The organism is Gimibacter soli (assembly GCF_028463845.1).
Lineage (GTDB): Bacteria > Pseudomonadota > Alphaproteobacteria > Sphingomonadales > Kordiimonadaceae > Gimibacter > Gimibacter soli.
Map to the genome: position 1 here is coordinate 2,043,166 of NZ_CP116805.1, position 56,445 is coordinate 2,099,610.

The 56,445-nt window shown below is 61.1% G+C and carries 53 protein-coding genes (1 of these 53 only partly in view); 35 read left to right on the forward strand and 18 right to left on the reverse strand.

Going from position 1 to position 56,445, the window contains the following annotated elements; genetic code table 11:
- On the reverse strand, positions 1-287 hold the start of the coding sequence (locus PH603_RS09535; RefSeq protein ID WP_289502189.1) for an alpha/beta hydrolase. The gene continues 361 nt to the left of window position 1, outside the view; 287 of the gene's 648 nt are visible here — the first part of the coding sequence; it begins with the start codon at positions 285-287; its stop codon lies beyond the left edge, outside the window.
- Positions 288-432: 145 nt separating this feature from the next.
- Between PH603_RS09535 and PH603_RS09540 the strand changes: the two genes are divergently transcribed.
- From PH603_RS09540 to PH603_RS09550, 3 genes are read left to right on the forward strand one after another with little or no spacing between them, the layout of a single operon-like run.
- Positions 433-1,557, forward strand: coding sequence for a cysteine desulfurase family protein (locus tag PH603_RS09540; RefSeq protein ID WP_289505649.1), 1,125 nt, complete (start codon positions 433-435; stop codon positions 1,555-1,557).
- On the forward strand, positions 1,554-2,705 hold the full coding sequence (locus tag PH603_RS09545) for a cysteine desulfurase family protein (RefSeq protein WP_289502190.1): 1,152 nt from the start codon (positions 1,554-1,556) through the stop codon (positions 2,703-2,705). Before PH603_RS09540 ends, PH603_RS09545 begins: the two co-directional genes overlap by 4 nt.
- Entirely contained in the window at positions 2,702-3,034 is a 333-nt protein-coding gene (locus tag PH603_RS09550; protein WP_289502192.1) for a 2Fe-2S iron-sulfur cluster-binding protein, read from the forward strand. The genes PH603_RS09545 and PH603_RS09550 overlap by 4 nt, the downstream gene beginning before the upstream one ends.
- A 100-nt stretch (positions 3,035-3,134) precedes the next feature.
- Here PH603_RS09550 and PH603_RS09555 read toward each other — a convergent pair whose 3' ends face one another.
- From PH603_RS09555 to rpsF, 4 genes are all read right to left on the reverse strand, one after another.
- Complete coding sequence (locus PH603_RS09555; protein WP_289502195.1) at positions 3,135-4,664, reverse strand: replicative DNA helicase; 1,530 nt, start codon at positions 4,662-4,664, stop codon at positions 3,135-3,137.
- A 269-nt stretch (positions 4,665-4,933) separates the two neighbouring features.
- Positions 4,934-5,518 carry a 50S ribosomal protein L9 gene (rplI, locus tag PH603_RS09560; protein WP_289502196.1) on the reverse strand — a complete coding sequence of 195 codons (585 nt, stop codon included), beginning with the start codon at positions 5,516-5,518 and terminating at the stop codon, positions 4,934-4,936.
- 20 nt (positions 5,519-5,538) lie between these two features.
- Entirely contained in the window at positions 5,539-5,772 is a 234-nt protein-coding gene (gene rpsR / locus PH603_RS09565) for a 30S ribosomal protein S18 (RefSeq protein WP_289502198.1), read from the reverse strand.
- On the reverse strand, positions 5,772-6,227 hold the full coding sequence (rpsF, locus tag PH603_RS09570) for a 30S ribosomal protein S6 (RefSeq protein WP_289502199.1): 456 nt from the start codon (positions 6,225-6,227) through the stop codon (positions 5,772-5,774). Before rpsF ends, rpsR begins: the two co-directional genes overlap by 1 nt.
- A gap of 259 nt (positions 6,228-6,486) precedes the next feature.
- On the opposite strand from rpsF, the gene fabD reads away from it, so the two are divergent.
- From fabD to gmk, 7 genes are all read left to right on the forward strand, one after another.
- Positions 6,487-7,425: an ACP S-malonyltransferase gene (fabD, locus tag PH603_RS09575; RefSeq protein ID WP_289502201.1), complete on the forward strand. Its 939-nt coding sequence runs from the start codon at positions 6,487-6,489 to the stop codon at positions 7,423-7,425.
- A gap of 20 nt (positions 7,426-7,445) precedes the next feature.
- Positions 7,446-8,183, forward strand: coding sequence for a 3-oxoacyl-ACP reductase FabG (fabG, locus tag PH603_RS09580; protein ID WP_289502204.1), 738 nt, complete (start codon positions 7,446-7,448; stop codon positions 8,181-8,183).
- Positions 8,184-8,398: 215 nt separating this feature from the next.
- Positions 8,399-8,632 (forward strand): acyl carrier protein, encoded by a 234-nt coding sequence (locus PH603_RS09585; protein WP_289502206.1) that lies wholly within the window; start codon positions 8,399-8,401, stop codon positions 8,630-8,632.
- 122 nt (positions 8,633-8,754) lie between these two features.
- Entirely contained in the window at positions 8,755-10,026 is a 1,272-nt protein-coding gene (gene fabF / locus PH603_RS09590; protein ID WP_289502208.1) for a beta-ketoacyl-ACP synthase II, read from the forward strand.
- Between the two features lie 66 nt (positions 10,027-10,092).
- Positions 10,093-11,067, forward strand: coding sequence for an endolytic transglycosylase MltG (gene mltG / locus PH603_RS09595; RefSeq protein ID WP_289502210.1), 975 nt, complete (start codon positions 10,093-10,095; stop codon positions 11,065-11,067).
- A 68-nt stretch (positions 11,068-11,135) separates the two neighbouring features.
- A complete protein-coding gene (locus PH603_RS09600) occupies positions 11,136-12,023 on the forward strand; it encodes a YicC/YloC family endoribonuclease (protein WP_289502211.1) in 888 nt (295 codons plus the stop codon).
- A 28-nt stretch (positions 12,024-12,051) separates the two neighbouring features.
- Positions 12,052-12,702, forward strand: coding sequence for a guanylate kinase (gene gmk, locus PH603_RS09605; protein ID WP_289502214.1), 651 nt, complete (start codon positions 12,052-12,054; stop codon positions 12,700-12,702).
- Positions 12,703-12,724: 22 nt separating this feature from the next.
- On the opposite strand, the gene rsmA is transcribed toward gmk, so the two are convergent.
- From rsmA to PH603_RS09625, 4 genes are all read right to left on the reverse strand, one after another.
- Positions 12,725-13,597, reverse strand: a complete 873-nt coding sequence (gene rsmA / locus PH603_RS09610; RefSeq protein ID WP_289502216.1) for a 16S rRNA (adenine(1518)-N(6)/adenine(1519)-N(6))-dimethyltransferase RsmA — start codon at positions 13,595-13,597, stop codon at positions 12,725-12,727.
- Positions 13,590-14,594, reverse strand: a complete 1,005-nt coding sequence (pdxA, locus tag PH603_RS09615) for a 4-hydroxythreonine-4-phosphate dehydrogenase PdxA (RefSeq protein WP_289502218.1) — start codon at positions 14,592-14,594, stop codon at positions 13,590-13,592. The genes rsmA and pdxA overlap by 8 nt, the downstream gene beginning before the upstream one ends.
- Before the next feature lie 4 nt (positions 14,595-14,598).
- On the reverse strand, positions 14,599-15,873 hold the full coding sequence (locus PH603_RS09620; protein WP_289502220.1) for a peptidylprolyl isomerase: 1,275 nt from the start codon (positions 15,871-15,873) through the stop codon (positions 14,599-14,601).
- Positions 15,874-15,959: 86 nt separating this feature from the next.
- Positions 15,960-18,125 (reverse strand): LPS-assembly protein LptD, encoded by a 2,166-nt coding sequence (locus PH603_RS09625; protein WP_289502222.1) that lies wholly within the window; start codon positions 18,123-18,125, stop codon positions 15,960-15,962.
- A 279-nt stretch (positions 18,126-18,404) separates the two neighbouring features.
- Between PH603_RS09625 and PH603_RS09630 the strand changes: the two genes are divergently transcribed.
- Genes PH603_RS09630 through PH603_RS09640 form a run of 3 tightly spaced genes read left to right on the forward strand, consistent with a single transcriptional unit; the run spans position 18,405 to position 20,796 of the window.
- On the forward strand, positions 18,405-19,871 hold the full coding sequence (locus PH603_RS09630) for a leucyl aminopeptidase (protein ID WP_289502224.1): 1,467 nt from the start codon (positions 18,405-18,407) through the stop codon (positions 19,869-19,871).
- A gap of 5 nt (positions 19,872-19,876) precedes the next feature.
- On the forward strand, positions 19,877-20,326 hold the full coding sequence (locus PH603_RS09635) for a DNA polymerase III subunit chi (protein ID WP_289502225.1): 450 nt from the start codon (positions 19,877-19,879) through the stop codon (positions 20,324-20,326).
- Positions 20,323-20,796, forward strand: coding sequence for a GNAT family N-acetyltransferase (locus PH603_RS09640; protein WP_289502226.1), 474 nt, complete (start codon positions 20,323-20,325; stop codon positions 20,794-20,796). Before PH603_RS09635 ends, PH603_RS09640 begins: the two co-directional genes overlap by 4 nt.
- 4 nt (positions 20,797-20,800) lie before the next feature.
- Here PH603_RS09640 and PH603_RS09645 read toward each other — a convergent pair whose 3' ends face one another.
- Positions 20,801-21,637 (reverse strand): DUF417 family protein, encoded by an 837-nt coding sequence (locus tag PH603_RS09645; RefSeq protein WP_289502227.1) that lies wholly within the window; start codon positions 21,635-21,637, stop codon positions 20,801-20,803.
- Positions 21,638-21,861: 224 nt separating this feature from the next.
- On the opposite strand from PH603_RS09645, the gene PH603_RS09650 reads away from it, so the two are divergent.
- Positions 21,862-24,003, forward strand: a complete 2,142-nt coding sequence (locus PH603_RS09650) for a TonB-dependent siderophore receptor (protein WP_289502228.1) — start codon at positions 21,862-21,864, stop codon at positions 24,001-24,003.
- Between the two features lie 6 nt (positions 24,004-24,009).
- Positions 24,010-25,215, forward strand: coding sequence for a PepSY-associated TM helix domain-containing protein (locus tag PH603_RS09655; protein WP_289502230.1), 1,206 nt, complete (start codon positions 24,010-24,012; stop codon positions 25,213-25,215).
- Between the two features lie 3 nt (positions 25,216-25,218).
- On the opposite strand, the gene PH603_RS09660 is transcribed toward PH603_RS09655, so the two are convergent.
- Entirely contained in the window at positions 25,219-27,114 is a 1,896-nt protein-coding gene (locus PH603_RS09660; RefSeq protein ID WP_289502232.1) for an ABC-F family ATP-binding cassette domain-containing protein, read from the reverse strand.
- A 119-nt stretch (positions 27,115-27,233) separates the two neighbouring features.
- Between PH603_RS09660 and ndk the strand changes: the two genes are divergently transcribed.
- Positions 27,234-27,656: a nucleoside-diphosphate kinase gene (gene ndk, locus PH603_RS09665; protein WP_289502234.1), complete on the forward strand. Its 423-nt coding sequence runs from the start codon at positions 27,234-27,236 to the stop codon at positions 27,654-27,656.
- 56 nt (positions 27,657-27,712) lie between these two features.
- Here ndk and purN read toward each other — a convergent pair whose 3' ends face one another.
- The gene (gene purN, locus PH603_RS09670) at positions 27,713-28,369 is read right to left on the reverse strand and encodes a phosphoribosylglycinamide formyltransferase (RefSeq protein ID WP_289502236.1); all 657 of its coding nucleotides are present in this window, start codon (positions 28,367-28,369) and stop codon (positions 27,713-27,715) included.
- Positions 28,370-28,377: 8 nt separating this feature from the next.
- A complete protein-coding gene (gene purM, locus PH603_RS09675) occupies positions 28,378-29,481 on the reverse strand; it encodes a phosphoribosylformylglycinamidine cyclo-ligase (RefSeq protein WP_289502238.1) in 1,104 nt (367 codons plus the stop codon).
- A gap of 173 nt (positions 29,482-29,654) precedes the next feature.
- Here purM and PH603_RS09680 point away from each other — a divergent pair, with 173 nt between their 5' ends.
- From PH603_RS09680 to PH603_RS09700, 5 genes are all read left to right on the forward strand, one after another.
- Complete coding sequence (locus tag PH603_RS09680; protein WP_289502240.1) at positions 29,655-30,746, forward strand: hypothetical protein; 1,092 nt, start codon at positions 29,655-29,657, stop codon at positions 30,744-30,746.
- Positions 30,743-31,876: an AI-2E family transporter gene (locus PH603_RS09685; RefSeq protein ID WP_289502242.1), complete on the forward strand. Its 1,134-nt coding sequence runs from the start codon at positions 30,743-30,745 to the stop codon at positions 31,874-31,876. The genes PH603_RS09680 and PH603_RS09685 overlap by 4 nt, the downstream gene beginning before the upstream one ends.
- Positions 31,854-32,522 (forward strand): P-loop NTPase family protein, encoded by a 669-nt coding sequence (locus PH603_RS09690; protein ID WP_289502244.1) that lies wholly within the window; start codon positions 31,854-31,856, stop codon positions 32,520-32,522. The genes PH603_RS09685 and PH603_RS09690 overlap by 23 nt, the downstream gene beginning before the upstream one ends.
- A 134-nt stretch (positions 32,523-32,656) precedes the next feature.
- Complete coding sequence (locus tag PH603_RS09695) at positions 32,657-34,822, forward strand: RNA degradosome polyphosphate kinase (RefSeq protein WP_353507399.1); 2,166 nt, start codon at positions 32,657-32,659, stop codon at positions 34,820-34,822.
- 3 nt (positions 34,823-34,825) lie between these two features.
- Positions 34,826-36,325: a Ppx/GppA family phosphatase gene (locus PH603_RS09700; protein WP_289502249.1), complete on the forward strand. Its 1,500-nt coding sequence runs from the start codon at positions 34,826-34,828 to the stop codon at positions 36,323-36,325.
- Between the two features lie 44 nt (positions 36,326-36,369).
- Here PH603_RS09700 and rnd read toward each other — a convergent pair whose 3' ends face one another.
- On the reverse strand, positions 36,370-37,536 hold the full coding sequence (gene rnd, locus PH603_RS09705; RefSeq protein WP_289502251.1) for a ribonuclease D: 1,167 nt from the start codon (positions 37,534-37,536) through the stop codon (positions 36,370-36,372).
- Between the two features lie 210 nt (positions 37,537-37,746).
- Between rnd and aspS the strand changes: the two genes are divergently transcribed.
- From aspS to panB, 3 genes are all read left to right on the forward strand, one after another.
- Positions 37,747-39,525, forward strand: coding sequence for an aspartate--tRNA ligase (aspS, locus tag PH603_RS09710; RefSeq protein WP_289502253.1), 1,779 nt, complete (start codon positions 37,747-37,749; stop codon positions 39,523-39,525).
- An 80-nt stretch (positions 39,526-39,605) separates the two neighbouring features.
- Positions 39,606-41,153, forward strand: coding sequence for a glutamine-hydrolyzing GMP synthase (gene guaA, locus PH603_RS09715; protein ID WP_289502255.1), 1,548 nt, complete (start codon positions 39,606-39,608; stop codon positions 41,151-41,153).
- 232 nt (positions 41,154-41,385) lie between these two features.
- Entirely contained in the window at positions 41,386-42,237 is an 852-nt protein-coding gene (gene panB, locus PH603_RS09720) for a 3-methyl-2-oxobutanoate hydroxymethyltransferase (RefSeq protein WP_289502256.1), read from the forward strand.
- Between the two features lie 7 nt (positions 42,238-42,244).
- Here panB and PH603_RS09725 read toward each other — a convergent pair whose 3' ends face one another.
- The gene (locus PH603_RS09725) at positions 42,245-42,670 is read right to left on the reverse strand and encodes an NIPSNAP family protein (protein WP_289502257.1); all 426 of its coding nucleotides are present in this window, start codon (positions 42,668-42,670) and stop codon (positions 42,245-42,247) included.
- A 263-nt stretch (positions 42,671-42,933) separates the two neighbouring features.
- Here PH603_RS09725 and PH603_RS09730 point away from each other — a divergent pair, with 263 nt between their 5' ends.
- From PH603_RS09730 to PH603_RS09755, 6 genes are read left to right on the forward strand one after another with little or no spacing between them, the layout of a single operon-like run.
- Positions 42,934-43,686, forward strand: coding sequence for a tetratricopeptide repeat protein (locus PH603_RS09730; RefSeq protein WP_289502258.1), 753 nt, complete (start codon positions 42,934-42,936; stop codon positions 43,684-43,686).
- Complete coding sequence (locus PH603_RS09735) at positions 43,683-45,026, forward strand: outer membrane protein assembly factor BamB family protein (RefSeq protein WP_289502259.1); 1,344 nt, start codon at positions 43,683-43,685, stop codon at positions 45,024-45,026. The genes PH603_RS09730 and PH603_RS09735 overlap by 4 nt, the downstream gene beginning before the upstream one ends.
- A 35-nt stretch (positions 45,027-45,061) precedes the next feature.
- Positions 45,062-46,516 carry a ribosome biogenesis GTPase Der gene (gene der / locus PH603_RS09740; RefSeq protein ID WP_289502260.1) on the forward strand — a complete coding sequence of 485 codons (1,455 nt, stop codon included), beginning with the start codon at positions 45,062-45,064 and terminating at the stop codon, positions 46,514-46,516.
- A gap of 44 nt (positions 46,517-46,560) precedes the next feature.
- Positions 46,561-47,517: an ABC transporter substrate-binding protein gene (locus PH603_RS09745; protein ID WP_289502261.1), complete on the forward strand. Its 957-nt coding sequence runs from the start codon at positions 46,561-46,563 to the stop codon at positions 47,515-47,517.
- Complete coding sequence (locus PH603_RS09750) at positions 47,514-48,230, forward strand: ABC transporter ATP-binding protein (RefSeq protein ID WP_289502262.1); 717 nt, start codon at positions 47,514-47,516, stop codon at positions 48,228-48,230. Before PH603_RS09745 ends, PH603_RS09750 begins: the two co-directional genes overlap by 4 nt.
- The gene (locus PH603_RS09755) at positions 48,227-49,003 is read left to right on the forward strand and encodes an ABC transporter permease (protein WP_289502263.1); all 777 of its coding nucleotides are present in this window, start codon (positions 48,227-48,229) and stop codon (positions 49,001-49,003) included. Before PH603_RS09750 ends, PH603_RS09755 begins: the two co-directional genes overlap by 4 nt.
- Here PH603_RS09755 and PH603_RS09760 read toward each other — a convergent pair.
- A complete protein-coding gene (locus PH603_RS09760; RefSeq protein ID WP_289502264.1) occupies positions 48,887-49,381 on the reverse strand; it encodes a group I truncated hemoglobin in 495 nt (164 codons plus the stop codon). The two genes, PH603_RS09755 and PH603_RS09760, sit on opposite strands and share 117 nt — an antisense overlap.
- A 161-nt stretch (positions 49,382-49,542) precedes the next feature.
- Between PH603_RS09760 and PH603_RS09765 the strand changes: the two genes are divergently transcribed.
- Together PH603_RS09765 and cutA are read left to right on the forward strand one after the other, a co-directional pair.
- Positions 49,543-50,580 (forward strand): COX15/CtaA family protein, encoded by a 1,038-nt coding sequence (locus PH603_RS09765; RefSeq protein WP_289502265.1) that lies wholly within the window; start codon positions 49,543-49,545, stop codon positions 50,578-50,580.
- Positions 50,570-50,911, forward strand: a complete 342-nt coding sequence (gene cutA, locus PH603_RS09770; protein ID WP_289502266.1) for a divalent-cation tolerance protein CutA — start codon at positions 50,570-50,572, stop codon at positions 50,909-50,911. Before PH603_RS09765 ends, cutA begins: the two co-directional genes overlap by 11 nt.
- A 7-nt stretch (positions 50,912-50,918) precedes the next feature.
- Here the strand turns inward: cutA and PH603_RS09775 are convergent, their stop codons facing one another.
- Both PH603_RS09775 and PH603_RS09780 read right to left on the reverse strand, forming a co-directional pair.
- Positions 50,919-52,058, reverse strand: coding sequence for a nitrilase-related carbon-nitrogen hydrolase (locus PH603_RS09775; RefSeq protein WP_289502267.1), 1,140 nt, complete (start codon positions 52,056-52,058; stop codon positions 50,919-50,921).
- The gene (locus tag PH603_RS09780) at positions 52,055-53,071 is read right to left on the reverse strand and encodes an NADP-dependent oxidoreductase (protein ID WP_289502269.1); all 1,017 of its coding nucleotides are present in this window, start codon (positions 53,069-53,071) and stop codon (positions 52,055-52,057) included. Before PH603_RS09780 ends, PH603_RS09775 begins: the two co-directional genes overlap by 4 nt.
- Before the next feature lie 286 nt (positions 53,072-53,357).
- Here PH603_RS09780 and rplM point away from each other — a divergent pair, with 286 nt between their 5' ends.
- From rplM to PH603_RS09795, 3 genes are all read left to right on the forward strand, one after another.
- Entirely contained in the window at positions 53,358-53,816 is a 459-nt protein-coding gene (gene rplM / locus PH603_RS09785) for a 50S ribosomal protein L13 (protein WP_289502270.1), read from the forward strand.
- A 5-nt stretch (positions 53,817-53,821) separates the two neighbouring features.
- Entirely contained in the window at positions 53,822-54,307 is a 486-nt protein-coding gene (rpsI, locus tag PH603_RS09790; RefSeq protein WP_289502271.1) for a 30S ribosomal protein S9, read from the forward strand.
- A 131-nt stretch (positions 54,308-54,438) separates the two neighbouring features.
- On the forward strand, positions 54,439-56,400 hold the full coding sequence (locus PH603_RS09795; protein ID WP_289502272.1) for a S9 family peptidase: 1,962 nt from the start codon (positions 54,439-54,441) through the stop codon (positions 56,398-56,400).
- Positions 56,401-56,445: the final 45 nt, after the last annotated feature.

Here is a 56,445-nt window from a genome sequence, read left to right on the forward strand (position 1 = left end):
TTCATCGACTGCAGCCAGTCCAGCGCCGACGCGGCATCCGAAAGCTCGCCGTTGCCCTGGTCGAACTCGCCCTGGCTGCGGCCGACGCCACGGAAGTTGAAACGCAGGGTCGCGAAACCGCGATGCGCAAAGGCATGATACAGATAGTAGGTGGCCTTGTTGTCCATGGTGCCGCCATATTGCGGATGCGGATGCAGGATCAGGGCAACCGGGGCGGTGTCGGACTTGCCGGGCTGGTAGCGGCCTTCAAGGCGACCGGCCGGACCGTTGAAAATAATCTCGGGCATATTCTCGACTTCGAATAAGAGCTTGTGCGGGATGCGGCTTGTTGCCTTTCCCTATAGCGAATCTGTAGCCCCCGCTGCAAGCATGGTGGCTCGTGTCACCCAAAATTGCGTTGAACGGCCCACGGATTGCCCCTATTTGAAGCGTATGAAGAGCTTGGCCTATCTTGATTATAACGCGACAGCGCCGATCCGGCCCGAGGTTATCTCGGCAATGGCCGAATCGATGGCGCATGTTGGTAACCCGTCTTCCGTGCATCAGGCAGGCCGCGAAGCGCGCCGCCGGGTGGAAACCGCCCGCACGCAGGTGGCCGCCCTTGTGAATGCACGGGCACGGGATGTGGTCTTCACCGGGGGCGGCACCGAATCCTCAAATGCTGTGATCCGCATGACGGGCGCGAAAAGCCTGATCGTCTCGGCGGTGGAGCATGACTGCGTGCTGGCGGCGGCAAAGCTCGCCAGTGTGCCGGTGTTCAGCCTGCCGGTTGCGGCTGATGGCCGGATTGATCTTGCGGCCCTTGAAAAGCTTCTGGCGGAAGCCCCGAAGCCGGCGCTCGTGTCCGTGATGCTCGCCAACAACGAAGTCGGCACCCTGCAGCCGGTGGCGGAGGTGGCAAGCCTCGCCAAGGCGGCGGGTGCACGCGTCCATACTGATGCCGTGCAGGCGGCAGGCAAGATTGATATCGATTTCAAGGCGCTTGGCGTTGATTACCTCACTCTTTCCGCCCACAAGGTTGGCGGGCCGCAGGGTGTGGGGGCCATCGTCTGTGCGCCGACCGCACCGCTGGCGCCGCTGATCGCCGGTGGTGGGCAGGAACTGGGGCGGCGCTCGGGCACCGAGAATGTGGCTGGCATCGTCGGCTTCGGGGTTGCAGCGCTTGCGGCGATGGACGGGCTGGGTGATATGCCCCGCCTGAAGACCCTGCGCGACAGGTTTGAGGCGGCAGTGGCGACCCACGGCAATCTTGCCCGCGTGGTGGGGGCGGCAGCTGACCGGCTGCCGAACACCAGCTGCATCATCATGCCCGGCGTGCGCGGCGAAACGCAGGTGATGCATTTCGATCTCGCTGGCGTCTGCATTTCCTCAGGCTCGGCCTGTTCGTCCGGCAAGGTGAAGGTCAGCCATGTGCTGGGCGCCATGGGCGAACCGGCAGCAGACGCCGAATGCTCGATCCGCGTGTCGCTCGGTTACGGCACCACCGACGAGGATATTCACCGCGCCATTGAGGCTTGGAAAGCACTTTACGACCGCACTGTGGGGCGGGCGGCATGAAGCAGCCAGTGTATCTCGACTATCAGGCGACAACGCCGATGGACGAGCGCGTGCTGGCCGCCATGATGCCCTATCTGACCGACCGTTTCGGCAATCCGCATTCCGCCACCCACCGTTACGGCTGGGAAGGCGAAGCCGCCCTTGATGTGGCACGCGGGCAAGTCGCTGGCCTGATTGGTGCGCGCGACAAGGAAATCATCTTCACGTCGGGTGCGACCGAGGCCAACAACATGGCGCTGAAGGGCGTTATGGAAGCCTGGGGCCACAAGCGGCCGGGCCTTGTGACGGTCGCGACCGAGCACAAATGCGTCCTCGAAAGTGCGGCTTGGTGCGCCCGGCATGGCGCCGAGCTTACTGTCGTGGGGGTGGACGGCGACGGCCTCGTGCGGATGGACGAACTGGAGGCCGCCGTGAACGAACGCACGGCGATTGTCAGTGTCATGGCGGTCAATAACGAGATCGGCGTGGTCCAGCCCTTGAAGGAAATTGGGGCAATCGCCAAGCGTCACGGGGCGATCTTCCACACAGATGCGGCGCAGGCCTTCGGCAAGATCCCGCTGGATGTCGATGCGCTCGGCATCGATCTGATGAGCCTTTCCGGGCACAAGATATACGGCCCCAAGGGCGTGGGGGCGCTGTATCGCCGTGATGAGCGCCGCGTGGCGCTTCGGCCTTTCATGTCCGGTGGCGGGCAGGAGAGTGGCTATCGCTCCGGCACGCAGGCGCCGGCATTGGTCGCGGGCTTCGGCAAGGCTGCAGCGATTGCGGCCGAGGAAATGGCGCAGGAAGAAGGCCGGCTTGCAACCCTGATGGCCCGGCTGAAAGCGCGGCTTTGGGAAGCGTTGCCAGGTCTGATTCTGAACGGGCACGCAGAGAACCGCTGGGTTGGGAACCTCAATCTCAGCGTACCGGGCGTGGACGGGGCCCTGCTGCTGGCCGAGCTTTCGCCGCTCGCGCTGTCCTCCGGGGCGGCTTGCGCCTCGGCGGTCAGCGGGCCTTCCTATGTGCTTGCAGCTATCGGGCGGACAGGGGCGGAAGCCAAGGCTGCGCTCCGGATCGGCATCGGCCGCTTCACGACCGACGAGGAAGTGGATTTTGCCGCCGATACGCTCGTCAACACCATCACTAAGCTGAAAGGCCGCCCATGATCCGCCTTACCTTCATCCGCCCGGACAACAGCATACTCGAAGCCGAGGGCGAGGCGGGCGATACGCTGTTGAAGGTGGCGCAAGGGGCAGGGCTTGATGTTGAAGGCGCTTGCGAAGGCAACATGGCCTGTTCGACCTGCCACATGATCATCGACAAGGCCTGGTACGGGAAACTGCCTGAGGCGTCCCACGAGGAAGAAGAGATGCTCGACCTCGCGCCCGGGCTTAGCTCCACCTCGCGGCTCGGCTGTCAGGTGGAGCTGGTGGATGATCTGGACGGCATCACCGTGCGCCTGCCCAAATCCACGCGGAACATGATGGGCTTCTGAAACTTACCCGTCATGCCGGGCTTGACCCGGCATCCGGCGACGCATGCAGCCGGCATGGACCCCGGATCAGGTCCGGGGTGACGGAATTCAGTCAGGCGGCTTACTCGAAGCGCTCCGGCAGATGGTCTTCGTCCACAAGGTCGCTGAAGCGGGTAACTTCCTTGTCGAAGCGAAGGTGAACGGTGCCCACGGGGCCGTGACGCTGCTTGCCGATGATACATTCGGCGCGGCCATACAGCTGCTCCATCTCGGCGCGCCATTGCAGCATCTTTTCCTGATCGGATTCGGACGGTTTGTCCTTCTCCTTGTAGTATTCCTCACGGAACACGAACATCACCATATCGGCGTCCTGCTCGATCGAGCCGGATTCCCTAAGGTCCGAAAGCATCGGGCGCTTGTTCTCGCGGCTTTCCACAGTACGAGAGAGCTGCGACAGGGCGATGACCGGTACATGAAGTTCCTTGGCCAGCGCCTTCAGGCCGCGGGTGATTTCCGATACTTCCTGCACCCGGCTTTCGCCGCCGCCCTTGGCAGTACCGCGCAGGAGCTGCAGGTAATCGACGATCACAAGGCCTAGGTTATGCTGGCGCTTCAGGCGGCGTGCGCGCGTGCGCAGGCCCGCGATGGAAAGCGCAGGCGTGTCGTCGATGAACAGGGGCACGTCTTCAAGCTCGATCGCCGCGCGGGCGATAGCCTCGAACTGTTCTTTCGTCAGCTTGCCTTGCCGCATGGCGTGCGACTGGATCGTGTCATGACCCTGATAGTGCAGGTTGGCGCGGTCGGAAAGCACCCGGGCGGCCAGCTGGTCAGCCGACATCTCGAGGCTGAAGAAGCCGACAACGGCGCCCTTCGAACGGCTCATGTCCGCGCCTGCCACCTTGTCGTCCGCATAACGCTTGGCTGCGTTGAAGGCGATGTTGGTGGCAAGGGCGGTTTTACCCATGGCGGGGCGGCCAGCGAGGATCACAAGGTCCGAGTTGTGAAGGCCGCCGATCTGGTCGTTCAGCTTCGTCAGGCCCGTGGTCACCCCGGAAAGGCTGTCGGGGTCCTGATAGGCGCTTTTGATATTCTCTACCGCCTTCTGCAGTGCGCGATAGAAAGGTTGCGACCCGGATTCGGCTTGCCCGAGCTCGGCAAGGTCAAAGAGGCGCTTTTCGGCTTCGGCGATCTGCTCCGTGGCTTCGGCATCGACCTCGGCGTCATAGGCATCGATCACCATCTGCTCGCCGATCTGAATGAGCGCCCGCCGGGTGGCAAGGTCATAGATCGTGCGGCCGTAATCTTCGGCGTTGATGATGGTGGCTGCAGACGCCGCGAGGCGCACCAGATACTGCGCGCCGCCAACGTCGGCCAGGGCCTCGTCATGCTCGAAATAGGGCTTCAGCTTCACGGGGTCGGCGATCTGGTTCTTGTCCATCAGCTTCAGGATGGACAGATAGATGCGCCCGTGGACGGGCTCGTAGAAATGGTCTGGGAGCAGGAAGTCCTGCACCTTCTGCACGGCCTCGTTATTCACAAGAATGGCCCCCAACAGGGCTTGCTCGGCTTCCAGATTGTGTGGTGGCTGCCGGTAGCTCAGACCCGTCTCATTCTCGTTTTCGGCTGCGCGTGTGGTACGAAGAACTTCCATGCTCCCAGTAAGGGCCCCCCTAAGCCAGTCTGTGCGGTCTCTCAGGGAGGGGAAGCAGGCAAGGCTTCCGAAGGCTCATTCCCAGTGCCGCTCGTTCGTGTGGCGGGCACCATAGCGGGCAGGGCAAGGTAGCGGTATCGCTATTTTCCGGTTGCCCCCGTTATTCAATCCACAGGTGGGTAACTATGGGGATAACTTTTTAAGGACGGGCAAAAGAAAAGGCGGCCCGAAGACCGCCTTCCTTGAATTTCGGTTGAAACCGGTCAGCCTCAGGCTTCGGCCTCTTCGCCTTCTTCGGCAGCTTCTTCAGCGGCTTCTTCTTCGAAGGCCTCTTCGTAAGCTTCTTCGTCGTCGAAGTCGTCGTTCGCGACAACAGCCGAGCCGGTCGAGAACTGAACGTCAGCTTCGTCAGCCGAGCGAGCGATGTTGACAACCACTTTCACGCTGACTTCAGCGTGCAGGCGGATTGCAACTTCATGCAGGCCGATCGTTTTGATCGCGCGGTCGAGAACAACCTGGCTACGGTTGATCTTGCCACCGGCGTCAGCAACGGCTTCTGCAATGTCGCGGCTCGAAACCGAACCGTAAAGCTGGCCGGATTCGCCAGCTGCACGGATCATGATGACCTTGAGGTCAGCCATGCCGGTAGCAGCAGCTTCGGCATCCTTGCGGCGAGCAAGGTTGTCAGCTTCCAGCTGGGCTTTCTGGGCTTCGTAGAACTTCTTGTTGGCAGCAGTGGCGCGGAGCGCTTTTTTCTGCGGCAGCAGGAAGTTACGGGCGAAGCCGTCCTTCACGGTGACGATCTGGCCCATCTGGCCGAGCTTTTCAACGCGCTCGAGGAGAATCACTTGCATCGTATCTGCTCCTCTGGTGCTTACTGAACCACGAAGGGCAGCAGCGCGATTTGACGGGCGCGCTTGATGGCCTTGGCGAGTTCACGCTGTTTCTTGGCCGAAACCGCGGTGATGCGGCTCGGAACGATCTTGCCACGCTCAGAGACGTACTTCTGGAGAAGTTTTACGTCTTTGTAGTCGATGGACTGTGCATTCTCGCCGGAGAACGGGCAGCTCTTGCGGCGACGGAAAAACGGACGACGTGCAGCGGCCATCAGAATTGCTCCCTTTTCTCACCACGGCCTTCACGGCCGCCACGGTCTTCACGGGGACCACGATCTTCGCGCGGACCACGGGGGCCGTCGAAGTCACGGCCGCCTTCACGCGGGCCACGACGTTCTTTGTCGGCTTTGGTGCGCAGAACGATCGACTGGCCTTCTTCGAGGGCGTCGACGCGGATGGTCATGTAACGGATGACGTCTTCATGCAGGCGCGCCTGACGCTCCAGCTCGGCAATCGCCTTGTGGGGTGCGTCGAGGTTAAGGAGCACATAGTGGCCCTTACGGTTTTTCTTGATGCGGTACTGCAGATTCTTGAGGCCCCAATATTCGTTCTTGGTGACCTTGCCGCCGTTGTCCTCGACAATTTTCGAGAAATCGGCGGTCATGCTTTCCACTTGGGCGGCGCTAACATCTTGCCGCGCAATGAAAACATGCTCGTAAAAAGCCATGTCTCACTCCTTTTGCTGATCGCTTGCCAGCCACAATGACTGACACCTCCAGCTTTCTTGCGATGTGCCCCGAACTTGCGAAGTAGAGGAATCGGGACGCGCCTCTATACTCTCGGGGGCTGGGGGAATCAACCCCGGATCGGCGGAATCCCGAGATTTCTGCCAAAAGGCTTGCAAGGCTCTGCTGGCCTGTGGCACTCCGGCCCCATACATACGCCAAACGGCCAGCGTTCCGTAGCGGCATTTCGAGGGGATGAATATGACACGCGCACTCGTCTTTCCGGGGCAGGGCAGCCAGTTCATCGGCATGGGCAAAGCGCTCGCCGAAGCTGAAACCGCCGCCCGTCTCGTTTTCGAAGAAGTTGATGACGCGCTCGGCCAGAAACTGTCGGCCCTGATGTGGGAAGGCAGCGAGGACGACCTGAAGCTCACCGAAAACACCCAGCCGGCCCTGATGGCGGTTTCAATGGCGGTTATCCGCGTCCTTGAAGCCGGCGGCAAGAAGGTTGATGCGATCGCAAGCCATGTGGCAGGCCACAGCCTTGGCGAATATTCGGCGCTGGCGGCGGCTGGTGCCTTCACGCTGGCAGATACCGCTCGGCTTCTGAAGCTGCGCGGGCAGGCCATGCAGCGCGCAGTACCCGTGGGCGAGGGCGCGATGGCGGCGATTCTTGGTCTTGACCTTGATGCGGTAAAAGCCGTGTGCGCGGAGGCCGCTGAAGGCCAGGTTGTGGTTGCGGCCAATGATAACGCCGATGGCCAGATCGTGATTTCCGGCCACAAGGCAGCGGTTGAGCGCGGCATCGAGATCGCCAAGGCAAAAGGCGCCAAACGCGGCCTTCTGCTGCCCGTCTCTGCCCCCTTCCATTGCCCGCTGATGAAACCTGCAGCCGACGAAATGGCCGCAGCGCTTGCGGACATTACCATCGAGCGCCCCTCGGTGCCGGTTATTGCCAACGTGCTCGCCGCCCCCATTAGCGAACCTTCCGGTATTCGCACCCTGCTTGTCGATCAGGTGACGGGTGCGGTGCGCTGGCGCGAATCCATGGCGTCGCTCCGCTCGTTGGGTGTGACCGAGGTTGTGGAAGCCGGCGCCGGCAAGGTGCTCTCAGGTCTCGTCAAGCGGATCGATAAGGATCTCGCCACGGTCAACCTGCAGGAACCTGCCGACATTGAAGCCTTCGCGGCGACGCTTTGATCCTTAGGAAAGGGACAGAAATGTTTGATCTGACGGGCAAGAAGGCCCTTGTAACGGGTGCGACCGGCGGTATCGGCGAAGCGATTGCTGCCGCCCTCCATGCTGCTGGTGCTGAAGTGGCCATTTCGGGCACCCGCGCTGAAAAGCTGGAAGAGCTGAAAGCCAAGCTCGGTGACCGCGTTCATGTGATTCCCGCCAACCTTTCGGATCGGGCGAGCGTTGACGCGCTGGCGACTTCCGCGCAGGAAGCCATGGGCGGCGTCGATATCCTTGTGAACAATGCCGGCATCACCCGTGACGGCCTTGCCATGCGCATGAAGGACGACGACTGGGACAGCGTGATGCAGGTGAACCTCGAATCCGCGTTCCGCCTGTCGAAAGCCATGCTGCGCCCGATGATGAAAGCGCGCTTCGGCCGTATCGTCAATATCACCTCGGTGGTGGGCGTTACCGGCAACCCCGGCCAGTGCAATTACGCCGCCTCGAAAGCGGGCCTTATCGGTATGTCCAAATCGCTGGCTCAGGAAGTGGCAAGCCGCGGCATCACGGTCAATTGCGTGGCCCCCGGGTTCATCGTCACCCCGATGACCGACGCGCTGAATGATGACCAGAAAAAAGCCATTACCGACGGCATCCCGGCGGGCACCCTTGGCACGCCCGAGGATATCGCCGCAGCTGTCCTCTATCTCGCAAGCCCGGAATCAGGCTATGTGACCGGCCAGACGCTGCATGTGAACGGCGGCATGGCCATGATCTAAAGGGGTCTGGCCAAGGCCTGATCCCAGTGCCGTGATTTCGCCAACTCGCGCTTCTCAAACCCGGGAAACTGTGTTACGAGCAGCCCGGTACGGCGTCAAACGGCAGGAAACCGCCGCTGTCTTGAAGTTTAAGGACAGGGTGCCATATAGGGAAAGCATGGACTATCATGGTCCGGACCGACCCAAATCGGTGTTAGAAACTGAGGAAATGAAACATGAGCGAAATCGCCGACAAGGTGAAAAAGATCGTCGTTGAGCACCTGGGTGTGGACGAAGACAAAGTAACCGATACCGCCAGCTTCATCGATGATCTTGGCGCTGACAGCCTCGACACCGTCGAACTGGTCATGGCGTTTGAAGAAGAGTTCGGCATCGAGATTCCGGACGACGCTGCCGAGAAAATCCAGACCGTCAAGGACGCGATCGATTTCATCAGCGCCAACGCTTGACGCTGATCAGGTTTGAAAGAGGCAACAGCCGGGCCGAACGGGTTAGGCTGTTGCCTTTTTTGTTTCTGCGCTATGGTGGGCCCCACCAGATTTAAGGCGCATCAGGATTTGAGGGAATTCAGATGAGACGTGTCGTTGTAACCGGTATGGGCATGGTGTCGCCGCTGGCGACCGGTGTTGAAAAAACGTGGGATAGCCTCGTTGCAGGCAAATCGGCAGCCACCCGGATCACCAAGTTTGAAGTGACCGATCTTCCTTGCCAGATCGGCTGTGAAGTTGTGCACGGCGACGGTTCGGGCCGCACCTTCAATCCGGACGACTGGATGGCGCCGAAAGACCAGCGCCGCGTCGATCCTTTCATTCTTTACGGCATGGCAGCTGCGACCCAGGCGGTCGAGGATGCCGGCTGGGCTGACGTGAGCGAAGAGGAAAAAATCCGCACCGGCGTGATGATTGGTGCCGGCATTGGCGGCCTGCAATGGATCGCCGAAACCTCGCTCGTTCTCAATGAACGTGGCCACCGCAAGGTGAGCCCGCACTTTATCGCCGGTTCGATCATCAACCTCGTTTCCGGCAACCTGTCGATCAAGTACGGCTTCAAGGGCCCGAACCACTCGGTGGTGACCGCCTGCGCGACCGGCACGCACGCCATTGGCGATGCGGCCCGCCTGATTGCGCTTGATGATGCCGACGTAATGATTGCGGGCGGTGCCGAGGCTTCGGTCTGCGCTATTGCTTATGCCGGCTTCAGCCAGGCTCGCGCGCTGGCCACCGCGTTCAACGACACGCCTGAAAAGGCATCGCGCCCCTGGGATCAGGACCGCGACGGTTTCGTGATGGGTGAAGGTGCCGGTGTGGTAGTCCTTGAGGAGCTCGAGCACGCCAAGAAACGCGGCGCCAAGATTTACGGCGAAGTGATCGGCTATGGCATGTCGGGCGACGGTTATCACGTCACCGCACCGGCCCCCGATGGCTCGGGCGGCTACCGTGCGATGGAAGCCGCGATCAAGCGCGCCGGCATCGCAGCGGGCGACATCGACTATATCAACGCCCATGGCACCTCGACGCCGCTTGGTGACGAGATCGAGTTTGGCGCTGTGAAGCGCCTTCTGGGTGACGCGGCTGGCAAGGTTGCCATGTCCTCCACCAAGTCGGCCATCGGCCACCTTCTGGGGGCAGCAGGCGCTGTGGAAGCCATCTTCTCGCTGCAGGCAATCAACAAGGGTGTCGTTCCGCCGACCCTGAACCTCGATAACCCGGCCGAATCGTGCACGGGCATCAATCTGGTGCCGCACACGGCGCAGGAGAAGAAGGTGAAGATTGCCCTGTCGAACTCGTTCGGCTTTGGCGGCACCAACGCCTCGATCATCGTGCGCGCCTACGAAGGCGACTGATCCAATCAGAACACGCCGCGGGGAAAATGCCCCCCCGCGGCGTGTCTTCCTTTCGGGAAAGTACGGATGTTTCTGAAGCTTCTGCGGCTTGCAGGCTTTCTGGTCCTATTTCTCGTCATCATCGGTGGCGTGCTTGGTGCCGCGCTTTCGCGCGTGATGATGCTGCCATCAGCCAATAGCCAAAACGAATATGTCTATCTGGCCCCCGGCCAAGGTGTGCTGCGCGCCGCTTATCTCAGCGCGGATGCCGCCCGCAGCTGGCAGGTGCGGAACATCGTGCTGGTCGCTGGCGTGATGGGCATCGAACGCCAGCTGAAAGCCGGCGAATATGAGCTGAAGCCCGGCACGCGGCTCGTGGACCATCTGATGGCCATGCGCGACGGCGACACATTCAAGCGTCGCGTGGCGGTGCCTGAAGGCCTTTCAAGCGCGCAGGTCATCTCGCTCATCAAAGATGCCTTCGGGCTGGAACTTGAAGGGCTGACGGAACCCGCCGAGGGCAGCCTTCAGCCGGATACATGGTTTTACGAGCGCGGCGACAAGGCCACCGCCCTGGTCGCGCGCATGCAAGCAGCACAAGCGGTCTTCCTGAAAGAGGCGTGGGAGACCCGCGCGCCGGGATTGCCGCTGAGGAGCCCGGAAGAAGCCTTGGTCCTTGCTTCGATTGTCGAGAAGGAGACCGGTGTGGCGAGCGAGCGACCTTTGGTGGCTGCTGTTTTCGTCAACCGCCTGAAGAAGGGTATGCGCCTGCAATCGGACCCGACCGTCGTTTACGGCGTGAATGGCGGCCAGCCGCTTGGCCGTGCGATCCGCAAAAGCGACCTCGCCGCCGAAAATCCCTATAATACCTATGTGATCAATGGCTTGCCGCCCACGCCCATCGCCAATCCGGGGCGCGATACGATCAGGGCAGTGCTTGATCCGGCGCCTGTCGACTATCTGTATTTTGTGGCAGATGGCACGGGCGGGCATGCCTTTGCCCGCACCCATGACCAGCATTTGAAGAATGTGGCTGCGTGGCGCCGTGTGAGCCAGCGCTGAACCGTTTTCGCTTTTCTGTATTGTCCAAGCCGGTATAGTGCCCCGCTATCCCATGATGGAGTGACCCCATGAACCTGATGAGCATGACAGGATTTGCCCGCGCCAGCGGCGAAGGCCTTGGCTACCGCTGGGTCGTGGAGGCAAAAAGCGTCAATGCCAAGGGGCTGGAGGTTCGGGTCAAGCTGCCGGGAACGCTCGATTCCATCGATATCGAACTGAAGCGCCGCGCCGGCCTGATGCTGAAGCGCGGCACGCTTTTTGTGAATATCAACCTTGATCGCGGGGAGGCCTCTGAAGGCTTCTCGATCAATGAGGAGCGCCTGGCGGCGCTTGTTGCCCTTGCGGGCCGCTATGACGGCACCAAGGGGGTGGCGCCGGCACGGCTCGACGGCCTTCTGATGGTGCGCGGTGTGATCGACTTTGCGGACGAGGCACCGGACGGCGATACGCTTGATGCGCTCGGGAATGCGGTCCTTGCAAGCGTGGATGAGGCGCTGAAGGCGCTTGTTGAGGCACGCAGCGATGAAGGCGGCCGGCTCGCCATGGTGCTGGCGACCCAGCTGGATGATATCACACGCCTGACGGGTGAGGCTGAAACGCTGGCGAACGACCGGACGGAGCAGATGATTACCCGCTTCAAGGGGCAGGTAGAAAAGATGCTTGGCGGCGAGAAGCCTGTGGCGGACGAACGGCTGGCGCAGGAGATTGTCCTGTTGGCCGTAAAAGCCGATATCCGCGAAGAGCTCGACAGACTGGGGAGCCATATCGAGGAAGCCCGCCGTCTGATGGCTGATGAAGGCCCGGTTGGCCGCAGGCTCGATTTCCTGTGCCAAGAATTCAACCGCGAGGCCAACACGCTTTGCTCCAAATCCGGCGACACGGCACTGACCCGTGTGGGCGTTGAACTGAAGACGGTGATCGATCAGTTCCGCGAGCAAATCCAGAATATCGAATAATTAATGTACTTGATGAGATAAAATAAATATGTCGCTGAAAAACCTTGAAAAACGTCGTGGTGTAATGCTCGTTCTTTCGTCGCCCTCAGGTGCCGGGAAAACAACCCTGACGCGGCGTCTTTTGGAGAATGATCCGCAGATTGTCAGCTCGGTTTCAGCCACCACCCGGGAAGCCCGCCCGGGCGAAGTGCACGGCAAGGACTATTTCTTCATCAGCCATGACCGCTTCAAGGATATGGTCGACAATAGCGAGTTTCTTGAGCATGCCAACGTGTTCGACAATCGCTATGGCACGCCGCGCGGCCCGGTGATGGAAGCGCTGAAAAGCGGCAAGGACATCATTTTCGATATCGACTGGCAGGGCACCCAGCAGCTGGCAGAAAGTGCTGCGGACGATCTCGTTCGTGTCTTCATCCTGCCGCCGTCGATTGGCGACCTTGAAAAGCGCCTGCGCAGCCGTGCACAGGATAGCGACGCCGTGGTCGAGAAGCGCATGGCGCGCTCGGCGGACGAAATCAGCCACTGGTCGGAATATGACTATGTGCTGGTGAATGACAATGTCGACGCCACGTTCCAGAAGCTTGTGCATATTCTGGAAGCCGAGCGCCTGAAGCGCCGCCGCCGGATTGGCTTGTCGGACTTTGCCCGCGAGCTGATGGAAGAGGGCCGCAAGCGCTGACTCTTTATGCGTGACGCGCCGCTCAGGCGCCGCGCAGGCTATTTGCTTTCATCTCTGCATAGATTTTCGTAAGCCGCACGAAATCGGCCACGCTCAGCGTTTCGGCGCGTGCGGTGGGGTCGATCCCTGCGGCTTCCAGCAGCGGCTCGGGCGGCACCGGCAGACCTTTGAGGCTGGCGCGCAGCATCTTGCGGCGCTGGTTGAAGGCGCGCTCCACCACCAGTTCGAGATCCGCAAGCCTGACCGTGGGATCAAGCGGCGCTCCCGGCACATAATGGATGATGGCGCTTGTCACCTTTGGGGGCGGCGTGAAAGCGGCGGCCGGCACGTTGAAGGCGATCTTTGCCTTGCCGCGCCACTGCGCCAGTACCGACAGGCGACCGTAAGCCTTGCTGCCGGGGGCTGCCACGATCCGTTCGGCAACCTCACGCTGGAACATCAGGGTCAGTGATTTGTAGAAGGGCGGCCATGTTTCCTGCGTCAACCAGCGGATCAGCAGCATGGTGCCGACATTATAGGGCAGGTTTGACGCGATATGGATATCTTCGCCGGGCGCGGCGGCAAGGGCCGCGGGCTCGTCGATTGTCATCGCGTCGCCTTCGATCACACTCAGGCGGCCATCAAAGGCATTGCTGATGTCGGCAAGGGCGGGCAGGCAGCGACGGTCCATTTCCACCGCGACAACCCGCTTGGCGCCTTCGGTGAGAAGGGCGCGGGTCAGGCCGCCGGGGCCGGGGCCAACCTCATAGACGACGGCATTGGAAAGATCGCCGGCCACCCGGGCGATGCGCCCGGTGAGGTTGAGGTCCAGCAGGAAGTTCTGCCCGAACGACTTTTTGGCCCGCAGTTCATACTTGTTGATGACCTCGCGCAAGGGCGGCAGGGCGTCAGCCATTTGCGGCCTCCCGTGTTGCCATCGCGGCGGCTTCGCGGATGGCGGCAAGCATGCTGTCGGTGCGGGCCTTGCCGGTGCCGGCGAGGCTCAGCGCTGTTCCATGGTCGGGCGAGGTGCGGATGATCGGCAGCCCGAGCGTGATATTGACCCCGCCGTAGAAATCGAGCGTCTTGAGCGGCACAAGGGCCTGATCGTGATACATGCAGAGCGCCGCGTCATACCCTGCACGGGCGTCGGCATGGAACATCGTATCTGCGGCATGCGGACCGGTGACGGCAATGCCTGCATCCTCAAGCGCCCAGATGGCCGGCTGGATATGGGTGCCTTCCTCGATCCCCAGCGCGCCGCCTTCACCGGCGTGCGGGTTGAGGGCTGCAATGGCGATGCGCGGTGCCTCGATGCCGAAGCGGACCTTCAGGTCGTGGGCGGCGGTGAGGCCGGCATGCACGATGGCGGCACTTGTCAGTTTCGCAGGCACATCCTTCAAGGCCATATGGATCGTCACCGGGATAACCCGAAGCCCTTCGGTTGCGAGCATCATCACGGCGTCCGATGCCGGTAATCCAAGCCGTTCGGCCAGATATTCCGTATGGCCGGGGGCTGTGAAGCCGGCGGCATAGAGCGCCGATTTCTGGATCGGGCAGGTGACAATGCCTGCGACCTTGCCTTGCGAGGCAAGCTCAACGGCTGCGTCTATGGCGGCAATAACCGTGGGGGCGCTTGCCGGGCCAATCACTCCGGGCGTGACTTGCTTCAGGGCAGGGCCTGCCTTCAATACCGGAATGGCCTTGGCGAAAACGGCTGTGGCTTCTGCCGGGTCATCAATTTCTGTAACAGGCAGCTCGGCATCATAGGCCAGAAGCGCGGACTTGCAGCCGATGAAGGCGAAGGCAGGCAGGGCGAGCGCCTTGCGGTCCTTCCACAGGCGCACGACAAGCTCCGGCCCCACCCCCGCAGGCTCCCCCATGGTGATGGCAAGCGGCAGGGGGTCTTTCAAGATATCACCGATAGTCGATGATCGATTTGCGGCGAATGTCACGCAGATAGCGGCGGGCCATCATGGACAGGCGCTGCTGTTCGATCTGGTCATAGATCGCATCGAATTGCGGTTCTTCCACCTCGGGTTCGCGGCTGTCGCACAGGATCAGCACACGCCAGCCATCCGACATCTTCTGCAGCGTCGTGGCCTGACCGATTTCGAGCTTCTCGACCTCGCCGCGCACTTCCGGCTGAATGTCACGAATACGCAGAAGGCCAACTTCCGGCGGCATGTCGGCACCGGATTCATCCACATAGCGGGAAACCGCACCGCACGACGTGGCTTCCTTATGGAGGTTGTTTGCAATCAGTTCAAAGCGGGCAACAGCATCGGCGTCCGCGAGCTTTTCCTGGCTGAGGCCGATCTGGCGCAGGCTGACCTGCGCATCCAGCGGATCTGCGGTCAGCACGCGGCGGCGGTCGCGCAGGGCAAGGATCAGGTAACCCCCGGCGGTCCGCACAGGGTCAGCAACCTCACCAACGCCCACGTTCTCGATAGCGGCGGCCTGGTTCCTGTCCATGTCGTCAGCCGTCAGCCAGCCGAGGTCGCCGCCAACGGCAGCGGAGGACGAAGCCGAGAGCTGCTGGGCGATTTCGGGGAAGGATGCGCCGCCACGGATACGGGAAACCAGTTCTTCGGCGGTGGCCTTCACGCTTGCTTCCTGCTCGGGCGAGTCGACCAGAAGGACGATCTCGGCAAGGCGCAGCTCGAATTTGCCCTTGTTGTCATAGATGCGCTTGATGGAGGCCTCGACTTCCTCGTCAGACACGCTGACGAAAGCGCCCATCCGGCCCTGCACAAGGCGGGACCAGACGATTTCGGCTTCCATCTGTTCCATCATCGTCTTCTTGCTGGATCCGATGTTGGCGAGAGCCTGCTCGAACTGTTCCGGGGTTTGCCCCATGCCTTGCGAACGGCGGGCAAAATAGCTTTCAAGTTCAGCGTCGCTGATCTCGAGCTCGAATTGCTTGGCTTCCTGGATTTCGAGCTTCTCGTCGACCATCGAGCGGATGACCTGCTCGCGCACACGCAGGAATTCCTCCTCGGTGCGGATGCCGCCGGAAATCGCGATCACGAGGCGCAGGCGCTGGTCGATATCGAAGGAAGTGATGGGTTCGTCGTTGACCAGAACCTCAACGCTGTTCAGCGCCTGCTGGGCAGACACCGGCTGGATGGCACACAGGCATCCGGCGAGGGCCAGAATGCCGTTCTTCCAGCTTTTGAAAGAGGTTGTCATACGCTTCCCTGTATTCTTTACCGTCATCGAAGTCTTTCTTCCCGCCCTTTAACGACTGACCTTGTAGTCGGTTTCCGATGGCACGACTAGCCCAAATTCTTCAGCTTCAGCCGGAACAGGATCGAGGTGCCGGGGTCAATATCGCGGTCCCGCGTGTAGGTTTTCCGGAGCGTGGTCGAGAATTCAACGCATTCGTCACGGTAGCCAAGGCCGATATCATATTCGACCCCGTCCCAGCCGTTTGTCAGGTTCTGGATGATCGATCCATAGAGGCGCCACTCGTCCGTAATCCCATAGTGGGCCGTGGCGCGAAGCTCCTCGCGGTCCTCACGGTCATCCAGTTCGAACTGTGCGAGGCCACGGTCGAGATTGAGGTAACCGACCGTGATCGCGCTTTTGGTGCCGCCGACGCGCAGGCTCACCTCGTTGCGGCGGAGCGCCAGCGAGCTTTCATCCATGCGGAAGGCATGCTGGATATCAAGCCAGTCCTTGTAGCTGACAAGCGTCCGCACCACGATATCCGATACATCACCTTCAAGGCCGGTGCCTTCGTCAAACTCGGTGCCGTCGCCCGTCAGGCGGTAGGCTTGGCCGACAAGCACATGGCTCAGCCAGTCGCTGCTTTCATAGCGCCAGCGCATGCCGGCAGTGACACGCGAGCCTTCTTCCCAGAGGTCATAGCCCGAAGCACGCTCAGCCGAGAAGATGTTCAGCTCGTTCAGTTCGAAGGCGCGGCTGTCCTCGTTCACCAGATCCAGCGGCGAGCCGCGCGCCGGCGACAGGGTGACCTCAAGGATCGGCTCCAGCACGTGGGTGCCATGAGCGCCGTAGCGCACCAGCGGATAGGTGGCGCTGCCGGTGATGCGGGAAAGTCCGCGGAACGTGGTGCCGCCGTCCCCGCCGAAGTCCGGGTCGTCCGGTTCGGATGCGTCGGTGATATAATAGGCGTCACCGCGAATGAGCGCGTCGGCATCGAAGACAAAGCCGCTATCGGCAATCCAGCGCCGGCGCCAGTTGCCGGAAATCGACAGGCGGTTCGTATCCAGCCCGTCCGTCCGCTGCAGCATCAGGGCATTGGCCTTCAGGCTGACCGTGCCACCGATCGGCACCGCGTCGGTTACATATTCCGCCTGCAGGAGCGGCAGTACGAAGCCGGTCTTGCCGGAGATATCTTCCTGCCGCAGGCCCTGGAAGGCCATGGCGCTGGCCGCCACATAGGAGCGCCCGAAGAAGCCTTCGAAGCTATAATCGCTGATCAGAGTATCGACCTTCGAGAAGTCATAGCGGCGCAGATAGGTATCGTCCGACGCCCAGTTGACCTGATAGGTCGAGCGCCAGTTGCTGTCGTGCTGGAAGCGGCCTTCTGACGAGAAGTGGCCGCGCACGGTGTTTTCGCCGGTGTCGACGCCATTTTCGTCAAAATCGTTGGCAGGCGTCGCGCTGCCGCTGATCTCGAACTGGCCGATGCCGACATGCTGGCGGTATTCAGCGGCGAGGATCGCGCCTTCCTTCGAGGTCAGGATCGGGGTCAGGGTCGCATCGATGCTGGGCGTGAAAACCTGATAATAGGGGAAGGCAGCAACGACGCCGAGTTCCTTGGTGGTTTTCAGGTCCGGCGGCAGGAGGCCGCTGGCGCGTTCCTGCTCAGGATCAGGATGCGAGAAATAGGGGGTCCAGAGGACAGGCACACCCAGCACCTCAAGACGCGCATCGCGGTAAGTGAGGCGCTTCTTGCCAGCGTCATGCACCACTTCCACGGCCTTGATCTGCCAAAGCGGCGGGCGACTGTCGCCTTCGCACACCTTGCAGGGGCTGAAGACAGCGAGGTCCAGTTCCGTGCGGCCTGTGGTTTCGTCATGCATCGCGCTTTTGGCGGCGACCTGTGCACCGTCCGCGAGCAACAGCCGGATATCCTCGACAAAGGCACGTTTCAGGTTGTCGGTCAGTTCGATCTGCGGTGCGACGATCCGGTTGCCATCCTTCATCGTCAGCGTGACCGCGCCGTGGGCGCTCGCATTGCCGGTCTTCTCGCTGTAGCGGATTTCACCGGCCTCCAGCACCATGCCTTCATGTACCAGCTTCACGCGGCCAAGTGCGCGGGCTTCGCCGGTGTCCGCGTCATAGGTCAGGAGATCGGCACTCAGCTCCACCTCGCCCTTTTCCTGCGCGAAGGCGGGAGAGGTGAGGATGCTGCCTGCCAGAAGGCTGGCGGCAAAAGCCGATCGTGAGAAAACTGTGCGGATGGCAGGCAAGGGGACGATCCGTGATAGTCAGGTCATATTCGTTTTGGTGATACCGGCTTGATGCTGTCGCTGCAATGAAGAAGCGAAGCAAGGGCGTCACCACAGCCCTAAAATGTGGCTTTTTTGGCGGTGGGGACGAAAAGGGCGCTGCCATGCCCTTGCCAAGACGTGGCTTTGGGGGCATCTAGTAACCTGTCTCCCGGCACCAGAACAGGGTGTCCAGCCTTGACCGGTGGCCCTTGCCGCCGCACGGAAGCCGGGCCAACCGACAATCGGGACGAGGAATTCATGCAAGTCAGATTCGAAACAGTCGCCATGCCCAAAACCGGCGCCGTGGTGTTTTTCGTGGAAAAGGATAAAGGCCTGACCGGTCTCGCCGCCGAGGCGGACAAGGCATCGGGCGGGCAGCTTGCCAAGGCCATCAAGCTCGGCCGCTTTGAAGGCGCCAAGGGTGCAACGCTTGATGTTGTGGCGCCGGCCGGCCTTGACGCAGACCGTGTGTTGCTTGTGGGTCTCGGCGAAGTGGACAAGCTGACGGAAGCCGACAAGGTGGAGCTTGGCGGTGCCATCACTGCAGCCCTCGCCATGAGCGGCAGCGACACTGCGACGGCGATTGTCGAAAATGCAGCTGTTTGCCCCGTGGCGCTGGCCGAAGGCGCCGAGCTTCGCAGCTACCGCTTCGACAAATATCGCACCAAAGAGCCCGAGGCCAAGAAACCGACCCTGAAGGCGATTGTGGTTGCCACCAAGGACGGCGACGCTGCGGCCCGCTTCGCAGCGCGCGCCAAGGTGATCGAAGGCGTTTTCTGCACGCGTGATCTGGTGTCCGAACCCGCGAACATCCTGTATCCGGAATCGTTTGCCAACCGCATCAAGGAACTGACGTCGCTTGGCGTTGAGGTTGAAGTGCTGGGTGAAGCCGAGATGCAGAAGCTTGGCATGAATGCGCTTCTTGCCGTGGGGCAGGGCTCGGTCAAGGAATCGCAGCTTGTTGTCATGCGCTGGAACGGCGGCAAGAAGGGCGAGCAGCCCATTTCCTTCATCGGCAAGGGCGTGACCTTCGACACCGGCGGCATCTCGCTGAAGCCCGGCGAAGGCATGGAGCAGATGAAGTGGGACATGGGCGGTGCAGGCACCGTCGTGGGCCTCATGAAAGCGCTGGCCGGCCGCAAGGCGAAGGCGAATGTCGTCGCGGTTGTCGGCCTTGTCGAGAACATGCCGTCGGGTGACGCGCAGCGCCCCGGCGACGTGGTCACCTCCATGTCCGGCCAGACGATCGAGGTGCTGAACACCGACGCAGAAGGTCGCCTCGTCCTTTGTGATGCCATGTGGTACACGCAGGAACGCTTCAAACCGCGCTTCATGATCGATCTTGCAACCCTCACGGGTGCCATCATCATTTCTCTGGGGCATGAACATGCCGGTGTCTTCTCGTCGTCGGACGAGCTTGCCGATCAGCTTTCGAAAGCCGGCTATGCAACGGGCGACAAGACCTGGCGCCTGCCGCTTCACGACAATTACGACAAGATGATCAACTGCCCGACGGCCGACATGAAAAACATCGGCGGCCGCGCGGCTGGCTCCATCACCGCCGCCCAGTTCCTGAAGCGCTTCACGAACGATGTGCCGTGGGCCCATATCGATATCGCCGGGACCGTCTGGTCCGACAAAGACCTGCCGCTCGCTGAAAAAGGCGGCACGGGTTACGGTGTACGCCTTCTCGACCGCTTCGTTGCGGACAATTACGAAGGCTGACGCATATGGCGGAGATCCGCTTCTATCATCTGCAGCGCCAGACGCTTGAGGAAGCCCTTCCGAAGCTGATGGAACGCGTGCAGGAGGCGGGTCTCCGCGCCGTTATCAAGGTGCCGGGGCGAACGCACCTCGATACGCTCGACAAGATGCTTTGGGATTATGACCCCGGCAGTTTTCTCGCGCATGACAAGGAAGGCTGCAAGCATGCCGACATGCAGCCCTTCTACCTGACGACCGGCGACGAGGTGCCGAACGGCGCCAGCGTGCTGGTGCTGGTCGATGCCGTCGATCCGCCCGCCGAGCTTGGCTTCGACCGCTGCCTTTATATGTTCGATGGTCGCGATATGGCCATCGTTGAAAAGGCCCGCGCCCAGTGGAAGACCTTCAAGGATATGGGGGCGGAAATGAGCTATTGGCAGCAGGGTGAGCGTGGCGGCTGGGAGAAAAAGGCATGACCACGCCCCAGAGGATCGACCATCCCTCGCTTCCCTATGTTCTGAGCTTCGATGCTGCCGATCTTGATTTCACCCGCATGCATCCCTGGTACGCCGAGGAAGCTTACTGGTGCAAAGGCATCGCGCTGGAAAAGCTGACCAAGGCTTTCCTCAATTCCCTTTCCGTTGGCCTTTATGAGAAATCGGCGTCGGGGCTTCGGCAAGTTGGCGCGGGACGTGCCATCACTGACCGGGCGACCTTTGCCTATCTTGCTGATGTCTTTCTGGCAGATGAAGCGCGCGGGCAGGGGCTTGGCGAATGGATGGTGGCAACGCTTCTGGCACACCCGGACCTTGCCGACCAGCGCCGCCAGCTGCTGGCGACATCCAACATGCACGCCCTTTACGCCAAGTTTGGCTTCACCGCGCTGTCGAAGCCGGAAATCCTGATGGAAAAGGTCAGCGCCGCGCTGAAGGCCGCACTGACCTGATCCTTCATGCTTTTTCAGGCAGCAGCAGGATTGTGCCTGCCAACAGCAACAGATCTTTCAGCAGAAACTGGCCGCCGGAGCCAAGATACGGGAAGCCAGCGCTTGTCCATGCCGGGTCGAAGCTTGCGAGAAAGCTGAGCGTGACGACGAAGGTGGCCGCACAAGCAAGGAGGCCGAGGCGGAAGAGACCCTTGTTCCACCAGGCGCCGGTCAGAAGGATGACGGTCACCAGTTCCAAGACACCGATCACATTGGATGCCCCTTGGTCGCTGAAATAAGGGACGAGCCACCAGTTGAATACCGGGCTGGTGGACAGAAGCGGCGCAATGCCTGCCGCCTCGGGGCCTGTGAATTTCATCCCGCCGATCCATACGAGTACAAGCAGTAGCCCACCGAGCATGAAGCTGTGGGCTGCGCGGTGCTGTTGCAGGACATAAAGGCAAAGCCCGGCAATCGTCGCGTATTTCAGGATACTTTGCCCCGACCCGATGGCGGGAAAGCCGCCGAGGCTGTCGTCCCACACCGGATTGGTGAAGAGAAGACTGAGCGCCCCGAGCGAGATCAGCAGCAGGATGGTGGCGCCTGCTTTGCGAGTGCGTCCTGCCAACAGGAGGAGGGCGCCAAGCGCTTGTGCGGCGCCAAGGGCGATGGCCACGCTCTCACTGTTCAGGCTCCTTCCGGAAAGGGAGGTATGACCCGTCAGCCAGCGGGCGACAATCGGCGTGGCCGTGCCCGTCAGATTCATGGCGGCGAACCACAGGAAGACGATTGCCAGTGACCCCACGGCGATACGTTGGCGGGTGGCCACGTCCGGCGAATAGTGAACGAGAGAACTGATCATGTCCTGAACCCCTTGAAGGACGATTGGCTGGCGCCATAAGCCGTGAACTCTGCGATCACATCAACTCAAGTATAGGTCATCTTTCGCGAGCCTCAGAGGGTTGCACGGGCCGGGCGTGGGGCGCGCAAACAGGGTGGTCATTGAAATTTCATGGAATTCTGCATTTCTTACCTTGTAATTAAGAATGACTAGCATTATCAGACTCCGCGAAGAGGAGATCGCCCATGTTTGAAAATCATCATCAGCGCCGTCTGGCGCGCATTCTTGGTCTGTCTGTCGCGGCGTCCGCGCTCCTGGCCACTCCGGCCCTGTCTGCAACCTATGCCGCCGGCGACGATGTGGAGGAGATCATTGTCTCCGGCCGCGCGCAGACGCTTTACCGTGTTTCGGAAACGAGCGTTGTGCGCGGTGCTGCTGACCCGCTTGATATCCCGCAGTCCGTAACCGTGCTGAATGCCGCGCTGATCGCCGACCAGGGCGCGCGTGACATGACGGACCTTTACCGCAACATCGCCGGTATCTCGACCTTCAGCTATTCGGGCGTCACTTTCCGTGGCTTCCGTCAGGATCAGGTCTTTTACGACAATCTGCGCGGCAACCCCTTCATCGCCTTCTCGGTACCGAAGCTGTTCAATATCGAGCGGGTCGAGGTCCTCAAGGGTCCAGCCGGCATGCTTTATGGCCCCGGCGAGCCGGGCGGTCTGATCAACTATGTGACCAAGGTACCGACCGAGGAACTGGCCGCGAGCGCGAGCCTGACGGGCGGCAATTACGACCGCTATGGTGCAGCCGGCGATGTTTCGGGCGCGCTGAACAAGAGCGAGACGATCCTTGGCCGGGTGGGTGCCTTCTATGAAAGCATGAAGCCCTTCCGCAATAACACGAAGGACACGTCGCTCATCCTTGATGGTGGTCTTACCTTCAAGCTTGGTGAAAGCGCGCGCCTCATCACGCAAGTCAGCCATTATGACCAGGACATGCAGGCCGCCCGCTTGCGCGGCGTGCCGGTGGACGACAACGGCGATTTCCTTGCCGACCGCGGCTGGAACACCAACGAAGCCAGCGACTTCCTCGACCTGAAAGCCACGGTGCTGCAATCCCGCCTGCTGGGCGAGGTATCGGACGGCTGGAGCTATGAGCTTGCCGTGCGCTATTTCGATGCGAACGAGCGGCAGCAGTATCACGAGGCACGCGGCCTTGTGGATACGGACGACGACGGCGTGGTTGATGCCTCGCGCCGCGAACTGCGCGATCAGGAACGCAACACCATGGGCCTCACCATCGCGGCCTCTAGCGTGATCAACAAGCCGCTTTTCGGGCTCGATAACACCATCCTCGTGGGTGGGGACTATTACCGCGAGGATTCGGACTTCTGGGGCCGCACGGTGCCGAACGTCGAAATCCCGCTCCTCAGCCTCAATAATCCGGTCTACGGCCAGTCAGGCGCGTCCTTCTATGATCTTGACAGCTATACCTTGCGCAGCACGGAATCGCGGCTGACCCGCACCGGCATCTATCTGCAGGACCAGTTGAGCCTGACCGATAATCTCATCCTGATCGCCGGTGTGCGCTACGACGACTTCAAGGACGAAGACCTGCTTGGTGACAGCGGCTTTTCGGATGGTGACTGGGCGCTGCGTGGCGGTGTGATCTACAAGCCCGTTGACGGCCTTTCCTTCTATGCCAGCTGGTCGGAGAGCTTCGAGCCGCAGTCCATTTCCTCGCAAAGCGAGCTTGCCGGCGGGCCTTTCAGCCCGATGACCGGCAGCCAGATCGAGGGCGGCGTGAAGTTTGACCTGTTCAACGGTCGCCTGCAGGGCGGTGCTGCCATCTATCAGATCAAGCGCCAGAATATGCTGCAGGTGGACCCGAACGGGGACGAGAGCGACGGCGTTGCCGACTTCTCGACAATCGGCGAGGTGACGAGCGAAGGCTTCGAGGTGGAGCTTGTAGCCGACCTGACCGATGCCTGGGTGCTGACGGCCAACTATGGCTATAACGATGCCCGCATCACCCGCACCGTGCCGGGCGGTACCTTCACGAATGCTGTGGGCGACCGTTTTGCCAACGCACCGAAGCATCAGGCAGGCCTCTGGACCCGCTATGAAGTTGCCTCGATCAACACGACCTTCGCCGCCGGCATGGAATATGTGGGCGAACGGGTCAGTATTGAAGGCCAGCCGGTTAATCCCTATACGATCTTCGATGCCTCGATCATCTACAAGTTCAGCGAAGAGCTCGATGTGATGCTGCGTGCCGACAATATCTTCGACAAGAAATATGCTGCATCGGGCTTCATCGCGCGTACCGGCCACTTCCCGGGCGAGCCGCGCACGGTGTTTGTCGAACTGCGCTGGAAGCTCTGAGCGTAAATGGCCAAAGGGCGTTCCATATGGTGGCTTGTTCACCACTGGGCGGGGATGAAAGTCAGCCTGTTCCTGACCTTCATCCTCGCCACCGGGACGCTCGCTGTATTGTCGGCTGAAATCGACTGGCTGATCCATCCCGAAATGCGGGTGGAAAGCCGGGAGGGGCCGGTTGCGAGCTGGGGTGAGCTTGTGGTGGCAGGGCTTGCCGCTGCCCCCGAAGGCGCCCGGCTTGAACGCATCAGCGAACCGCGCGACCCGTGGTTTGCGGCTGAAATGATGATTGTGGACGCGGGCGGCAATCGCCAGCGCATTTTCATCGATCCCTGGACGACCGAAGTGCAGGGCATCCTGCCGTGGTTCAACGCCCAGCGGCTGTTCCGGGAACTGCACCGCCACCTGATGCTGCCGGTGAAAATCGGCTTGCCCTTCGTGGGCATTCTTTCGCTGCCGCTGCTGGCCTCGGTGATCACGGCCTTCGTTGTTTATAAACGCTGGTGGCGCGGCTTCTTCAAATGGCCGGCAAGCCCCGGCGCAAAGCGCGGCAGCCCGCGCCGATTCTATGGCGACCTGCACCGGCTGGCAGGCGTGTGGAGCCTGTGGTTCGTGCTCGTCATCGGCCTTACCGGGCTCTGGTATCTTGTGGAATGGGGCGGCGGCAACGCGCCACAGCCCGAGCGCCCGGCGGAGATACTGCCCACTATCGAACAGATCGATGCCGTAACGCTCGACGCGGCCATTGCTGCCGTGAAGGCCGATTATCCAGCGCTTCGCATTACGTCGATCTATTTTCCTGAAGGCAAACCCGGGGGGCTTGTCGTGATGGGGCAGGCGGATGCAATACTTGTTCGCGAACGGGCGAATGCTGTGCTCATCGATCCCGCCACCCCGCGTGTGGTACAGCGCCTGCGCGGTGAGGACCTGACCCTCCACCAGCGTATCAGCGAAGCGGCTGACCCGCTGCATTTTGGCACTTTCGGCGGCTTCTGGGTGCGGCTTTTGTGGTTCTTCTTCGGGATGCTGCTGACGCTTCTGGCGGTGACAGGTATTCTGATTTACGCCCGGCGGCTGGCGCCGAAGGCCTCAGTGGCCGAGACTGCACCCGGCACGCTCATGCGGATGTGGGTGGCGATGGGGCCTTTCGCCTGGCCGTCTGCCGCGCTTTGCAGCATCGGCCTCGCGATGGCGGCAGCGAATATCGCAGCCGGCTGAGGGTCAGCCTGCGGCCTCCACCGCGCTATCATAGGCTTCCTGCGCCTCGAGCCACGCCATTTCAGCGTCTTCCAGCAGGGCTTTCTGCTTGGCGAGGTCAACCTGAAGTGCTGTGACCTTGGCGGTCGCGGCGGCGTCCTGGCTGGCGTAAAGGGCAGGGTTCCCGAGCTTTTCTTCAAGGTTGGCCACCAGCGCAGAGAGCTTCTCGACTTTCGCCTCGGCGCGCTCGGCTTCGCGGCGCAGGGGGGCGAGCTTCAGGCGGATATCGGCGGCGGCCTGCCGCTGGGCCTTGCGGCTGCTGTCGGATTTGTCCGTTTTGTCGGCCCTGTCGCCGCCGCGTTCCTTCAACAGGTGGATGCGGTAGTCGGCAAGATCGCCCTCAAAACGCTTCACATCGCCTTTTTCCACGAGCCAAAGCCGGTCAGCGCAGGCTTCTAGCAAGTGGCGGTCGTGGCTGATCAGCACCACGGCACCATCGAAATCGTTGATGGCATGGATCAGCGCTTCGCGGCTGTCGACATCAAGGTGGTTCGTCGGCTCGTCAAGGATCAGCAGCTGCGGTGCGTCGAAGGTGCAAACAGCGAACATCAGCCGCGCCTTTTCGCCGCCCGAGAGCGATTCGATGGAACGGTCGGCTTTGTCGGCACCGAAGCCGAAGCTGCCGAGGCGGGCGCGTACCTTGCTTTCAATCGCGTCCGGCATCAGCTTCTTCATCTGATCCAGAGGCGTCGATTTCGGGTTCAGTTCATCCAGCTGATGCTGCGCGAAATAGCCGACCTTCAGCACCTTTGATTTGCGGCAGGTGCCATCCATGGGGGCAAGCCGGCCGGACAGGAGCTTTGCGAAGGTCGATTTGCCGTTGCCGTTGGCACCGAGTAGCGCGATCCGGTCATCCATATCGACGCGGAGATCAAGCTTTTTCAGGATCGGATGATCGACCTCATAGCCGACCGAGGCGCCCTCAAGCGCGATCAGCGGCGAGGAAAGCGGTTCGGGGTTCGGGAACCGGAAGGGGATGGTTTCGGACGTTGCCATCGTGGCGATGGGCTGCATCTTTTCCAAGAGTTTCAGCCGACTTTGCGCCTGCTTGGCTTTCGAAGCCTTGGCCTTGAAACGGTCGACAAAGGCCTGAATATGGCGGCGCTCGGCTTCCTGCTTCGATTTCAGCGCAGCTTGCCGCTCCATCTTCTCGGCGCGGAGCTGCTCGAACCGGTCATAGCCGCCCGTGTAGATATTCAGCTTGCCGCCCTCAAGATGGACGATATGGCCGACAGCGTTATTGAGAAGATCCCGGTCGTGGCTGACGATCAGCACGGTGTAGGGATAGCTTTTCAGGAATGTCTCCAGCCAGATTACGCCTTCGAGGTCGAGATAGTTGGTCGGCTCGTCGAGGAGCAACAGGTCAGGCTCGTTGAAAAGAACGCAGGCGAGTGCCACCCGCATCCGCCAGCCGCCCGAATAGCTTGAACAGGGCCGCGCCTGGGCCTCTTCGTCAAAACCGAGCCCCTTCAGGATCGTGGCGGCGCGGGCGTTTGCCGTGTGGGCGCTGATATCGGCAAGGCGCGTGTGGATTTCGGCAATCCGGTGCGGGTCTGTCGCTGTCAGGGCCTCGGCCTCGAGCGACACCAGCTCCTTGTTCGACTGGATCACGGTGTCGAGCAGGCTTTGCGGGCCGCCGGGCGCTTCCTGCCCTACGTGGCCGAGCCGCGCGGAGGGGCGCACCTTCACCTCACCCGTTTCCGGCGAAAGCTCGCCAAGGATCATCTTCAGGAGCGTCGATTTGCCGGCACCGTTCGGCCCCACAAGGCCAACCTTGTGGCCGGCGGGCACAACAACGGTGGCCTGATCGATCAGGAGGCGGTCGCCAATACGGTATGTTATGTCGGTGATATGCAGCATGGGCGCGGCTCTAGCACGGCCAAAGGCCTTGCGCAACGGGGGGCTTGTGGCTTTCGGAAACGGACGCTATAAGGCCGCGAACCGATTCTTATCCCCGTCCAGAAATAAGGAATTTCAAGATGGCCGTGCAACGCACTTTCTCGATCATCAAGCCGGATGCCACCAACCGCAACCTGACTGGCGCCGTTAACGCCAAGCTCGAAGCCGCTGGCCTGCGCATTGTTGCCCAGAAACGCATCCAGATGACCCAGAAACAAGCCGAGACCTTCTACGCTGTTCACAGCGCGCGTCCCTTCTTCGGCGAACTCGTCGAGTTCATGACCTCGGCTCCGGTCGTTGTTCAGGTTCTCGAAGGCGAAGACGCCGTTGCCAAGAACCGCGAAGTGATGGGCGCCACCAACCCGTCGGAAGCCGCTGAAGGCACCATCCGCAAAGAGTTCGCGCTGTCGATCGGCGAAAACTCGGTACACGGTTCGGATTCGGCCGAGAACGCAGCAATCGAAATCGCCCAGTTCTTCGCTGGTAACGAAATCGTCGGCTAATCCCTTCAGGGACTGCCGAAACGGAAAGGCCGGTCATTTGACCGGCCTTTTTGTTTTCAGTTGATGGCGGGGCTTGTGGCCGCCGAGATATTCAACTCGACGCCGTCCCCGTAAACCACGCGGCCATCTTCCACCATCACCTTGCCTTCGGCGATCAGGCGGACGATTGCGGGGTAGAGCCGGTGTTCCTGCACCTGGATACGGGCGGCGAGGGTTTCGACTGTGTCACCCGGCAGCACCGGTACCACGGCCTGCGCGATGATCGGGCCGTTGTCGAGGTCCGGGCGCACATAATGGAGCGTGCAGCCGGCGAAACGCACGCCATCGGCAATCGCGCGGGCGTGGGTATCAAGGCCGCGGTAGGCGGGCAGGAGGCTGGGGTGGATATTGATCATCCGGTCGTGCCAGCGTTCGATAAACTTATCCGAAAGGATGCGCATGAAACCGGCAAGGCAGATGAATTCCGCCCCCGCTTCCGTCAGTTTTTCATGCATCGCATCGTCGAAAGCCTCGCGGCAATCGAAATCCTTGTGGCTGATAGTGGCGACAGGAATGCCGGCGGCCTCGGCGCGGGCAATGCCGCCCGCTGCCGCCTTGTTCGAAATGACGAGGGCGATTTCAGCCGGATAGTCGGCGCGTGCGCAGGCATCGATCAGCACCTGAAGATTGGTGCCGGACCCCGATATCAGGACGCCGAGCTTCAGCTTCGCCATTGCCTGTGTCAGCCCGTGGTGAGGGCGGACCAGTCGGCCGCTTCGCCCCAGGTGCCGGCCTTGCCGGTGACAAGGCAAGTGGGCTTCTCTTCGCCCTTCACGACCTTGCCGATGATGACGGCGTCTTCGCCTTCGGCTTTCAGAAGCGCGACGGCTGCGTCGGCATTCTCGGGCGCCACAACAGCTACCATGCCGATGCCGCAGTTGAAGGTGCGGGCCATTTCCGACGCGCGGATATTGCCTTCGCCCTGCAGCCACGAAAAGAGCGGGGAAAGGGTCCATGCGCCGCTGTCGATCACGGCCTGTGTGCCTTTCGGCAGCACGCGGGGGACGTTTTCAGTGAAGCCGCCGCCGGTGATGTGCGCCAGCGCCTTCACATAGCCGGCGCGAACGCCCTTGAGGCAGCTTTTCACATAAATCCTGGTCGGTGCGATCAGCGCTTCGCCGAGCGTGCGGCTGGCGTCGAACGGTGCCTTGTCGGCATATTTGTAGCCCTTGTCGCCCACAATGCGGCGCACCAGCGAATAGCCGTTCGAGTGAACGCCCGAAGAGGCGAGGCCGATGAGGATATCGCCTTCAGCAACGGTTGAGCCGTCGATCATGGTGCCGCGCTCGGCCGCGCCCACGGCGAAACCGGCAAGGTCATAATCCTTGTCATGGTACATGCCGGGCATTTCGGCAGTTTCACCGCCCACAAGGGCCGCGCCAGCCTGACGGCAGCCTTCGGCGATACCGGCGACGACGGCCGTCATCTGCTTCACATCCAGTTTGCCGGTCGCCATATAATCGAGGAACAGAAGCGGCTCGGCGCCTTGTACCACCAGATCGTTGACGCACATGGCGACAAGGTCGATCCCGACCGTGTCATGGAGCCCCGCATCAATCGCGACCTTCAGCTTGGTGCCGACGCCGTCCGTGGCCGCCACAAGGATCGGATCGTTGAAGCCCGCAGCGCGCAGGTCAAACAGGCCGCCGAAGCCGCCAAGGTCGGGGTTCGAGCCCGGGCGCGCGGTCGATTGCGCCAGCGGCTTGATATTGTCGACAAGCGCTTCACCCGCATCGATATCGACGCCGGCATCTTTATAGGTATAAGACTGTTTCGTATCGCTCACGGCTGGGCTTCCGTTCGTTCGAGGGCGTGTTGTGCCAGCGGCCATATCCAAGGCTTGGGGCTGGCAATCGATCTTTGCGGCGTTATAGTGTCGCCAGCGCGGATATGAAAGGGCTTATGTACAGGATTTTCAAGAGAGCGGCGAGCCTGATGACAGGGCAGGTGAGGGCAGCAATGCGCCTTCCGGCCCTTGGTCTTGTGCTCATGCTGGGTGCGTGGTTGCCGGCAACGGCTGAAGACGGCCTTGAAACCCTTTTCATGATTCGCGACGTGGAGGTGGATGAAACCGCCCGCGATGCCCTGCGTGCCCGCGAACAGGCCCTGCGCGTTGCCGAAGATAAGGCATGGGACAAGGTCATCGACAAGCTGACGCGCGTTGATGACCGCGACAAGTTGCCGCCGCTGTCCTTCGAGGAGCGCCGCCGCTATGTGAGCGGGATCGAGGTCCTGAAAGAACAGGCCTCCAGCAACCGCTATGTGGCGAGCCTCAATGTGCGGTTCGAACCGGAACTGATGATCCGCCTGTTTACCGAGAACGGCGTCGGCCATGTGCTGTCGCTCGGGCAGCCGCTTCTGGTATTGCATGGCCATACGCGCGGTATTTTCACCCATTTCCTGAGCGAGGACGCGACGCTTCTGGCCGCTCGCGATAGGGTCGACTGGGTGAACCGCCTGCGCCCCTATATCTGGCCGGCGGCGACGGAAGCCGAACGCGAAAGCTTCTCATGGCGGCAGATTGTCAGCGGCAATCAGGCGCATATGGCGCCGCACCTGCGCAGCTACGGCGTGCCCCGCGGTCTTGTGATCCAGAGCAGCTGGACAGAACGCGACGGCATGGGTTCGCTCGCCTTCCGCGCCTATGAAAGCGACGGCACGGAAGAACTGCTGTCGGGCGTCACCGAAAAGCCGGTGGGCCCAAAGGCCGAGGAAGACGCGATTGCCGAAATGTATGACGCCATCATCGGCGTCGAGGAAAAGGCATGGCGGCAAAGCCAGTTGGTGGACGCGGGTGCGACCGGCTCGATTGAGGCTGATGTGGCGGCAGAGCGGATCGAAACGTTGCTCGAGATCGAGCGGCGGCTCGACCGAGTCACGCTTGTCACTGCGCATCGCCGCCTGACGCTTGCCTTGCCGCTCAGCCGTATCGCGCTTGATTTCGCGGGGCGCGAGGAACAACTGATTGTCGCCATGAAGCAGGTGGGGCTTGAATTCGTGGGCGAGGGCGAAAGCCGCCGGATCACCCTCACCGGTGCAGGAAGGGAATGACCATGACGCTGTCGCGCTGGCTGTGGATCGGCGGATTTCTGCTGCTGATCGGGTTCCTGTATCTGACGAAAGGCATTCTCTTGCCGTTCGTCATCGGGCTTGCCATTGCCTATCTGATGGACCCTGTAGCCGACCGGCTGGAAGCGATGAAAGTGCCACGCGGCATCGGTGCGGCCATCGTGATTGCCGTCTTCTTCCTCGCCGTCATCGGCATTCTTCTGGCCTTCTGGCCGCTTCTGCAGTCGCAGCTTGCCAACATGTCGGAAAAACTGCCGGCGACGCTCGCCAACTTCCGGCCGTGGCTCAATGGCATGCTCGCCGACCTGTCGGACCGTTTCGGGTTTGCCGTGCCGACCGATGTGGAAGGGGTCCTTTCCGGCGTCAGCGCCGATATTCTCGCCAAGGTGCGGGACAGTGCAGTGAAGCTTGTCTCGGGCGGGATCGCCTTCTTCAATATCATGGGGATGGTGCTGATTTCACCGGTTGTTGCCTATTATCTGCTGCGCGACTGGGACCTGATCGTCGCCCGGATCGATAGCTGGCTGCCGCGCCATGTGGCGCCCGACGTGCGCGAACAGGCCGCGAAGATCGATCAGGTTTTGGCCGGCTTTGTGCGCGGGCAAGTTTCCGTCAGCCTGTCGATGGGGGTGATTTTCGCCATCGGCTGGGCGCTCGTCGGGCTTGATTATGCACTCGTGCTCGGCCTTCTTGGTGGCATCCTTGGCATCATTCCCTTTGTCGGTGCCTTCCTGACAGCGCTTGTCGCGTTCGTGCTGGCCATCGGCCAGTGGGGCTTCGATCCGCTGCATCTGGCGCTTGTGGCCGGTGTGTTTGTCTTCGGGCAGATCATGGAAGGATCGTTCCTGACCCCGCGTTTTGTGGGCGACCGGGTCGGCCTTCATCCCGTATGGGTGCTGTTTGCCGTGTTTGCGGGCGGCGAGGTGATGGGCTTTGTTGGCGTGCTCGTGGCGCTGCCGCTGGCGGCGGCCATCGCCGTGCTTGTGCGCTATGCCATCGAGCGCTATCTCGACCATTATGAACTGCACCCGGTTGCGGTGAATGAAGAACCCAGCCCCGCAGCCCTCGAGACCATCTCGGAAGACGACCGTGAGCCGCCAGTTACCCCTTGATCTGACCCATTCCGCGAGCTTCGACCTGGCCGATTTCATGGTGTCGTCGATCAACCGGCAGGCCTTCGACATGATCGCCGGCTGGCCGGATTGGCCAGCGCATGCCGTGGCACTGGTGGGGCCCGCAGGCTGCGGCAAGACGCATCTCGGGGCCGCGTGGGCCACAATCAGCGATGCGGTCAGGGCCGAACCCGGCATGGCGCCCGAGAGCATCAAGGCAGGTGCGCCTGTACTGATCGAGGATGCCGACAGGGCAGGGTTCGATGACACGCTGCTGTTCCACCTGTTCAACTGGACGCGGGAGACCGGCGGGCGCATCCTTTTCACCGCGCGGACGGCGCCGACGCGCTGGCCGGTGACGCTGCCGGACCTGAAATCGCGGCTCGCCACCGTGCCCGTGATGGCCATCGAGGCGCCAGACGATGACCTCTTGCGCATGATCGTCACAAAACTCTTTTCTGATCGGCAGTTGCAGGTCGATCCTGCAGTGATAGACTATATGATGTTGCGGATGGATCGTTCGTTCGACGGGGCACGGCAGCTGGTGGCGGCAATGGATGCGCGCTCGCTGGCTGGAAAGCGCGAGATTACCAAGCATCTCGCCCGCGAATGCCTGGACGAGCTGTCTGTCGCAAAAGAGTCATAAAGGCGGGTTACTGGATCGGGATGGTTTGAGCCGGTCCAGCCGCAAAGGAGCCTTCGATGGCAGACGATATCGCAAGCGACGCGTCGGTGAACCCGATCCGGCAGCCCGAGGCTGCGCCGGAAGGGGCGGGCGGCATGCCGTCCCGTGAGGATATCGTCGGCTGTATTGCGGCGCTGACACCCCATGACAAATATCTGAACCGCGAGCTTAGCTGGCTGAAGTTCAACATGCGGGTGTTGGAGGAGGCGGAAAACTGCCGTCATCCGCTGCTGGAGCGTGTGCGCTTCCTGTCGATTTCCGGCGGGAACCTTGATGAATTCTACATGGTTCGTGTGGCGGGCCTGAAGCAGCAAAGCGACATGGGCGTTCAGGTGCGCTCGGAAGACGGGCTGACACCGGCCCAGACGCTGGCGCGCGTTGTCGATTATGCCGAACAGCTGATGGACAAGCAGCAGGAGGTCTGGGCGACACTCAGGCGCGAGCTGCGCGAATCCGGTATCATGCTCTTGGACCGCGGCGAGGTGACGGCGACCGATAAGGAATGGATCGAAAGCTATTTCCTTGAAACCGTTTTTCCGCTGCTGACGCCCATCGCGGTTGATCCCGCACATCCGTTCCCCTTCATCCCGAACTTCGGCTTCACGATGGTGCTGCAGCTGGCGCGCAAGAGCGACAACCGCGAGATGGTTGCGCTGCTGCCGGTGCCGCAGCATGTGCCGCGCTTTATCCGTGTGCCGGGCGAAGGCGTGCGCTTCATTTCCATCGAACACATGCTGACGCTTTTCTTCGATCAGCTGTTCCCGGGCTACCGGGTCGATGGCGACGGTATGTTCCGCGTCATCCGCGACAGCGATATGGAGATCGAGGACGAGGCCGAAGATCTGGTCCGCGTTTTCGAAAGCGCGCTGAAGCGTCGCCGCCGCGGTCGGGTGATCCGGCTGAAGGTGGAAAGCGATATGCCGGAAGGCCTGCGCAATCTGGTGATTTCGCGCCTCGATGCCGATGCCGATTCGGTTGTCATGTTCGATGGGGTCCTTGGCATCAAGGATATATCCGAACTGATCGTCGACGATTTCCCGGACCTGAAGTTCAAGCCCTACAATCCGCGCTTCCCGGAACGCGTGAAGGATTTTGGTGGCGATATCTTCAAGGCGATTGCGGCGAAAGACTTCGTTGTCCATCACCCCTATGAAAGCTTCGATGTCGTCCACCAGTTCCTGGTGCAGGCGGCGAACGACCCGGACGTGGTGGCGATCAAGCAGACGCTGTACCGTGCCGGTTCGCAGTCGCAGATCATCAATGCGCTGATCCGCGCGGCTGAAAACGGCAAGTCCGTAACGGCAGTGGTGGAGCTGAAAGCGCGTTTCGATGAAGAGCAGAATATCAAATGGGCGCGCGATCTGGAGCGCGCTGGCGTGCATGTTGTTTATGGCTTCATCGACCTGAAGACCCACGCCAAGGTTTCGATGGTGGTGCGACGCGAAGGGGGCAGGCTCCGGTCCTATGTCCACTTCGGCACCGGCAACTATCACCCGATCACCGCCAAGATTTATACCGACACATCCTTCTTCTCGGCCGATCAGGCGCTGGCGCGCGACGCCAACAAGATGTTCAATTATCTGACCGGCTATATCGAGCCCACCTCGCTTGAAAAGCTGGTGCTTTCGCCCTTCATGATGCGGTCGCACCTGAAGAAGTTGATCGACCGCGAGATCGAGTTTGCACGCAACGGCAAGAAAGGCGCGATCTGGATCAAGGTCAATTCGCTCCTCGATCCCGCGATCATCGACAAGCTTTACGAAGCCTCGATGAACGGCGTGCAGGTGGATATCATCGCACGCGGCATTTGTACGCTGCGGCCCGGCATTCCGGGGCTTTCCGATAATATCCGCGTGAAATCCATCGTTGGCCGTTTCCTTGAGCATTCGCGCATCTGCGTATTTGGCAATGGGCACGGCTTGCCGTCGCGCTATGCGAAGGTCTATATCTCTTCCGCTGACTGGATGCCTCGCAACTTCGACCGCCGCGTCGAAACGCTGGTGCCGATCGAGAACCCGACGGTGCTGGAGCAGATCATGAGCCAGATCATCGCTGCCAACCTGAAGGACAATGTGCAGTCCTGGACGATGCGGGCTGACGGCTCCTATATCCGTGTCCGGCCGGAAGAGGGCGAAGAGCCTTTCGCCTGCCACGATTATTTCATGAAAAGCCCGTCCATGTCTGGCAGGGGGACGGCCTTCACGCGGGAGCGGATCATGCCGCTTGTCACCTACGATCCCGCGGATAAAGAGGATATCTGATATATGACAGAGACTTACGCCGAGGCGAAAAGCTATATCGCAGTTATCGATATCGGCTCGAATTCGGTGCGCCTTGTCGTTTTCTCCGGTCTTTGCCGTGTGCCGGATACCGTTTTCAACGAAAAGATCATGTGCGGGCTGGGTAGTGCCATCGGCACCACCGGCAGCATGAGCGAGGAATCGGTTGAGCTTGCCATCTCCACGCTGAAGCGCTACCGCGCACTCTGCGATCAGATGGGGGTGGGCGAGATTGTCTCGCTGGCCACCGCCGCTGTGCGGGACGCTGGCAACGGTGAGGACTTCGTCCGTCGGGTGAAAGAAGAGTGCCGGCTTGATATCCAGGTGATCGAAGGGCCGGAAGAGGCCCGTCTTTCCGCGCTTGGGGTGCTTTCGGGTGAGCCTTCAGCCAAAGGCGTGATTGGCGACCTTGGTGGTGGCTCGCTGGAACTGGTGCGCATCCATGACGGCGACGCGTTCGAGCGCCGCAGCCTTGAAAAAGGCCCGCTCAGGCTGATGAGCAAGTTTGGCGACGACATGCGCGCCATGCGCCAGCATGTGAAAAACTCGCTGATGGAGGTCGAGTGGCTTGATCACCGCGAGGGCGATTCCTTCTATCTCGTCGGCGGCGCATGGCGGAACATCGCGCGGCTGATGATGAAGGAACAATCGAACCCGCTGCCGATCCTGCAGGGTTACCGTGCAGCTGGCAGCGAAATGGCAGCCTTCTGCGACCGCCTTGCCATGCTGCGCCCGGCCGATATCCCGTTTGGCGACCTTCTCAATGAACGCCGCCGTCAGGTGATCCCGGTGGCGGCGATGATCCTGCGTGAGGTGCTGCGGGTGCTGCGGCCACGCTATGTGATCGTGTCCTCGTTCGGCCTGCGCGAAGGTGTGCTGTTTGACCGGTTGACCCCTGAAAAACGTGCCGAGGACCCGTTCCTTTATAGCTGCCGTCATCTGGCGGAAGAACGCTGCCGCTTTACCGAGCATGCCGACATCCTGTTCGACTGGACCCGACCGCTGTTCAGGTCCGGCGATACCGAGCGCGATGTGGACCGCGAGATGCTGCATATGGCCACGTGTCTGCTCAGTGATGTGGCTTGGCGCGGCCACCCGGATTTCCGCGCGGAAAAAGCGGTTGAGACCGTCCTACATGGCAATTTTGTTGGCGTCACGCACCGGGAGCGGGCCTATGTTGCCCTCGCGCTCAATCAGGCTTATGGCGCACCGCTCAATGTGCCGCATGTGGCTGGCGTGCTGCAGTTCCTGAAGGTGGAGGAAATCCACGAGGCGCGGGTGATGGGGGCCGCACTCCGGCTTGCCCAGCGTCTGTCCGGCGGTGCGGCGGATGCCCTGAAGCTTTCAAGCCTGACCATTGCGCGTGGCAAGATCGTGCTGAGCGTGCCGAAGTCGCAGTCGGAAATCGCCAACGATGTGGTGTTCAAGCGGCTGCTGCAGCTTGGCCAGCTTCTGGGCCGTCAGGCGACAATCCAGACGGTTTGATTGGCTTCGTGGGCTGAAAAGAGAAGAGGGGGCTTTGTGCCCCCTCAGTCATATTCTTCTTCGAAAAGCTCGACCACGTCGATGTCGCCTTTTCGGGCGGTGAGGCCGAGGGTGCCTTTCATCAGCTTTTCAGCATCGGCACCGAAAATCTCGTAGCGCCAGCCATGCATGGCTTTGAAATCGACCTTGTCAGGCTCCGACGCCCAGGCTTCAAGCTCTTGCGCCGAGGCAACCATACGCGGTGCCACGCGGGCTTCGTCGCATTTGATCTTCAGGAGAACCTTCAGAAGGTCGGCCATCGGCGGGGTTGCTGGGCGCGGCTTGGCCTTTTCGATATGCGGCAGGTCGTCTTCGCTCATCTTCATGGCGCGGTCGACCGCCGAGAGAAGGGCTGCACCACCCTTGGAGCGACCGAAGCCTTTCGGCAGACCGCGGATTTTCTCCAGCGCTTCCTCGCTCATCGGCGGGTGCGCGGCGATTTCAAGGATGGTTTCATCCTTGGCGATGCGGCTGCGCGGCATATCGCGTTCCTGCGCCTGCACTTCGCGCCACGCACACAGTTCCTTGACAATGCCAAGGAAACGGGGCTTCGAGGTGCGAACCTTGAGGCGGAGCCAGGCTTCGTCAGGCTCGGTCTTGTAGAGGTTCGGGTCCATCAGGGCCTGCATCTCTTCTTCAACCCACGCACCACGGCCGGTGTCGGCCAGTTCTTTCGACAGCTTGCGGTAAATCTTGCGCAGGTGGGTTACGTCCCCCAGCGCATAATGCAGCTGCGTATCGGTGAGCGGACGACGCGACCAGTCGGTATAGCGGGCCGACTTGTCGAGGCTCGCCCGCGCCAGTTTCTGCACCAGCGTCTCATAGCCAACCGACTCGCCGAAGCCACAAACCATGGCGGCAATCTGGGTATCGAACACAGGGCGGGGCAGGTCACCCGACAGGAGATAGAAAATCTCCAGATCCTGACGGCAGGCGTGAAGCACCTTGACGACATTGGTGTCGGCCATCAGCTCAAAGAAGGCGGCGAGGTCCATGCCGTCGGCCAGCGGATCGATGGCGTGCGCGCCGTGATCGTCCGCAACCTGAATGAGGCAGAGTTTCGGATAATAGGTATGGTCGCGCAGGAATTCTGTATCGACCGTGATGAATTCAGCTTTTTTCCACTCGTCGCACAATGCGGCCAGCGCTTCAGTACTCGTAATCGGCTGCATGCCTGCTTCCATTAAAGTTACAGGGTTTGTCATACACAGCTTTTTCGTGTCCGTCACGCCTTCTATGGATGTTGCGCGCCTGAGCGCAGCATAAGGGACCTCTCGCGCGTGCGGGGTCTTGACAATAGGGGGCTTTCATGCGCTTTTGCGCCAAAATCACAGGCCCTTTTAGGGCCACGCCGATCTATCCTGAAACAAGGACCGTCTGACATGCACGCCTACCGTTCCCATACCTGTAACGCGCTCCGCGCCGCTGACGTCGGGCAGACCGTCCGCATCGCCGGCTGGGTTCACCGCAAGCGCGACCATGGCGGCCTCCTGTTCATCGACCTTCGCGATAACTATGGCATCACCCAGTGCGTGTTCGATACCGATAGCGCCGCTTTCAAGGACGCCGAAGGCGTTCGCGCTGAAAGCGTCATCTCGGTCACCGGTCGGGTAAAGCAGCGTACGGCTGAGACCGTGAATGCCGACCTGCCGACCGGCGAGATCGAGCTTTATATCGACACGATGGAAGTGCTGTCGGCAGCGGCTGAACTGCCGATGCCGGTGTTTGGCGATACCGAATATCCCGAAGACATCCGCCTGAAGTACCGCTTCCTCGACCTTCGCCGCGAGCGCCTGCACAAGAATATCCTTCTGCGCGCCGGTGTGATCTCGAGCCTGCGTCGCCGAATGACCGAAGAAGGCTTCACCGAATTCCAGACCCCGATCCTGACGGCTTCGAGCCCTGAGGGCGCGCGCGACTTCCTGGTGCCTGCGCGCCAGCATCCGGGTAAGTTCTACGCGCTGCCACAGGCGCCCCAGCAGTTCAAGCAGCTGATCATGGTGTCGGGCTTCGACAAATATTTCCAGATCGCGCCTTGCTTCCGCGATGAAGACGCCCGCGCTGATCGTAGCCCCGGCGAATTCTACCAGCTCGATATCGAGATGAGCTTCGTGACGCAGGATGATGTGTTCGCAGCGATCGAGCCCGTGCTCGTCGGCGTGTTCAAGGAATTCTCCACGAAGAAGATCACCGAAGCGCCGTTCCCGCGTATCCCTTACAAGGAATCGATGCTGAAGTACGGCAACGACAAGCCGGACCTTCGCAACCCCATCGAAATCCAGGACGTGACGGAAATCTTCCGGAACTCCGGTTTCGGCATCTTCGCCAAGATGGTGGATGCAGGCTCGGTCGTCCGCGCGATCCCGGCACCGGGTGCCGGCACCCAGCCCCGTTCCTTCTTCGACAAGGCGAACGACTGGGCAAAACGCGAAGGCTATGCCGGGATGGGCTATGCCAACTTCAAGGACGGCGAAGCCGGCGGCCCGATTGCCAAGAACCTTGGCGACGAGCGCGTGAAGCAGCTGGTGAACCAGCTGAACCTCGGCCCCAATGATGGTGTCTTCTTCGTTTGCGACAAGGAAGCCGGTGCTGCGAAGCTCGCTGGCCTTGCCCGCACGAAAGTGGGCGAAGACCTTGGCCTTATCGACAAGGGCGAGTTCAAATTCTGCTGGATCGTCGACTTCCCGATGTTCGAATATAACGAGGATGAGAAGAAGATCGATTTCTCGCACAACCCGTTCTCGATGCCGCAAGGCGGGATGGACGCGCTCCTCAATCAGGATCCGCTCACCATCAACGCCTTCCAGTATGACATCGTCTGCAACGGCGTGGAGCTCTCGTCGGGTGCCATCCGAAACCACCGTCCGGAAGTCATGATCAAGGCCTTCGAGATTGCGGGCTACGACCAGTCGGTCGTGGAAAGCAAATTCGGCGGCATGCTGAACGCCTTCAAATACGGCGCCCCGCCGCACGGTGGCCTTGCCCCGGGCGTGGACCGCATGGTGATGCTGCTGGCCGACGAGCCGAACATCCGCGAGGTCATCCTCTTCCCGATGAACCAGAAGGCGGAAGACCTGATGATGCAGGCGCCAAGCACGGTCGAGCCGAGGCAGCTCCGCGAGCTGCATATCCGCACGGTCGAGCCGGCGAAGAAAGACTGACGAAACGAAGACAGGGGCCCGCACGCGCGGGCCTCTCCCATTAGAAGTCCTCTCAGACAGGAACACGGGGAACCGAACCTATGAACGACAAGATTCTCATCCTCGATTTCGGGTCGCAAGTGACCCAGCTGATCGCCCGCCGGGTTCGTGAAGCCGGCGTCTACTGCGAGATCGTCCCCTTCAACAAGGCGGACGAGGTGCTGGACACCTTCGGCGCTGCCGGCGTGATCCTTTCAGGCGGCCCGGCGAGCGTGACCCACAGCGATACGCCGCGTGCACCCGAACGGCTCTGGACCATGGGCCTGCCGGTCCTTGGTATCTGTTACGGCCAGCAGACGATGGTGGCCCAGCTCGGTGGCAGCGTCACGGCGTCCGACCATCAGGAATTTGGCCGCGCCTTCGTGGATGTGAAAGCCGGCTGCGCGCTTTTCGATGGCGTCTGGAAAGTTGGCGACCGCGAGCAGGTGTGGATGAGCCACGGCGACCATGTGGACCGCCTGCCGGAAGGCTTCGAAGTCATCGCCACCAGCGAAGGCGCACCCTTTGCGGCTGTTGCTGATGAAGCCCGCCGTTTCTATGCCGTTCAGTTCCACCCCGAAGTGGCGCACACCCCGCACGGCGCTGCCCTGATCCAGAATTTCGTCAAAGGCATTTGCGGCCTCAAGGGCGACTGGACGATGGCCAGCTTCCGCGACACCAAGATCCGCGAAATCCGCGAACAGGTGGGCGATGCCAAGGTTATCTGCGGCCTTTCAGGCGGCGTCGACAGCTCGGTTGTGGCAGTTCTGTTGCATGAAGCCATCGGCGACCAGTTGACCTGCGTGTTCGTTGATCACGGCCTGATGCGCCTTGGCGAGGCCGATCAGGTGGTGAGCCTGTTCCGCGAGCATTATCACATCAACCTGATCCACAAGGACGCCAGCGACCTGTTCCTTGGTGAACTCGCCGGCGTCACTGACCCGGAAGTGAAGCGCAAGACCATCGGCAAGCTTTTCATCGACGTGTTCGAGGAAGAAGCCAAGAAGGTCGGTGGCGCCAAGTTCCTGGCGCAGGGCACGCTTTACCCGGATGTGATCGAATCCGTTTCCTTCATTGGCGGCCCGTCGGTCACCATCAAGTCACACCACAATGTAGGCGGCCTGCCGGAGCGGATGGACCTGAAACTTGTCGAGCCGCTTCGTGAGCTGTTCAAGGATGAAGTCCGCGCCCTTGGCCGCGAGCTTGGCCTGCCGGAAACCTTCGTCGGCCGTCACCCGTTCCCAGGGCCCGGCCTTGCGATCCGCATCCCCGGCGAGATCACCCGCGAGAAGTGCGATATCCTCCGCAAAGCCGATGCCGTCTATCTTGAAGAAATCCGCAACGCCGGGCTTTATGACGCCATCTGGCAGGCCTTCGCCGTTCTGCTGCCGGTGAAAACCGTGGGCGTGATGGGCGACGCGCGGACCTATGATTATGTCTGTGCGCTCCGTGCCGTGACCTCAACCGATGGCATGACCGCCGACTATTATCCCTATCCGCACGATTTCCTCGGCCGGGTCGCCACCCGCATCATCAACGAGGTGCGCGGCGTGAATCGGATCGTTTACGACATCACCTCGAAACCCCCGGGAACCATCGAGTGGGAGTGAGGCCTGTCGCTCATTCGTGACCATTGAAACGCCCCGCTGACGTGCGGGGCGTTTTCATTTCTGGCAGGTCGGCTACAAGCCTGTGCCTAGATTGCACTTTAATTGCACTGCACAAAATGCGACAAATTACCGGCAAACAGTGATTGCAGGCTCGCATCCGTGTGAGAAAGCCCTGCAGTCATGATAGAATATGCGGCGCTGCCGCAAAGTCCGGAAGTGAAAGGGAACGATCATGTCGACGACCCCGCAAGACCTGCATGTGGATGCGCGCCCGGCGCGCGCCCTGACGGCGAAGGAAATCATGGCCCGCAAGGGTGGCACGCCCATCGTGTGCCTGACGGCCTATGTAACGCCCATGGCGGCGCGGCTCGACAAGCATTGCGACCTTCTCCTCGTCGGCGACAGCGTGGGCATGGTGCTTTACGGCATGGAATCGACCCTGAGCGTTACGATTGAGGACATGATCCGTCATGGCCGGGCAGTCACCCGCGGCGCCAAGCGCGCCATGGTCGTGGTCGATATGCCGTTCGGCACCTATGAGGAATCGAAGGAACAGGCGTTTCGTAACGCCGCCCGCATCCTTTCGGAAACGGGGGCAGCTGCCGTCAAGCTCGAAGGCGGGGTGGAAATGGCGGAAACCGTGCGCTTCCTCGTCAGTCGCGGGATTCCGGTGCTCGGCCATGTGGGCCTGATGCCGCAAGCGGTGCATACGAATGGCGGCTACGGCGCGCGTGGCCGTACGGTTGATGAGTGGAAGCCGATCATTGATGACGGCAAGGCGATTGCCGAGGCTGGGGCTTTTGCTGTTGTTCTTGAAGGCGTTGCGGAGCCCTTGGCCCGCAAGATCACTGATGAAATACCGGTGCCGGTGATCGGGATCGGCGCGTCCAACGCCTGCGACGGCCAAATTCTGGTGACCGAAGACATGATGGGCCTGTTTGCCATCAATCCGAAGTTCGTGAAGCGCTTTGCCGAGATTGGCAATGCCATCGAAAGCGCCATCGAGGCTTACGCTGGCGAAGTGCGCAACCGTACCTTCCCGGGCGAGGAACATACCTACAAGATGCGCGGCGCCAACGCCTGAGAACAGGCTATTCGGCGAGGGCAGGCGAGAAGGGTAGCGGCGCCAGCGTCATATCGGTGATGCCGTTGACGAACTTGCCGTGCCGGGCGCCCGTCTCGCGCTTGATGGCTTTCCATTCGGTATCGTCCATGAAGCGGGTCCAGGCGGCTTTCATCGTCATCTCGTCCTGCCAGTCCAGCAGGTAAACGAACTGGAGCTTACCGTCGGGCGAGCGGGATTCCCACATGGCGCGGATGTTGAAGCCATAGCGCTTCATGATCCGCGCGGCGTGATCGCGGAACCTGTCGTTGAAGGCGGTGCGATTCTCTTCCGGGATTTCATAGATCCGGAGCTGCTGGATATGGCCGCTGAACATCGGTTCTGCAGCGGCAACCGTGGCCACAGGGCTGGCCAGCAGAACAAGGCTGGTGGCGGCGGCGAGTGCAAGGCGCATGGGTTGCTTCCTCCCTTTTGACGTACCCCAACGCGGGCTACCACAGCGCGCGAGGAACGAGAATTCCACTTGCGGCGAAAAGGGCCGTCCGTGCGATGAAAAGCTTGCCGAAAAAACACCACAATCGGCTGGTGTCTTCGCGTTTGCTTCCTTCGGCGGCTTTGGCTATGGTAGCCGCCGATTGAGGGGCCTCAGGCCCTGTCATAACAATGATATTATCCCGCCGCCGGGGTTCTGGCGGCCCAAACACTGGGGAGTTAGGTGTGTCGGACCAGAATCCCGATCTCGTCTTTCAGGAAGTCGATGAGGAGCTGCGCCGGGCGCGGATGAACGCGCTGTGGAAGGCTTACGGCAAATATATCATTGCCGGTGCCGTGCTGATCGTGCTGCTCGTTGCCGGACGGGAAGGCTGGCGCGCCTATGTGCACAGCCAGGAAGAAGCACAGTCGACCGTGTTCGGCGCCGCTTCGAAGGCCGCCGACAAAGCCCTGCAGGATGGCGGCAGCCCGCTCACCGTGTGGCAGGAAGCCATGCCGCAATTGAAGGGCGGTTATGAAGCCCTCGCCGGCTTGCGTGCGGCAGGCGTTGCCCTGTCGGAAGGCGAGACGGACGCTGCGCTTGAAGCCTATGCCGCCGTTGAAGCCTCAGACGCTGATATCAGCCTCAAGGAACTGGCCTCGCTGCTTGCAGCCATGGTGCAGGTTTCCCACAAGGGTGACCTTGATGGCGCTCGTTCGCGCCTGTCAGGCCTGGTTGGCCATGAGCATCCCTGGAGCCATTCGGCACAGGAACAACTGGCGCTTCTCGACCTGCGCGCCGGTGACCTCGACAGCGCGTCCTCGCGCTTCTCGTCGCTTGCAAACGATAGCGAAACGCCGCAGTCGATCCGCAGCCGCGCCAGCGAATTCAGCCGCATGATCAGCGCGCGTCAGGCCGCAGCTGCTCCGGCAGAAGAAGAAACCGAAGCAGCCCCTGCTGCCGCAGAAGAAGCTGCCACCGAAGGAGAGGCTCAATGACACGTACTTCGAGCCTCCTTGGCCGCATCATCATGGTCGCGGCCGCCGCTTCGCTCGTTGCGGCCTGCTCGGGCGGTGGCAACAAGAAGCCCAAGAACAAGTATGACGACGAAGGCAGGGAGCGCGTATCCGTCCTGAGCTCGACCCAGCTTCTGGACGCAGACGAGGCGCTCTCCGGCATCACCGTGACGCTGCCGCGTGCCTACCGCAACCTCAACTGGGCGCAGCCCGGCGGGAACGAAGCGCATCTGCCCCAGCACCTGGAAGTCGGCGAAACGCTTTCGCGGGCCTGGACCCGTTCGATCGGCCGCGGCAACCAGGATTACGAGCGCATGGTCTCGTCGCCGGTTGCGGCCGAGGGTAAAGTCTTTGCCGTCGATTCCCGTGGCAACGTGGCCGCGGTTTCGCTCTCCGACGGTTCGCCGCTCTGGACCGCTGAAATCCGCAGCGAAGAGCGCAGCGATGTCGGCTTCGGCGGCGGCGTTACTTATGCGGGTGGCGTTGTCTATGCGACGTCCGGCTATGGTTTCGTAGTAGCCCTTGATCCGAACACAGGCGCGGAGCGCTGGCGGTATGACGCGGGCGTGCCTTTCCGCGGTGCACCGAGCGTAACGGCTGGCCGCGTGATCGCGGTCACCCACGATAATCGCATCGTAGCCCTGAATATCGACAATGGCACCCTTGTCTGGGATCAGGTCGGTATCGCTGAAAGCGCCGGTATGCTGGGTGCTGCAACGCCGGCCTCTGACGGACAAACCGTTGTGGCGGCGCTGTCGTCGGGCGAATTGATGGCCATGCGCGCCGGTAACGGCCGTATCGTGTGGCAGGATGCCCTGACGGCCTCGCAGCGTCTCACCCCGCTTGCAACGCTTGCTGACGTTGACGCCCATCCGGTGATCGACCGCGGCAAGGTCTATGCTGTCAGCCACGCCGGTACGATGGTTGCTATCGACATGCGGTCGGGCGAGCGGTCGTGGGAAACCGACATTGCTTCGGTTTCCATGCCGTGGATTGCGGGTAACTTCGCTTTCATCACCACCATCGATGGGCAAGTGGCCTGTATCGCCCTCGGCGATGGCCGCGTGCGCTGGGTGGCGCAGCTGCAGCGCTTCACCAATCAGGAAAAGCGCAAGGGCCTGATCCACTGGAATGGCCCGGTGCTGGCGGGTGACCGCCTGCTTGTGGCCTCGAGCCACGGCTATCTTGTAAGCGTTTCGCCCTATTCCGGCGACGTGCTGAGTGCCACCGAACTGCCGGCTGGCGTCACCACCGATGCAATCGTGGTGGATGGCACCTATATTGTGATTACCAATGACGGAAAGCTGGTAGCCTACCGCTGAGAGGCGGTGGCCCCGGCCATCCTGGATAGAAATAGATGACCTTTACCCTTGCCATTGTGGGCCGCCCCAATGTCGGCAAATCGACGCTTTTCAACCGTCTGGCTGGAAAGCGTCTTGCCATTGTAGATGACACGCCGGGCGTGACGCGCGACCGCCGGATGGCGGAAGGCCGCATTGCCGACCTCGAGTTTCGCCTGATCGATACGGCGGGCCTTGAAGAAGGCGATCCGGGCTCGCTTTCCGACCGGATGCGCAAGCAGACCGAAGCCGCGATCGAGGAAGCCGACGTGGCGATCCTTCTGTATGACGCCCGCGTTGGCCTGACCACGATGGACGAGCATTTCGCCAAGCTGCTGCGCCGCTCAAAAACGCCGATCATCCTTGCCGCCAACAAGTGCGAGGGAAAATTCATCCAGCAGGGCATCTATGAAGCCTATGCGCTCGGTATGGGTGACCCTATCGCGCTGTCGGCCGAGCACGGCGAAGGCCTCGGCGACCTTTATCAGGCGCTTGTCGAGACGCTGCAGGAAATCGGCATCGATCCGCATGCCGAGGAAGAGATCGACGAAGAAGCCGAGCGTCGCGCGCGGGAAGCCAATACTGGCCCCGAAGAAGGCGACCTGAATTACGAGTTCGAGGACCCCGAAGACGAGGACGAGGAAGTAAAGCCCTTGCGCCTTGCCATCGTCGGGCGCCCGAACGCCGGCAAATCGACGCTCATCAATGAACTGATCGGCGAAGACCGTATGATCACAGGGCCGGAGGCTGGCCTCACCCGCGATTCTATCGGCGTCGATTGGGAATGGGACGGGCTTCCCGTTCGCATTTACGATACGGCGGGCCTGCGCAAGCAAGCCAGAATCAGCGAAAAGCTCGAGAAACTGTCGGTCGCCGATACGATGCGCGCCATCCAGTTTGCCGAAGTTGTTGTGTTGCTGCTCGATGCCGAGCTTGGCGTTGAAAAGCAGGACCTGAAAATCGCCGAACGCGTGGTCGAGGAAGGCCGTGCGCTTCTGATCGTGCTCAACAAATGGGATGCGGTCGAGAACCGGCTGGAAGTGCAGCGTGCCTTCGAGGATGCGCTGACCCGCAGCCTGCCGCAGATCAAGGGCGTGAAAACGGTGACCCTGTCGGCGCTGACCGGCAAGGGCCTGCAACGCCTGATGCCGGCGGTTGAGGAAGTCTATGAAATCTGGAACGCCCGTGTGCCTACGGCGGCGTTCAACCGCTGGCTCCATGAGAAGCTCGAAAAGCACCCGGCACCTTCGGTGAATGGTCGTCGCATCAAGATGCGGTACGGTGCCCAGATCAAGACCCGTCCGCCGACCTTCGCGATCTTCTGCAACCTGCCGGACGATGTGCCGGACAGCTATGTCCGTTATCTTGAGAACGAGCTGCGCCGCGACTTTGACCTGCCGGGCGTTCCGCTTCGTTTCATCATGAAGGGCAGCGCGAACCCCTACGAAGGCCGTCGCCGCAAGAACAAGTAAGCCCCGTGAATTGACGCGGCTGCGGGTTCGCCTATAGTGGCGGCATGAAAGCCCTTGTTGCAGCACTGATATTCAGCTTCTTCACCTTGCCGGCGCTGGCCGGTGAGGCGCGCACCGCCATCACCTTCGCGACCGACTGGAAAGCGCAGGCCGAACATGGCGGCTTCTATCAGGCGTTGGCCCAAGGCTATTACCGCGACGCAGGCCTTGATGTGACGATCCGTCCCGGCGGGCCGCAGGTTGACCTGCCACGGCTGATGGCGGCTGGTGCCCTTGATGTCGTGATGGCGTCGAATGGCTTCCAGCCTTATAACCTCGCTGCGGCAGGCGTACCTGTGAAGGTACTGATGGCAGCCTTCCAGAAGGACCCGCAGGTGCTGATGGTGCACCCTGATGTAGCCGCCGCCGAGATCGCTGACCTTAAAGGGCGGCCCATCTTCATTTCAGATAGCGCGATTTCCACCTTCTGGCCGTGGCTGAAGGCCCGCTTTGCGTTCGAGGACCGGCAGATCCGCAAATATGGTTATTCGCTCGGCCCGTGGCTCGCCAATCCGGGCAGTGTGCAGGAAGGCTATCTGTCGTCCGAGCCCTATAGCGCCACGATTGCGGGGATCGAGCCGAAAGTCTTCCTGTTCGCCGATGCCGGTTATCCGGGCTATGCCGCCATGGTTATGGTGCGGGACGACTATTTGAAAGGCAATGAAGCCGCCATGCGCGCCTTCGTGCAGGCCAGCATCCGCGGATGGCAGGACTATATCCACGGCGACCCGGCAGCGGGCAACGCGCTGATCCTGAAGGATAACCGCGAAATGACGCCCGAACTGCTAACCTACGCCGGAAAAGCCATGCGCGAGCGCGGCATCGTGGGCGAGGGTGATATGGTCGGTACCATGACAGCCGAGCGCTGGGTGCAGTTCTACAGCGAAATGAGCGAGCTTGGCATTCTGCCGCAAGGGTTGGACCCTGCCAGCGTCTACCGGCTGGATTTCGCCCGGCCATGATCAGGGTCGATAATGTCCGCTTCGGGTACGGGAATGCGGCGCTGGTGCTGGACGGGGTAAGCCTGAGTGTAGCGCCGGGTGAGATGGTCGCGCTGGTCGGGCCTTCCGGATGCGGTAAATCCACACTGTTGCGGCTGGTCGCCGGGTTGGAGGTGCCGTCTGCGGGCAGCGTTACGCGAGGCGAAGGCGCTGAAACCGGCTTCGTGTTCCAGTCTCCAGCCCTGCTGCCCTGGAAAAAGGTTCGGGCGAATGTCGCGCTGCCGCTGGAACTGGCGGGCAAGCCAGATACGGCTGCTGTGCAGGCCTGCCTCGACGCGGCTGGCATCGGTGATCTTGGTGACCGCTATCCGGCAAGCCTGTCGGGCGGGCAGGCGATGCGGGTTTCCATTGCGCGTGCTTTGGTCACTGCACCAGACATCCTTCTGTTTGACGAACCCTTCGCAGCACTGGATGAGATAATTCGTTTTCATCTCAATGACCTGATTCTGGGTCTTAAAGTATCGCGCAAATTCGCGAGCCTCTTTGTCACCCACAGCCTGTATGAAGCCGCCTATCTCGCTGACCGCATTCTTGTGATGGGGAAAGGGCGGTTTCTGGGGCAGGTGGTGCCGGGGATCGATCCGGCCCTAGGCCCCAAGGATCGTCGGGCGGCGCCCGAGCTTGCTGCCGCCGTCAGCGCCATGCAGGGCTGGCTTGAGGAGGCGGTGGCATGAAGCTGCGCATCCTTGCCCCCGTCCTTTCGCTCATCATCGCCATCATCGCATGGGAAGCGGGCGTCGCGCTGACCGGTGTTTCCAAATTCATCCTGCCGCCGCCATCGGCGATTGGCGCTGAACTTATCGGCAGTATTCCCGAATTCGCGACGTCTGCTGCCTTCACGCTGAAAATCACCCTTCTGGCGCTTGCTGCCGCCCTTGTGACCGGGCTGGTGCTGGCTTTTCTGTTCTCGCTATCCGGCTTTATCGAGGCAGCCCTCAGCCCGATTGCCGTCATCCTGCAGGTGACGCCTATTGTGGCGGTGGCACCCCTTATCCTGATTTGGGTCGGGATTGATCACGTTGAGCGCGCACTGGTCATCATCGCGTGGCTTGCGGCTTTCTTCCCGATCCTTGCGACACTGACGAGCGGCCTGAAAGCCGTCGATCCGGCGCTTGCCGATCTGTTTCGGCTGTATAAGGCAACACCATGGCAGCGCTTCAGTCGGCTGGTGGTGCCGACGGCACTGCCTTACTTGTTTGCCGGGCTTCGGGTCGGCAGCGGGCTCGCGCTGATCGGCGCTGTGGTGGCCGAATTTGTTGCGGGCTCGGGCGAGGCTGCGGGCCTTGCCTGGCGCATCCTTGAAGCTGGCAACCGGCTGCAGGTCGAACGGCTATTCGTCGGCCTTGTCTGGCTCATTGGCATGGGGGTCGCGCTTTACTACAGCGTCGGGGCCGCCGAGCGATTCCTCATGAAGGCGCAGCGCGTCGACAAGGGTGCCCTGCATTGACCTGATCTTGCGGTTCCCGAGGATTGCGTCTTCAAGATTCCAGGCCAGCATCATGATTTCAGCGACCAATGCAGGCGTGTGGCCGCATTCCCTGAGCGCAGCTTCAAGGTTCGTCATCGTATGGCTGAAATGGTCGTGATTGAGGCCGTGGTCCCGCACCAGATGTGCGTGCGATTCCTGCAGATAGAAGGCGACACCGGTGGTTTGGCCACAGAACAGCATGGTCAACAGGCTGCGCTGCATCTGCTGGATGCGGGGTAGTTTGGCGTTGGAAAAGAAGGGCCGGGTGACCGGATCTTCCAGTTGTTTGCGGTAGAAAAGATCAATGATCTTGTCGAGCGACTCCTGGTCCCCCAACCGGTCAAGAATGGTCAGCATAAGCTTTCCCCATATACCCTATCTTCCCATAAGGCGCTGGAATTATGGGTGCCTCCGTTGGTTGTGTCAAATAAAACGCTCGCTAAAATTGTATTCAAATTCGACCCGAGGGGTGGTCGATTGCGCTTGCCCGCCGTGTGAATTGCCGGTAGCAAACCAACATGAACCAAAGTGCTGCTGATAAGAATTCCCGTGCCGTCGGCTATTGGCTGATGGCCGTTGCCGCTATCGTTTTCATCATGGTTGTGGTGGGCGGGATCACGCGCCTCACCGAATCCGGCCTTTCCATCGTGCGGTGGGAGCCCGTGACCGGCGCCTTGCCGCCGCTGACGGATGAGGCGTGGAAAGCCGAGTTCCAGATGTATCAGGAAAGCCCTGAATACAAGCTGAAGAATGCCGGCATGAGCCTTGAGGATTTCAAGGACATCTATTTCTGGGAATGGCTGCACCGGAACATCGGCCGTTTCATCGGCCTTGCCTATTTCCTGCCGCTTGTCTGGTTCTGGGGACGGGGGCATATCCCCGAAGGATTGAAACCCCGGCTGGTCGTGCTGTTCCTTCTGGGCGGCGCACAGGGGGCGATGGGCTGGTACATGGTAATGTCGGGCCTTGTAGACGAGCCATCGGTCAGCCACTACCGGCTGACAGCGCACCTGAGCCTTGCCCTGCTGCTGTTTGCGCTTTTGTTCTGGACCGGCCTTTCGCTGCTGCGGCCGCGCCGGCAGGAAGCGCCAAAGGGGTTGAAGATACTTACCCATATCAGCATGACCATACTGGTGCTGCAGATCGTCATGGGGGCGCTCGTTGCCGGGCTGAAGGCAGGCTATATCTTCAATACATGGCCGCTGATGGGTGACAGTTTCGTGCCGAGCGTGCTTCTGGATATGGAGCCCGTGTGGCGCAATTTCCTTGATAACGCCGTAACCGTGCAGTTCGATCACCGGATTGGCGCCTATATACTGGCAGCACTTGCACTGGTCATCGGTGTGCGGGCGTGGGCGCAGGGCGGGCTTGTCCGTCAGGCGGGCGCCTTTGTGCTACTCACCGTTTTCGCCCAGATTGTGCTGGGCATTGTGATGCTGCTTGCCGAGGTGCCGGTTCACCTTGGTGCGGCGCACCAGGGCGGCGGGGTTGTTGTACTCGCCGCGTTTCTCAATCTGATGCATGTGATGCGAAAGGGGGCAGGGGATGCAGGATGAGGATATCGTCCAGATCTATATGACAACCGATAGCGAGGATGTGGCGATCCATATCGCCACCACGCTCGTGAATGAACGCCTGATCGCCTGCGCCAATCTTACGAGCGGTACGCGGTCGATCTATCGCTGGGACGGCGCCATCCGGCTCGACCGCGAAATTACCATCATCATGAAGACGGTCAAATCCAGCGCCGAGGCGGCAGTCGCCCGCGCCAACGAGCTGCATACCTACGAAGTCCCCTGCATCGTCACCCTTGATGTAACGGGCGGCCATGCCGAGTATCTGAAGTGGGTGCGTGAGCAGACGGTGCCGGTGGCGGTTGGCTCCTGACGACCGGTCAGGGCAGCCACAGATTATAGATCGCGCCGGTGTCTGCACCGGCTGATCCTGTGTGCAGGGCGCCATCCGTGACGATCAGTGCGTGGCCGTCGCCTTTCAGCTCCCAGATATTGCCCTTCAGGAACACATTCATCCCCCAGCGGATATTGTGGGCGGTCGCTTGCGCGGGCAGGGCATATTTCTGCCATGCTTCGCCTTCGCTGATACGGCCAACATCGGCGCGCCATGCGTCGCTTTCCGGCGTGTCATTCACATAGCCACCCCAGGGCGCGTCCCACGGGCCGGTAAGGAACGAGGGGACGAGCAGCAGGTCAGCACCCTGATCGGCGACGGCCTTGGTGGCATCCTCGAACCAGCTGTCGGCGCAGACAAGCACACCGACGGTGCGGCCCGCCGCCTTGAATACGGGTAGGAGGTCCGGTCGTCCCTTGGCGGTAAAGCCGACTTCGCTCGGGATCGGGTGGATCTTGCGCACGGCGTCTTCCATCGGCTTGCCATCGGGGCCGAACATGAAGGACGCGTTGTAAAGCGGTCCGTGGCCATAGGAGAGGGCGTCGTCGTCATAGATGCCGGCAGTCATCAGGAGCGTGGAGCCGGCGACGATATGAACGCCGTAATCACGCGCCAGCCGCCCGAAGATTTCGCCTGTCATGGCGGCCACATCCCCGGCACGGCTGCGGAATACGGCTGCAGCGGCGCGGTCGGCATCATGGAAAAGATAATAGTTTTTCAGGAAGGATGGCAGGTTCCAGGCAATGATCGGGACCATCGCACTGGCGGTGGAGCCTGCCTTGAGCACCCGTGGCTTCTGATCCGCCGCGATAAGCCATGTGCCGATATGTTCGGGGAAAAGCACGATCGTATTGGCGCCAAGCCAGCCACGCGACCGGGCCGCGTCCAGATAGCCGCGAAGCTTGGCTTCAAACCGTTCGGGTGTGGCGTAATCGAGCGTTTCCATGAAGGGCTCGATACCGACCACATTGCCAGTGGCGCCTGCTTCCGGGCCATAGCTTTCCGCGACAGAGAGATGCAGTTCGGGTGGTGTGTCGAGGTCGAGCGGCAGCCCCGGCCAGTAAAGGAAGGCAAGGACTGCCGCAATCAGGAAGGCGGCAGAAAGAAGGAGCCGCCGCAAGATCATTCGTCAGCGACCTTGACGATCTGTTTGCCGAAATTCTTGCCTTTCAGCATGTCGATGAAGGCGGTCGGTGCATTCTCGAGGCCCTCGACCACGCTTTCGCGGTATTTAAGCTTGCCTTCCTGCAGCCACTTGGCGCCAACACCAATCCACTCGCGGCAGAGGTCAGGATAATTGACGACAATGAAGCCTTGCATCTTGATGCTGCGGCCGACGAGCAGCACAAGGTTGCGCGGGCCAGCCGGCATTTCGTCGACCGTCAGGTTATAGTCGGCAATCATGCCGCAAAGGGCGATGCGACCGTTGAAATTCATCATATTGATGACAGCTTCGAGCATCGGTCCGCCGACATTCTCGAAGTAGACATCGATGCCTTTCGGGTTGGCGGCCTTGACGGCGGCGAACAGGTTCTTTTCGGTCTTGTAGTTGAAGGCGGCGTCGAAGCCGAGCTCGTCCTTAAGATAGGCAACCTTCGCGTCGTCACCGGCGGAGCCTGCTACATGGCAGCCCATGTTCTTGGCGATCTGGCCGACGACCTGACCGACAGCACCGGAGGCCGCCGACACATAGACATTGTCGCCTTCCTTCATGTCTGCAATGCCCTTGAGGCCGACCCATGCGGTCATGCCCGGCATGCCGAGGATGCCGAGATAAAAGGAAAGGGGAGCAAGCTTCGGGTCAACCGGATTGAAGCCGGTGCCGTCGGTAACCTGATAGTTGGCCCACGCGCCCATACCGGTCAGGTACGTGCCCGCCGGGAACTTGCCGCCGTTCGATTCCTCGACACGCACAACGATGCCGCCAACGCAGGCTTCACCCAGTTTCCACGGGTCGGCATAGCTTTTGGCGTCATTCATGCGGCCGCGCATATAAGGGTCGACCGACAGATACAGCGTTTTCACGAGCATCTGGCCCGGCCCGGGCGAGGGCATGTCTGCTTTCACATGCTCGAAATTGTCGGGCGTTACCCACCCGGTCGGGCGGCTTTTCAGGCGAATCTGATGGTTTGCCGTCATCGGCGTGTCTCCCTCTCTTTACTGCACCAGCTGGTGCGGAAATCCCCTTGAGGGGAGAATAGGAGGGCTTTTGCCGGGCTGCAAGCAGGGAAAAGTATAGGAAAATATGGGGTATTTAATTACCGTAATTTTAAGTCATTGAATTTGCTATATTAAAAAACGCGATAGCCGATAAATGGCCGTTGACAGCCGCAAGTTTCCGCCTATATTGCGCCTCCATAACGAAACCGGGCGTCTACGGGCGCCCAAAGTGTAACCCGGATATCCGGAACCGAGGTCCATTGCGATGAAAACCTATTCCGCAAAACCTTCGGAGATCGAAAAGAAGTGGGTTGTGGTTGATGCCGAAGGCGTCGTCCTCGGCCGCCTGGCACAAGCCATCGCCGTCGTTCTCCGTGGCAAGAACAAGCCGACCTACACCCCGCACATGGATTGCGGTGACAATGTCATCGTGATCAATGCCGAGAAGGTGAAGCTCACCGGCAAGAAGCTCTCCGACAAAGTTTACTATTATCACACCGGTCACCCCGGCGGGATCAAAGGCCAGACTGCTGGCGAGATCCTCGGCGGTCGTTTCCCGGAGCGCGTGGTTGAGAAAGCTGTCGAGCGCATGATCCCCCGTGGCCCGCTTGGCCGCCAGCAAATGCGCAATCTGCGCGTTTATGCCGGCGCTGAGCATCCGCATGCCGGGCAAGAGCCGACTGTGCTCGATGTCGGCGCGATGAATCCCAAGAACAAGAGGTAAGCGCCATGGCCGAACAAAAAGCCACGCTTCAGGATCTGAAGGAAATCACCGGCGACGCAGCTGTTGTCGAAGGTGCTGTCGAGCGCAAGCGCGTTGTAGACGCCCAAGGCCGTTCCTACGCAACCGGCAAGCGTAAAGACGCTGTTGCCCGCGTATGGATCAAGCCGGGCAGCGGTAAAGTTACCGTCAACGACCGCGACCAGGAAGTCTACTTCGCCCGTCCGACCCTGCGTCTGATCGTTGATCAGCCGTTCCAGGTGACGAACCGCGCGAAACAGTATGACGTGATCGCAACCGTCTCCGGCGGCGGCCTCTCGGGCCAGGCCGGTGCAGTGAAGCACGGCATCTCGATCGCTCTGCAGCTTGCCGAGCCCGAGCTGCGCGGCGCGCTGAAGTCGGCTGGCTTCCTGACCCGCGACAGCCGCGTTGTTGAACGGAAAAAGTACGGCAAGGCAAAAGCCCGTCGTTCGTTCCAGTTCTCGAAGCGCTAAGCGACGCTGGTACAAATCATTCGGAAAGGCCGCCTTCGGGTGGCCTTTTCTTTTGTGGGCGGCGCTTGCCGCCCCAAACCCTTTGTGCGAGAGTTGCCGCCTCCTTAACCATGATGATGGGGGTCGGACTCATGCGTTATCTTGTGATCACCGCAGCACTCGCCGGCATGCTTGCCGGTTGCGACAAGCCGGACGCGCCCAAGGCGCCGGACGCCAAACCCGAAGCGCCGGCTGAAGTGGCTGCACCCTTCCGCACCTATACGGCGGAAGAACTCTTTAAAAGCACGGCAGTGGTGGCAGCAGCCCCGGCTGGCTTTGCCTTCTCGCCCGATGGCAGCAAAGTGCTGATGACCAGCGACGAAAGCGGCGCTTTCTCGGTTTATGCCGTCGATATTGCCTCGGGCACGCAGGAGCGGCTGACGACACCCGAGGGCAACTCACACTTTGCCGACAGCTATTTCCCGGCGGACGGACGCATCCTTTTCCATGCCGACAAGGGCGGCGACGAGCTTGACCATATCTGGGTCCGCGAGGAAGACGGCAGCGTCAAGGACCTGACAGCAACCGAAAACACCAAGGCGTCGTTCGGAGGCTGGTCCGCTGATGGCAGCGCCTTCTATGTGCTGACCAACGAGCGCGACCCCAAGGCATTTGACCTTTACCGCTATGCTGCGAGCGACTATGCCCGCACGCTTGTGTTCCAGAATGACGATGCGCTTGATGTCTCGGCGATGAGCCGCGACGGTCGCTGGCTGGCCTTCACCCGACCGCGGACCAGTGCCGATTCCGATATTCTGGTGGCGGACCTGACGGCTGAAAAGCCCGAGCTGAAACTGATCAGCGAGCATGAAGGCAATATCAGCTATGGCGTTTATGCCTTCACGCCCGATAGCGCGAAACTCATTTACGCCACCGACGAACACGGCGAGTGGAACGAGGCCTGGTCCTACGATCTCGCGACTGGCGAGAAGGCACCCTATATCGCCGCCGACTGGGATGTTTCCTTCGTCGATTTCTCCGCCACCGGCGCCTATCGCTACAGTGGCATCAACGAAGATGCAGTGACCCGCGTGACGGTCGAAAATATCGCGACCGGTGAAAAGATTGCCCTGAGCGGCTTGCCGGCAGGTGACCTTGCCAGTGTGCGCTTCTCGAAGGACGACAGCCGCATTGCCTTCATGGTGGATAGCGCCAAATCGCCGCGCGATCTCTATGTCGCCGATCTGGCAACCGGTGAGGCGAAGGTGCTGACCCACGCCATGAACCCGGCGGTGGACCCGTCCCATCTGGTGGAGCCGACGGTCGTTCGCTATGCAAGCTTCGACGGAACCGAAATTCCGTCGATCCTTTACAAGCCGCAACAGGCGAGCGCCGAAAACAAGGTGCCGGCCATCGTGTTCGTCCATGGCGGGCCGGGCGGCCAAACGCGGGTCGGCTACAGCGGCATGATCCAGCATCTGGTCAATCATGGCTATGCGGTACTTGGTGCCAACAATCGGGGATCGTCGGGCTACGGCAAGAGCTTCTTCCATATGGATGACAAGCGCCACGGTGAGGGCGACCTGCAGGATATCGTCTGGGGCCGCAAATATCTGGAAAGCCTCGACTGGGTTGATGGTGACCGCGTTGCCATTGTTGGCGGCTCCTACGGCGGCTTCATGGTGGCAGCGGCCCTCGCGTTTGAGCCCGATGCGTTCGATGCAGGCATCAACATCTTCGGTGTCACCAACTGGGTACGTACGTTGAAATCGATCCCGCCGTGGTGGGAGAGCTTCAAGGAAGCCCTTTATGACGAGATGGGTGATCCGGCGACTGACGAGGAACGCCACCGCCGCATCTCGCCCCTGTTCCATGCCGCCAATATCACCAAACCGCTTCTGGTGGTGCAGGGGGCCAATGACCCCCGCGTGCTGCAGGTGGAAAGCGACGAACTGGTGGCGGCTGTGCGCGCCAATGGTGTGCCGGTGGATTATCTGCTGTTCCCGGATGAAGGGCACGGCTTCCTGCGCAAGGAAAACCGCGTGGCGGCATCTGAACGCTATGTCACCTTCCTTGACCAGTATCTGAAGGGCAAGGAAGCCGCCGCCGAATAGGCAATGGGCGGAGGAGGGGATAACCTTTCCTCCGCCTTTCCTTGA

Bases quoted from the DNA above. Each gene is read 5' to 3' on its own strand.
- PH603_RS09600 (WP_289502211.1), top strand. From the start codon at position 11,136: ATGAACCTGATGAGCATGACAGGATTTGCCCGCGCCAGCGGCGAAGGC.
- PH603_RS09780 (WP_289502269.1), bottom strand. From the start codon at position 53,071: ATGACGGCAAACCATCAGATTCGCCTGAAAAGCCGCCCGACCGGGTGG.
- PH603_RS09725 (WP_289502257.1), bottom strand. From the start codon at position 42,670: ATGCGCCTTGCACTCGCCGCCGCCACCAGCCTTGTTCTGCTGGCCAGC.
- rplI (WP_289502196.1), bottom strand. From the start codon at position 5,518: ATGCAAGTGATTCTCCTCGAGCGCGTTGAAAAGCTCGGCCAGATGGGC.
- PH603_RS09755 (WP_289502263.1), top strand. From the start codon at position 48,227: ATGAAGCTGCGCATCCTTGCCCCCGTCCTTTCGCTCATCATCGCCATC.
- rsmA (WP_289502216.1), bottom strand. From the start codon at position 13,597: ATGGCTGACGCCCTGCCGCCCTTGCGCGAGGTCATCAACAAGTATGAA.
- PH603_RS09555 (WP_289502195.1), bottom strand. From the start codon at position 4,664: ATGGAAGTTCTTCGTACCACACGCGCAGCCGAAAACGAGAATGAGACG.
- rpsI (WP_289502271.1), top strand. From the start codon at position 53,822: ATGGCCGAACAAAAAGCCACGCTTCAGGATCTGAAGGAAATCACCGGC.
- ndk (WP_289502234.1), top strand. From the start codon at position 27,234: ATGGCCGTGCAACGCACTTTCTCGATCATCAAGCCGGATGCCACCAAC.
- PH603_RS09735 (WP_289502259.1), top strand. From the start codon at position 43,683: ATGACACGTACTTCGAGCCTCCTTGGCCGCATCATCATGGTCGCGGCC.
- PH603_RS09645 (WP_289502227.1), bottom strand. From the start codon at position 21,637: ATGATCAGTTCTCTCGTTCACTATTCGCCGGACGTGGCCACCCGCCAA.
- PH603_RS09650 (WP_289502228.1), top strand. From the start codon at position 21,862: ATGTTTGAAAATCATCATCAGCGCCGTCTGGCGCGCATTCTTGGTCTG.
- fabD (WP_289502201.1), top strand. From the start codon at position 6,487: ATGACACGCGCACTCGTCTTTCCGGGGCAGGGCAGCCAGTTCATCGGC.
- purN (WP_289502236.1), bottom strand. From the start codon at position 28,369: ATGGCGAAGCTGAAGCTCGGCGTCCTGATATCGGGGTCCGGCACCAAT.
- PH603_RS09775 (WP_289502267.1), bottom strand. From the start codon at position 52,058: ATGATCTTGCGGCGGCTCCTTCTTTCTGCCGCCTTCCTGATTGCGGCA.
- PH603_RS09585 (WP_289502206.1), top strand. From the start codon at position 8,399: ATGAGCGAAATCGCCGACAAGGTGAAAAAGATCGTCGTTGAGCACCTG.
- PH603_RS09695 (WP_353507399.1), top strand. From the start codon at position 32,657: ATGCCGTCCCGTGAGGATATCGTCGGCTGTATTGCGGCGCTGACACCC.
- PH603_RS09750 (WP_289502262.1), top strand. From the start codon at position 47,514: ATGATCAGGGTCGATAATGTCCGCTTCGGGTACGGGAATGCGGCGCTG.
- PH603_RS09660 (WP_289502232.1), bottom strand. From the start codon at position 27,114: ATGCTGCATATCACCGACATAACATACCGTATTGGCGACCGCCTCCTG.
- rplM (WP_289502270.1), top strand. From the start codon at position 53,358: ATGAAAACCTATTCCGCAAAACCTTCGGAGATCGAAAAGAAGTGGGTT.
- PH603_RS09550 (WP_289502192.1), top strand. From the start codon at position 2,702: ATGATCCGCCTTACCTTCATCCGCCCGGACAACAGCATACTCGAAGCC.
- PH603_RS09640 (WP_289502226.1), top strand. From the start codon at position 20,323: ATGACCACGCCCCAGAGGATCGACCATCCCTCGCTTCCCTATGTTCTG.
- PH603_RS09745 (WP_289502261.1), top strand. From the start codon at position 46,561: ATGAAAGCCCTTGTTGCAGCACTGATATTCAGCTTCTTCACCTTGCCG.
- rnd (WP_289502251.1), bottom strand. From the start codon at position 37,536: ATGCAGCCGATTACGAGTACTGAAGCGCTGGCCGCATTGTGCGACGAG.
- cutA (WP_289502266.1), top strand. From the start codon at position 50,570: ATGCAGGATGAGGATATCGTCCAGATCTATATGACAACCGATAGCGAG.
- PH603_RS09795 (WP_289502272.1), top strand. From the start codon at position 54,439: ATGCGTTATCTTGTGATCACCGCAGCACTCGCCGGCATGCTTGCCGGT.
- rpsR (WP_289502198.1), bottom strand. From the start codon at position 5,772: ATGGCCGCTGCACGTCGTCCGTTTTTCCGTCGCCGCAAGAGCTGCCCG.
- PH603_RS09765 (WP_289502265.1), top strand. From the start codon at position 49,543: ATGAACCAAAGTGCTGCTGATAAGAATTCCCGTGCCGTCGGCTATTGG.
- PH603_RS09760 (WP_289502264.1), bottom strand. From the start codon at position 49,381: ATGCTGACCATTCTTGACCGGTTGGGGGACCAGGAGTCGCTCGACAAG.
- PH603_RS09685 (WP_289502242.1), top strand. From the start codon at position 30,743: ATGACCATGACGCTGTCGCGCTGGCTGTGGATCGGCGGATTTCTGCTG.
- mltG (WP_289502210.1), top strand. From the start codon at position 10,093: ATGTTTCTGAAGCTTCTGCGGCTTGCAGGCTTTCTGGTCCTATTTCTC.
- PH603_RS09545 (WP_289502190.1), top strand. From the start codon at position 1,554: ATGAAGCAGCCAGTGTATCTCGACTATCAGGCGACAACGCCGATGGAC.
- PH603_RS09700 (WP_289502249.1), top strand. From the start codon at position 34,826: ATGACAGAGACTTACGCCGAGGCGAAAAGCTATATCGCAGTTATCGAT.
- PH603_RS09620 (WP_289502220.1), bottom strand. From the start codon at position 15,873: ATGACAACCTCTTTCAAAAGCTGGAAGAACGGCATTCTGGCCCTCGCC.
- guaA (WP_289502255.1), top strand. From the start codon at position 39,606: ATGAACGACAAGATTCTCATCCTCGATTTCGGGTCGCAAGTGACCCAG.
- aspS (WP_289502253.1), top strand. From the start codon at position 37,747: ATGCACGCCTACCGTTCCCATACCTGTAACGCGCTCCGCGCCGCTGAC.
- PH603_RS09655 (WP_289502230.1), top strand. From the start codon at position 24,010: ATGGCCAAAGGGCGTTCCATATGGTGGCTTGTTCACCACTGGGCGGGG.
- PH603_RS09635 (WP_289502225.1), top strand. From the start codon at position 19,877: ATGGCGGAGATCCGCTTCTATCATCTGCAGCGCCAGACGCTTGAGGAA.
- PH603_RS09680 (WP_289502240.1), top strand. From the start codon at position 29,655: ATGCGCCTTCCGGCCCTTGGTCTTGTGCTCATGCTGGGTGCGTGGTTG.
- PH603_RS09540 (WP_289505649.1), top strand. From the start codon at position 433: ATGAAGAGCTTGGCCTATCTTGATTATAACGCGACAGCGCCGATCCGG.
- panB (WP_289502256.1), top strand. From the start codon at position 41,386: ATGTCGACGACCCCGCAAGACCTGCATGTGGATGCGCGCCCGGCGCGC.
- fabG (WP_289502204.1), top strand. From the start codon at position 7,446: ATGTTTGATCTGACGGGCAAGAAGGCCCTTGTAACGGGTGCGACCGGC.
- fabF (WP_289502208.1), top strand. From the start codon at position 8,755: ATGAGACGTGTCGTTGTAACCGGTATGGGCATGGTGTCGCCGCTGGCG.
- gmk (WP_289502214.1), top strand. From the start codon at position 12,052: ATGTCGCTGAAAAACCTTGAAAAACGTCGTGGTGTAATGCTCGTTCTT.
- der (WP_289502260.1), top strand. From the start codon at position 45,062: ATGACCTTTACCCTTGCCATTGTGGGCCGCCCCAATGTCGGCAAATCG.
- rpsF (WP_289502199.1), bottom strand. From the start codon at position 6,227: ATGGCTTTTTACGAGCATGTTTTCATTGCGCGGCAAGATGTTAGCGCC.
- PH603_RS09630 (WP_289502224.1), top strand. From the start codon at position 18,405: ATGCAAGTCAGATTCGAAACAGTCGCCATGCCCAAAACCGGCGCCGTG.